The following is a 56,747-nucleotide window of genomic DNA, read 5'->3' on the forward strand; positions in this document are numbered from 1 at the left end:
GAGGCTCTCATGAGAGTGCCGGTCCGTCACATCGCCGGACACCTGCTGTGGTCGACACACGGCAGCGTGTGGGCCCTCTACCGGCTACAGCCCGGTCCGGACGCCACCGGACACAGCGAAGATACGGTCCACGGCACCTACGTGGCCCCCGCTGTCCGCGACGAACTCCTGGCGAAAACCACACAGCTGGTGCGGTCACTGACCGGGGCGCCCCGCCTGTTCGGACTGAGCGCACAGGTCGACCCGGGCGAAATCGCCTGGCGGATGATCGACGGCATCGACCCGGCCCACAGTGCCAGGGACGGCATGGAACATCCGTGGCTGGAGAACGTCGACGCGGCGCTCGTGCTCGAGGACCAGGAGATGCACCGCCGCACCCTGTGGCTCGCCGTCCCGCTGCGCACCGAGCAGAGAGGGCTGCAACTCACTGCCGCCACCGGCGCGCTGTGGGCAGAAGTGTCCCAGTCACTCGGACTGCGCCCGGCGCCCGTGACACGGCGCGAGGTGATCGCCTACCGGGAACAAGCCACCCGGATCGAGGCCGAGCTCGCCGGCGGGACCCCGTTCCGCCCCGCCCGGCCCGCGGAGATCGTATGGATGGTCCAGCACGCCCTGCACCGCGGCCTGCACGAACCACTGCTGAGCGACGCCGAGACCAGCGACGTGTACAGCAGCACACTCCACAACAATGTGCTCCGCTCCCCCAGCTACGCCGACCTCGGCCAGAACCGCCTCACCAAAGGCGGCACGGCTGTCGCAACATGGGACCCGCAGATGAGACTGCCGAACGACCCATACCAAGGCCCTGGGGAGTGATCCACAGGGCCCCTGGTTCTGTTGTGCACTCGGCAGGATTCGAACCTGCAACCTTCTGATCCGTAGGATCGGGCACCGCCTCGCCAGGGGCCCCGGAGGCCTCCTGCTCTGGTCGCTCAGGTTAGCGATCACGAGGGTCTGTGTGCAGCCGTTGCCGTCAGGACTGCCGTCAGTGTCCACAACGTTGCCTGGCCTTGGCCCCGCAGTCTCCGGCAGGTCTACAGCCGAAGCTCGGAGATCCTGCTGAGCATGAGGTTGGTCTGCTGTTCCATGAGGCCAGCGCGCTCGCGACTCAGCTCATCGACCGCGAAGCTGGGCGTCACCGTCTCGAGCGCACAGGTCCGCTCGAACGGCGCGCAGCTTGCCGAACTGAGGCGCCTGCTCGACGCGGGCACGGTCCGCGTCGCGATCGACAGCACGTTTGGGCTCGCGGATGCCCGAGCAGCGCACGGACGCGCCGCCCGAGGGCACATCCAGGGCAAGATCGTGCTCACGGTCGCTTAGGAACGAGCCGTTTCACCGGCGTCCGGCGCTCGTCCGCGGGGCACCGGCGGCCACGAGACGCTGACGCGGACTGGACGGTTTGAGCCTTGGTCAGATCAGAGACGACCCTCACTTACGAGTACCCGTGCTGGTCGGGAGACACATGCACCGAAGGCACCGCGTCGCGCCAGGTGTGCCCCGCGGCACGTCGGAAACCCCTTGTGTGCGCCCTGTCCTAGTTACGGGCGCCGGAACGGAACGGGTTTCGGTGAACTTGTTGAATCTTTTGCGGTGGGAATGACTAACACGCGCACTGTGCGTCGTTGGGTGGCCCAGCCCGTGCGCCGATCAGATCTCGCGCGACGTTTCCGTCGCCGGCGGACACCTTGGCGTCGATAGCCACCTGACTGCGTGCGCGGAGATCGCGCCGAACTGTCGCGGGTCGGCCACGGGGCTCGGGCACGGGGGCGGTTTCAACCGATCCGGTGAATTGTGGCGACACACCAGTAATGGTCACGCAGCGTGGCTACATAAGTACTATCCGAAATATCTTCACCTCATCTGACTGCATCGCGGCAGATCGGCATTACCCGGAGGCTGCAGTGGGAACGCTGAACAAGATCGAACAGCGCTTCGAGGCTTTGGTCAACGGCACCTTCGCCAAGGTCTTCAAATCCGCGGTGCAGCCCCTGGAGTTCATCGGCGCGCTCCGGCGCGAGTGCGACATCAACGCCAGGATCTGGAAACGGGACTGCACTATCACGTCCAACGGTTTCATCGTCGAGCTCAGCCCAGGCGATCACGAACTGCACAGCGCGTGTCTGGTCATGCTCGGCGAGGAACTGGTCCAGAAGCTGCGCGAATACGCTGATGAGCAGAGCTACTCGTTCGTCGGCCCGCTGAAAGTGCAGTTGCAGAGGGCAGAGAACCTGAAGGCTGGACAGTTCCGCGTGCGCAGCCGGCTCGAGGTCCCTCTCGAGGTCCAGCACGCCCTGCAAGCCGACCAGCGCTATCGCCTCACGTCTGCGGCACCGGTTGGGCTTCGCCATGGCGGTGGCCGTAACTGGCGGCCGCCCACGGATGTCTCACGCGGGGACAAGCAGGTCCTGACGGTGGACCAGTTCATATCCATCGGCCTGACGTTCGCCGAGGATGGCAGGCTGATCCGCGCGGACCAGCCGAGCCCTCTAATCGTGGCGCCTGCGCCGCTGCGACTCATCGAGCCGCCGGTGACGAATCGCACCGTCGCTGTCCTGCCTCGGTCCGATCACGACCTGCGTGCCCTCCCTGCCGGGCACGGCAGGCTTCCCGCGCTGCGCCCCGCCGGAGGACAGGCGCACCACCGGGGACGTGGTACCGGCCGCCAGCAAATCGCCGGCTCGCTCGAGCCGCAGAACAGGGGCCTGGCCGTGGCGCAGCCGCCGGTCACCCTCGCTCCGTTGGGCGGCTTGCGCCGCGCAGAAACCTCCAGTCATTGGTCCGGCAAGCAGGCTCAACCGCTCGCCGGGGAGTACCACCGTCGAGACCCCGCCGGCTCGGTGCCCGACGGCCCCCGCAACTCACCGAAAGGACAAATCGTGCCGAAAGATCGCGATATCGCCGTCGCCGCTCCCACACCCAACGAGGGCAGAGTGGACTCCGATGGGCCTGGCTTCGCGCCGCCCGACGGGTATGTCGCCAGCGAGCCCCAGGCCAACGAGGCCGTGCCGCCACATGTCACAGCGGAGCACAACAACCCGCTGCCTGCCATGAACGGCCTCGGCGCAGAGCCTCTGTCAGCTCCCTATATGAAGGGGGCGCAACTGTCGCGAGGTACCGGTGGAACTCCGACGCACTACGGTCCACCGGCACACCACACTCCGGCCCAATGGTCGACGCCGGACCGGAGCGGCCGTACCGGGGCACTGGGACACAGTGCTGCTGTCGAGCTCTCCGCCGACCGTCTGCTGCGCAGTGGGCCCAACAAGCGCCGTGGCCGCCGCTGGTTCCGCATCGGCGGCGGGGCCGGGGAACGGGAGCGCCAGCAGAAGTTGGCCATTCTCCGCACCCCGGTGACGCACTGCCATAAGATCGCTGTCATCAGCCTCAAGGGTGGAGTCGGCAAGACGACCACCACTACCGCCCTGGGCGCGACTCTCGCCACCGAGCGCCAGGACCGGGTCGTCGCGATCGACGCCAACCCGGACGCGGGGACCCTCAGCCGCCGAGTGCGTCGCGAGACCAGTGCGACCATCCGCGACCTGGTGGCCGAGATCCCGAACGTGAACAACTACATGGCCGTCCGGCGCTTTACCTCCCAGTCCCCGAGTGGCCTCGAGATCCTCGCCAATGAAGCGGATCCCGCTCTGTCTACGGCGTTCAACGATGAGGACTACCGACAGGTGGTCGGCTGCCTCGGTCAGCACTACCCGATCATTCTGACCGACTCGGGAACTGGCCTGCTGCACAGCGCGATGCAGAGCATCCTGGACTCCGCCGACCAACTGATCGTGGTCGCCACGCCCAGCGTGGACGGTGCTACCAGCGCCAGCACCACCCTCGACTGGCTCAACGCGCACCACTACGAGGACCTCGTCCAGCGGAGCATCACCGTGGTCTCCGAGGCACGCAAGAAGAGCAAGACGGTGAAGGTGAACGAAGTCGTGGACCACTTCCGCGCCCGCTGCAGGGGCGTTGTGGTGATTCCGTTCGACGAGCACCTTGCCGCAGGCTCCGAGGTCGACCTTGAGCTGATGAAGGCACGGACCCGCGAGGCCTACTTCAACCTGGCGACGCTGGTGGCCTCGGACTTCCCCCGCACCCAGCCGGAAGCCATGGGCTGGGCCTCCGCCTACCCGCACTCGGGATACAACGCGGCCAGCATGTTCGCCGCCCCCGCGTGGGGCTGATCAGTCACCAATACGGACTGCGGCACCGCCCCGGGACCCATTGCGGGTCCCGGGGCGGGTCCTGGCCGCATTTGTCCGTGTGCGCAGACTGACCGACCAGGAAGGGCAGCGGCTGCAGCAGATCGTTCGCCGTGGCAGCACGAGTTCGGTGCGCTACCGGCGCGCCGCTACGGGCGTAGTCCGGAGTCTGGAACAGGCCGGGGATCAAGTCAGCTGGGCGGCACGTCGGTTGTGAGCGCGTCGCGGGCGGCGGTGTGCGCTGCCTTGCGGTCGTGCGGGACCAGGCCGATGCGGGTGCGGCGGTCCAGGACGTCGGACTCGTCGAGGGCTCCCTCGTGGCGTACGGCCCACAGGAGTTCGGCTCCGGTGACGGGGTGGCCGGGGATGACGGGGCGGGCGAGTGAGGGGTGGGTGAGGCCGATGGCGTGGATCTGGGGGGCTTCGCTCCCGTAGCGGTGGACGAGGCGGCGGGGGGCGTCGAGGGTGGCGAGTGTGCCGGGGTGTGCGGCGCCGACGAGGGGGAGGGTGGCGGTACGGCTGGGGCCTGCGGTGAGGTTGCGTACGGTGACGGCGGCGTCGACGGCGTCCTGGGCCATGCGCCGGTAGGTGGTGAGCTTGCCGCCGACGACTGTGACGACACCGTCGGGTGAGGTCAGCACCGCGTGCTTGCGGGAGATGTCGGCGGTGCGTGCGGAGTCTGACGTGGTGTCGAGGAGGGGGCGCAGTCCTGCGAAGGCTCCGACGACGTCGTCCCGGGTCACCGTGATGTCGAGTGCTGAGCCGAGGACGTCGAGAAGGAAGCCGATGTCGGTCTCGGGTACTTCGGGTACGTCCGGGATGTCGCCGTCGACGGGTTCGTCGGTGAGCCCCACGTACACCCGGCCGTCGCCTTGCGGCAGGACGAGGACGAAGCGGTTTGTCTCGCCGGGGATCGGGATGTGCATGCCGGCGGTGAGGCTGCCGAGGTCCTCGGAGCGCAGGACGAGATGCGTACCGCGGGAGGGGCGCAGGCGGATGTCGTCGACGAGGCCGCCGGCCCAGACGCCTGTGGCGTTGATGACCGTACGTGCCCGGATCAGCAGTTCCTCGCCGGTGAGTTCGTCGCGTACGCGGGCGCCGGCGCCGCTGAGGTGGAGGGCGCGGGTGCGGGTGAGGATGCGGGCGCCGTGGGCGGCCGCGGTACGGGCGATCGCGGTGACCAGGCGAGCGTCGTCGGTGAGTTGGCCGTCCCAGGACAGTAGTGCGCCGCGCAGGCCGGCGGGCCGGAGCGCGGGGGCCATGTGACGGGTCTCGGCGACGGAGAGGGTACGCGGGGCGGGGAGGGTGGCACGTGCGGTGCGGGCTGAGGCGCGCAGCAGATCGCCGGCGCGGAAGCCGGCCCAGGCAAGTGCGGCCTGCCCACGGGAGACGAGCGGGGTGAGCGGCAGGACGAAGGGCTGGGCGCGGACGAGGTGGGGGGCGGTGCGTTCCATGAGGATGCCGCGTTCGACGGCGCTTTCGTGGGCGACGTCGAGCTGGCCGGTGGCGAGGTAGCGCAGTCCGCCGTGGATGAGTTTGGAGCTCCAGCGGGAGGTGCCGAAGGCGAGGTCGTGGGCGTCGATTGCGGCGACGGTCAGTCCGCGGGTGGCGGCATCGAGGGCGGCACCCGCGCCGGTCGCTCCGAGGCCGACGACGAGGACGTCGACCTGTGTGCCGTCGGAGAGTTCGGCGAGTTCGCGGCTGCGGCGTGCGGCGTTGAGTGACGACGCGCCGGGCGCGGGGGCGGTCGGGCTGCTCATGGTGTGAGGGTCCTCTCCACAATGGTCCGCAGTTCGCCGAGGAAGGCGGTCTCGGTGAGTTCGGGGTCGGCCTCGTCGGTCATCGTGCGCAGCGACAGCGTGAAGGCCTGCACAACCAGCAGCAGTGAGCGGGCCTGCAGGCCGGGGTGCATGGTGCGGACGGATCCGTCGGCGTGGCCCTCGGTCAGGGCGCCGGTGATGAGTCCGAGCAGGGCGTCCTGGCTGGCGCCGCGGCGGTCGAGCACGTAGGGCAGGAGCAGTTCGGGGTCCACGTCGAGGATCTTGTGGAAGAGCGGGTGGGCGCGGAAGGCGGTGACGCCGGCGACGAGTCCGTCGACGAGGCGGCTGCGGGTGGGGGTGGTGGGGTGGCTGTCGGGCATGGCGCCGACGGCGAGTGCGATCCATTCCCGGGTCATCAGGTCGCCGACCAGGGTTCGTACGTCGGGCCATCGGCGGTAGAGCGTCATGCGGGAGACGCCGGCGCGGCGGGCGACGTCGGTGAGGGTCGTGCGGCGCACGCCGACGGCGAGGACGCAGTCGCGTGCCGCGTCGAGGACGGCGTCTGCGTCCGAATGGTTGTGACGAATGGGCGTCATCTGTCACAGTGTAATGCCAGTGCAGGGTGCACGGCGCGGCGCCAGGCAAGACCGACGGTGAGGAACGACCCAAGTGACCCAGGTGGACATGTTGTGGAGCGGCTGGGGCGACCCGGACAAGGCGGCCCCGCTGCCCGACTCGGTGATCGGCCTGCTGCGCGATCTGCTCGGCGTCACACCGAGCGAGAGAGAACCGGCCCGGCTCGACGGCATCCCCGTCCCCCCGTCGCCGCTCGCCGACGACACGCTCCGAGCGCTCGCCGAGTGCCTGGGCGACGGCGCATACGTACGCACCGATGCCGAGAGCCGTATCCGGCACACCCGGGGCAAGTCCACCCCGGACCTGCTGCGCATCCGTGCCGGTGAGGTCGACGACATCCCGGCGGCGGTCCTGCTGCCGGGCAGCCATGACGAGGTGCTGGCCGTTCTGCGCGTCTGCGCCGAACACGGTGTGGCGGCCGTGCCGTTCGGCGGCGGGACCTCCGTCGTGGGCGGACTCGCACCACAGGTGAAGCTCTGCTTCGTCGCGCTGGACCTGCGCCGCCTCGACGGGCTGCTCGCGCTCGACGAGGTCTCGCGCACCGCGACGCTGCAGTCCGGACTGCGCGCGCCGCAGGCGGAAGCGCTGCTCAACGTGCACGGCTTCACGCTGGGCCACTTCCCGCAGTCGTACGAGTGGGCAACGATCGGCGGCTTCGCCGCGGCACGCTCCAGCGGTCAGGCCTCGGCCGGTTACGGCCGCTTCGACGAGATGGTGCTCGGCCTCACCGTCGCCACCCCCGAGGGCACCTGGGAGGCGGGGCGGGCGCCACGCTCGGCGGCCGGGCCGGATCTGCGTCAGCTGATCCTCGGCTCCGAGGGTGCGCTCGGCGTGATCACCTCGGTGACCGTACGGATCAGGCCGCTGCCCTCGACCCGGATCTACGAAGGCTGGCGTTTCGCCTCGTTCGAGGCGGGCGCGGCGGCGCTGCGCAGGCTCGCCCAGGACGGTCCGCGACCGACCGTGCTGCGACTGTCGGACGAGACAGAGACGTTCGTCGGCCTGGCCCAGCCGGACAAGATCGGGAACTCGGACGCACCCGCGGCCGGGTGCATGGCGATCGCCGGATTCGAGGGCACCGACGAGGACACCGCGGACAGCCGCGCGCGGGCCCGCGAGGTGCTCCTCGCATGCGGCGGCGAGTACGTGGGCGAGGAGCCTGGGGACCGCTGGGCGCACGGCCGTTACAACGCCCCCTACCTGCGCGACGCGCTGCTGGACGCGGGCGCGTTCGCCGAGACGCTGGAGACCGCGGGCTTCTGGTCCGCCCTTCCGGCGCTGTACGACGCCGTGCGCCAGGCACTCACCGCCACACTGGCCGAAGGAGGCACGCCGCCGCTGGTGATGTGCCACATCTCCCATGTGTACGAGAACGGCGCGTCGCTGTATTTCACGGTGGTCTCGGCGCAGGGCGACGATCCGGTCGCACACTGGGCTCCGGCCAAGCGGGCCGCGAACGACGCGATCCTTGCCTCCGGCGGCACCATCAGCCACCACCACGGTGTGGGCACTGACCACCGCGACTGGTACACCGAGGAGATCGGCCCGGTCGGCGTGCGCATCCTGCAAGCCGTCAAGGCCGAAATCGACCCTGCCCAGGTCCTCAACCCCGGCGTGCTCATCCCCCTCCGCTGACCCCTCCCTCAAGCCCCCGCCGTCCGAAAGGCGCATACATGCGACAGTTCACCGCGGTCGTCAACCCCGCCGCAGGGGGTTCCAGCGGTACGGCGGCCCTGCTTCCGCTGGCCCGCCTCCTGCGGGAGGCCGGGGCGCACCTCGACACCCAGTACAGCCGCAGCCTGGAACACGCCGCTCAGCTGGCACGGCAGGCCGGCGAGCAAGGCCACACCGTGCTCGCCGTCGGCGGCGACGGCATAGCCGGCTGTATCGGCGGGGCGCTCAGCGGCACGGACACCGTGTTCGGGCTCGTACCGGCCGGCCGCGGCAACGACTTCGCCCGGGCGCTCGGACTGCCCACCGACCCCTCGGCCCTCGCCGAGGTGCTGCTGCACGGCACACCGAAGCCGACCGACACCATCGAGGTCGAATCGGCCGTCCACGACAGGACATCCGTACTGGGCAGTGTGTACGCGGGCGTCGACGCGGTGGCCAACCGGCACGCCAACACCTCCCGGCTGCTGCGCGGTGCCGCCTCGTACTACGCGGGCGGACTGCGGGCCGTGGTGATGTGGCAGCCCGCCGCGTACCGCATCACGATCGACGGCGTGATGCACGAGCGCCACGGCTACACGGTCGTCGCCGCAAACTCCGGCTTCTACGGGTTCGGCCGCCACATCGCCCCGGACGCGCGGCTCGACGACGGACTGCTGGACGTCGTCGTGATCCAGCACGCACCCAAGCGGCTGTTCTTCACCATGATGAACGAACTCAAGACGGGCGCTCATCTGAAACGCCCGCAGGTAGAGGTACTGCGGGGCAAGGAGATCCGTATCGAGGCCGACCGGGACATCCCCTACGGCGCCGACGGCGAGGTCGAGGCAACACTTCCCGTCACGGTCAGGGTGCAGCCCGGGGCACTCAGCGTCCTGTCCTGACAGCAGGGACGCGGCTGGCCCCCGAGCCGGGGGCGCCCGCCCTCTCATCGATTCCGGTCGCGCCCGAGCCGATTGAAGGAGAATCTCGTCGAGCGGGTTTCCGAGCCACACCCGCCTCCAGGAACAGACCTGGACCAAGCGCGACCGCCTCACCACAAGAGATCAATTACCCCAGCAACGTTGAGAGACGAGCCACTAGCGCCTGGACGGCAGTGGATGGGCGTCGCGGGCGAGGTCGAGTGTCGTGCCAGCGCACCGTCCCTTGTACCAAGACAATATGCACAGTGGGCGCCGATGACCGTCTCTGTGGATGGTTGTCCCGGCGGTAGACCGGTGCAGCCAGGGCAATGAGGACAAGCGATGTCCGAACTCGGCGTCTCAGTGATCGACGCGCATGTTCATCATTTCGACCTGCAGAAGTTTCGCTATCCGTGGCTGGAAGATCCAGAATTCAGCCGGCTCAGATACGACTACGGTCCGGGTGAGTACGTAGCTGACACGACAGGTGTCCTAGTCGATTCCTGGGTCCACATCCAGGCGGAAGTGGACCACTCGACCGACCCGGTCGCCGAGACCGCATGGATCGACGCTCTGGCCGCCGGCGGTCCACATCGGGGCCCAGTGGCGTGCGTTGGCCATGCTGACCTGGCCGCCCCGGATATCGCCCACGTCCTGGAAAGGCACTGCGCCTACACCCGGTTCCGTGGCATCCGGCAGGAGGCATGGTTCGACCCGGCCTCCACTCGAGCGGACATCCCGCAGCGCAATCTGCTCGACAACGAGGCGTGGCGAGAGGGATTCCGGTCACTGGCACACTTCGGTCTCTCCTTCGACCTGCTCGTCTTGCCCACCCAACTGCGCGACGCTGCAAGGCTGGTCAGCTCAGCTCCCGAGGTGCCGGTACGGCCGGTGTGGTTCTACAGCCTGACCGACAGGTCATGGGCCGTGGTCATGTTCCGCGACCAGGAGCAGAACGCCACGGTGCACCAGGCGGGACCGCGCTCCTTGTGGAACGAGGTGGAGCCAGCCTGGCACTGGTGGGACTCCCATGGCCGGCCCGGCTTCGAACGGTTCGGGCTCACCGTGACAGCGGAAGCGCAAACCGCATGGCTTGATACGCCGGATCGTCCGGCTCCCGACGGAGACACTGGACGCGACAGCGAAGACGGACATCGCGGCCCGCATGAAGCAGGCGATCACCGTGTGCGAATGGGCAGAGCCGACGGACCGTCCGCTCAGCTTTCCGCGACACCGGTAGGTGGCGCTGGCGAAGCCGGTGGAGCGGCCGCGATTGCTGACTCAGCGCCGGCAACTGCTCCCCCGGGACACGGCCACCTGCGCCCCGCAACACCCAAGCCAGGTTACCGCCCTTGAGAACGACCCATATGTCCTGGCTGTCCCCCGCCCGGATAGCCCCGTGGTGATGCCCCAGTGGATCAGCCCTGGCAACACACACCCGAACGCCCACTACCGCGATCCAATCTGGCCCCTGGCGCCACTCATCGACAACCCCAGCACCGTCCTGTTCAAGATCCACTGGAAGCACCTCTGGGCTCCCCTGCTCGGCCAGGTGAAACAGGTGACCTGGGTGATGATCAACGGTCAGCTCCGGCCCACCTACCTCAAGGACCGAGGCGTCCGGTCCCGGAGCCGGACGTCCGCCCAAGATATGCAGGGCACTTGCAACGAGTGGGTCGGGCTGGATCTGCTCGACCGACTCGCCGTTCGCCCGGCGACGGAGCACGGTGTGCACCATGTCCTCGGTGATGACGGGCGGTCGACCGCCGTGCTTGGCCTTTGGAGGTGTTACGCCCGGGGGGCGTAACACCTCCAAAGGCCAGGGACTTGTTAGGCGCTCACGATGAGTGACAGGGGCTCCGAGACGATTTGCTTGCTGTCGCGTCGGTGGCTGGTCGGCGGTACTTCAGCCAGCGGTGTGGTGGGTCTCCTTCGCCGGGATGCAGGAAAGCGCGAGGGCGGCGGCCGTCAGGTAGGCGAGCGCGCCGACGGCCATGCTGGTGCGCAGCCCGGTGGTGAAATCGGTGGTGGCGGCGAGCAGTGAGCCGCCCAGCGCGACGCCTGCGGCGCTGCCGATCTGGCGGGTGGTGTTGAACAGGGCGGAGGCGGTGCCGGAGAAGCCCTCGGGTGCGGCTGTCATGACGGTGGTGGTCGAGCCGGTCAGGGCGAAGGACGTGCCGAATCCGGCTGCCATCATCGGTGCGACGAGCAGCGGGTAGCCGGGGTCTGTCCCGGCGGCTGCCCAGCCTGCCAGGCCCGTCGCTGCCAGCAGCATGCCGCAGACCACCAGCGGGCGGTGTCCGGTGCGTCGTGCCAGGCGCCCGGACAGGACGGAGGCGAACATCGTCATGGCTACCGCTGGGAAGAGGGCGAGCCCGGTGCGCAGGGCGCTCAGGCCGCGGTGCTGCTGGAAGTACAGGCTGGCGGTGAAGATCATGCCGTAGAAGGCGAAGTTGAACAGCAGGCCGATCACCGCCGAGCCGCTCAGCGCACGTGAGCGCAGAAGCCGCAGCGGCAGTACGGGGGTGCGGGCCAGGTGCTCGCGCAGGACGAATAGGGCGGCGGCCAGCACGCACAGGCCGGCCCCGGCGAGGATCAGCGGGTCCGCCCAGCCGCGTCGTCCGGCCTCGTTCAGGACGGCGGTCAGCAGAGCCACCGTGGCGAAGATCGCGCCTTGGGCCGGCCAGTCCAGGGAGCGGCCGGTGTGCCTGGGCGAGGGGGCCACGTGGCGCAGGGTCAGCAGCAGGCAGGCGCATCCGACGGGCAGGTTGATGAAGAACACCCAGCGCCAGCCCACGGTGGTGGCGAGGAGTCCACCAAAAAGGGGGCCGGCGGAGGCGGCGATGCCAGCCATCGAGCCCCAGAGCCCGAAGGCACGGGAGCGCTCGGCGGGCGAGGGGTATGCCTGCTGGAGGAGGGCGAGCGAGCCGGGCACGATCAGGGCCGCGCCGACTCCCTCCAGCAGTCGGGCGGCGATCAGGGTCCCGGTGTTCTGTGCCAGCCCGCAGCCCACCGAGGCCGCGGTGAACACCACGACCCCGGTGCAGAAGATCCGGCGGTTGCCCAGCCGGTCCCCGAGCGCGCCGCCGGTGAGCAGCAGGCCTGCTAAGGCCAGGGTGTAGCCGTCGGTGATCCACTGGATTGCGGTGAGCGAGGCCGACAGCTCCCGTCCCACGACGGGAACGGCGACGTTGATGATGGTCACGTCCAGGATGACCATGAAGTAGCCTGCGCAGACCGCGAGCAGCGGCACCATGGACCGGGTTCTCGCCACCACCGTCCCACCTTCGCAAGAGAGAGTCACGACACCCCGGTTCCGGGGAAGGCCACAACTTCCCGTGTCCTGCTTCGAAACCTATCCCATCTCATCTTGCGATATGAGCTTGCTTGTCTCATATAGGAAGACGCTTTCTACGCCAAGGCGGTCTGCAAGTGCGAGCCGCCCGCTGTCATCCGGGTCTCTCCGTAGACGCTGAGCCGCCGCAACATCATGTGCGCAGACTGCAAGGAGGTCTTCACCCGGGACGACTCTGCCTGATTGGTAAGTCTGGCCAGATAACCCGCGGGCCTCGGCGGTCCCCTCGCAGAGGGTGCCGGGCCCGCACCGTTCGCGGCCGCGCCATCGTGGTGCATCAGGTCCTCGGCACCTACGGCCATATCTGGATGTGGGGAGTCAGAAGGAGGGGACGGGCGGGGGTGGGATGGCTTCGAGGTTCCAGTTGACCCACCGGCCGTTCTCGACCGAGTCGACCATGACCATCGCGGGGCGCCTCGACTTTCTGGGCGGACGCCGGTGACGGCAGCCGGTCTGCACGGTTTACCGTACCGCGCAGTAACCGGGTACACGCACTCCAAGGGGCCACCATGCCGCAACTCGAAGTCGACGGCGCGTCGCTGACGTACGACGACGAGGGACCCCGCGACGGACAGGGGGTGCCCCTGGCGTTCGTCCACGGCTGGACGGCGAACCGGCACCGCTGGGACCACCAGGTCGCCCACTTCGCCGAGGCGCGGCGCGTCGTCCGGCTGGACCTGCGCGGGCACGGCGAGAGCAGCGGGGCCGGAGCGGGCTCGATCGACGCCTTGGCCAAGGACGTCCTCGCTCTCCTCGAGCATCTGGAGATCGAGCGGTTCGTGATCATCGGGCACTCCATGGGCGGCATGATCGCCCAGACCATCACGCTCGCCCACCCCGAGCGGGTCGAGCGCATGGTGCTGGTGAACTCCATAGGGAAGATGGCCTACAACCGCGGCCGTGTGTGGCTGATGGCCGCGTCGAGGCTTGTCCCCTTCAAGCTGTTCGTCGCCGCCAACACGCGGCGCGCCTTCGCCCCCGGCTACCCGCGCGACGAGGTCCGGGGGCACATCCGCGCCGCCGACACGCCCCGGGAAGTCGTCATGACCCTCTACGGCGCCATGCGCGCTTTCGACGTGCTCGACCGGGTCACCGAGATACGCACGCCCACCCTGATGGTGCACGGCTACCACGACATCCAGCTGCCCCTCGCCGAGATGCTGCGCATGGCCAAGGCCTACCCGGACGCGGTGATCCGCGTCCTGGACGCCGGCCATCAACTGCCAGTGGAGAAGCCGGCCGAACTGACCGGGGCACTCGCCCACTTCATCACCGGCCGTGGATAGGCGGACTGGCCCGCCGTCACCACCCGATGCGGATTCATCTGGTCCAACCAGTTGACCAGATGCTGGATGGGGTCTCACCATGTCCGCTATGAAGCAACCAAACATCCGTCGCGAGGCGGTTTCCGATCAGGTCTTCGTTGTCCTACGGGACCGGATCCTCGGTGGAGAGCTGCCGCCCGGTTCGGCGCTTACGGCCGAACGGGACCTGGCCGACGAGTTCGGTGTGAACCGGCACGCGATTCGGGAGGCCGTCAAGCGACTGCAGCAGGCACGGCTTGTCGATGTCAGTCACGGCGGTCGCACGCTCGTTCTGGACTGGCGGCAGACCGCAGGTCTGGATCTCGCCATGGGGATTGCCGAAGCCGACGGCGGGCCCTCGGTGGAGGACCTCATCCGGGACGCTCTGGAGATGAGGGCGTGCATCGGGGCGGACGCGGCCCGGTTGTGTGCGATCCGGTGCTCTGAGCGCATCGCCGCTGAGCTTGCCGAAGCCACCGGCCGGTACGCACGGAGTGGACCCGATCTGGCGGAGATGCGTGCGGCGCACTCCGCCTGGTGGCGGCTGATCGTGGAGGGCACCGGGAACCTGGCCTACCTGCTCGCCTTCAACAGCCTGGCCGGGCGCACCCTTCCGGTCGCCAATGTGCCCGACGATCTGCGGGCAGCCGAACTCCTCGACGTCGAGGCCCACGTCCGGCTCGCGGGACACATCATGGCGCGCGAGGCCGAGGCAGCGGAACAGTTGGCGCGGGAGCTGCTGTCTCGCAGCGTGCCCGCGACGCCCAGGAAGGTGGTGCCCTGACATGACGGAATTGCTCTACGCGATACCGGCGTTCGTACTCCTCGTCGTCGTCGAGGCTGTCTCGTACCGCTTTCACCCGGACGACGACGAGCAGGGCTACGAACTGCGCGACACCGTGACCAGCATGTCCATGGGCCTCGGCAGTGAGATCGTGGCGCTGCCATGGAAGGCCGTGACGGTCGTGGTGTACGCGGCCCTGTTTGCCGTTGCTCCTTGGCACCTGTCGGCATCCAACTGGTGGACCTGGGCACTGCTGGTCGTCGCCGACGACCTGGCGTTCTACGTGTACCACCGCGCTCATCACCGTGTGCGGATGCTGTGGGCGAGCCATGTGGTGCACCACTCCAGCGTCAGGTTCAACTTCTCCACCGCCCTGCGCCAGAGCTGGACGCCGATGACGCGTCTGCCGTTCTGGCTGCCGCTGGCGCTGCTCGGCATCCCGCCGTGGATGCTCCTGCTCCAACATGCCTTCAACAAGATCTACCAGTTTTTTCTGCACACCGAACGGGTGGACAAGCTGTGGCGTCCCGTGGAGTGGCTTTTCAACACCCCTTCCCACCATCGCGTCCACCACGGCTCCAACAGGGCATACCTGGACCGTAACTAACGGCGGCATCCTCATCGTCTGGGACCGGTTCTTCGGCACCTTCGAAGTCGAGGACGAGCGCGTGGTGTACGGCCTCACAAAGAACATCGATACCTACAACCCGCTGCGCGTCGCCTTCCACGAGTTCAGCGCGGTCTGGCACGACATCCGTGCGGCGCGGCTGGCGCCATCGCGCCGGCTACCTGTTCGGCCCGCCCGGATGGGTGCCCGAAGCAGACGGCTGACAGCATCGCCGGGTAAGCGCAGCAGCAAAGGGGGTCCGACAGCCCCCGCACGACTCCCCATCGGTACCTCGGAGCGCCTGCACTCCGCGAGGCGCCCCGACGTGCGGCCTCACGACCCTGACACCCTCACCCCGGCATGGGCCCCACGACTCCGCGTAGGCCCAACCATCCTCCAGCTGCACGGCTGTTGTGTGAGACGAACGCACCCACCGTCCCCATCTTGCCTGGATCCCAAGGATGCTTGATGAACGACTCAGCCCTGATCACCACCGGCCTGCCGATCGCCCTTGCGATCATCATGTTCGGTCTCGGGCTGTCCCTCACCACCGCCGACTTCAGAGGGGTAGCCCGGACACCGAAGGCGGTTGCCGTCGCGCTGGCCCTGCAGGTCGTGGTGCTCCCGCTCGTGGCATTCGGCCTGGTCAAGAGCTTTGACCTTGACCCGCTGCTCGCCGTCGGCGTGCTGCTCTTGGCCGCTTCTCCCGGCGGGACCACGGCCAACTTGCTGAGTCACCTCTTCCGCGGAGACGTGGCCCTCAACATCACGCTGACCGCGATCAACTCGGTGCTCGCCGCCATCACTATCCCGGTCATCACCAACCTCGCCATCGAACACTTCGACGCTCAAGGTGAGCTTGGCCTGCAGTTCGGCAAAGTGGTTCAGGTGATCGCCATCGTGCTCATCCCTGTCGGAATCGGCATGTCGATTCGCCGGCGCTCCGCTGACTTCGCTGCACGCGCTGACCGCCCGGTCCGGGTCTTCTCCCTCGCCGTGCTGGTCCTCGTGTCGGCCGGCGCACTGCTGGGTGAGCGGGAGAACCTGGCTGAATACGCACAGAAGGTCGGGGTGGTGACCGGCATTTTCTGCCTGGCGAGCCTCACGCTCGGCTACGGCGGTGCCCGGCTGCTGCGTCTTGACGAGCGCCAGGCTATAGCGAGCTCCATGGAGGTCGGAGTCCACAACACGACCGTGGCACTCACCATTGCGCTCAGCGTCATGGGCAGCACGGAGGCCGCGATCCCCAGCGCCGTCTACTCGGTCTTCATGTACGTTTTCGCGACCGCTTTCGGCTACGTGATCACCCGGCGCCATGCGCAGGCCAGGACGGGGCTGATTCGATGACGTTCTGCTGGAGCATCGCCGAGTGGGGAGGCCAGCCCGCACGGCATGCAGCATCTGCTGTCCCGGGCCGTCTGGGACGCCGACGCCGTCCGCGACGACGTGCGCGAATACGTCGTCGAACACCTCCAAGACGAAGCAGCAGTGCTGGTCGTCGACGAGACCGGCGACGTGCAGAAGGGCACCCGCACTGTCGCCGTCCAGCGCCAGTACACCGGCATCGCCGGCAGGATCGAGAACGCCCAGGTGCCGTCTACCTCGTCTACGCGGGCGAGCGGGGACACGCGGCGGTGGACCGGCACAGCGCAAGGCCCGCCGCGAATACGCGAACCGCGTCAACGCCCTCGATCAGTAGCCAAGATCATCCCGTGGCAGGTTCCTGGCGTATCTGGGTCATGCCCCTACCAGGCATTCATCGCCCTCCCCCTGGCGAAAACGCCAAACAAAGACTCTGCTGGTGGAATTGTCTCAGACTGTCCATCGGGTCGGCCCAAGTTACGAGAGGAATGCCAGGGCCGCATCAGGTCGTTGCGGGGCTACCGGACTCCTGGTCTGGCACCCTCAACTCCGGTTCCTCCTCCGGTTGGTTTGGGCGCTCCTGTCGGGGAAGTGGTAGTGGGAACCCTTGATCCTTAGACGTACCTCGCATGGTCACAACGCCCTGCATGTCAACGCTCGTCATGACAGCCCCGCGCAGATTGATCCCTCCGATCCGGGCGCCTCTCATGTTTGCGCTGACCAGAATGGCAGCCTCGAAGTTCGCGCCTCTCAGATCAGCCATCTGCAGATCAGCGCTCGTGAGATCCGCCCCGGCAAGATTTGCACCTCTAAGGTCTGCGAGTCGCAGATCGGCGCTATGCATGACTGCCCGCGTCAGATTTGCTCCTCGGAGGTCCGCTCGCCGAAAACTCGCACTGGTCAGATCCGCCTCTTCGAAGTTCGTCAGGCCGACCTCCGAGGTGCTCCATACGAACGCTCTGCGTTGCTCCGCCTCCATGCCCGGGTGCTGGAACGCAGGCGACTGCCTCGCCAGCGCCACATGGACCTGGCGAACAAGGGTGTTTCTCGTGACTGGCGCAGGACTGCGCACAGGCGCGGTGTCGGGACGCGCCAGTGCCAATCGCAGTTGGGCGAGGAAGGAGTCACTGCGCATTGGGACCCCCTTGCGCCGCGCTCGGCTCCGGTAGCAGGGGCGTCTGGGTCTGCTGCGCTGGCAGCTGAGCTGGGTTCGGGACGGGCTCCACCATGGAGTGGCCGAGCCCCCGTCGTGCCAACTGCTCGATGATCTTTGGTGCGGCGACCCCGGCCGCCATGCCACCGATTGGCCCGGCTATCTGCCCCGAGGATGCGAGCGCCACGGCCAGCCCGGCACCGACCCCCAGCCTGATGACGACCGACACCATGTACGGGCCGAAGGGCACCTCTCCCTCGAACTTCCAGGGGTATCCCTTGATACGGCGGATTGCGCCGTACAGGTCCAACCCCTCGATGAAGGCAGCGCCGGTCAACCCCCAGAGCAGCCCTTGCCACCACACCATGGCGTTCACCGCGCGCTAGCCGCAGCTCGTCGGGATGGTGCCGGGTGCGCGGGTGATGCTTGAGCCGTCACGCTCGATACCTTAGCGACGCACTTCCAGGTTGTGAGGGCTCTTTGGCAGGGTCCCGCAGTCCTCCAACCGACAACCTGCCTAGGAGGATTGTGATGCGGGACGAGGCGAGCTAGCCCCAGTAGTCCTCCAGCATTTCGCTCGGCCAGCTGGGTTCCCGTACCTCACCACGGGGGCCCATTTCCTTGAAGTACGGTGCCAGGTCGTAGATGGGTGTGCCGTCGATGGCGTCGAGGTCGGCGACGTGGAGGTCCAGGCCGTCGACCTTGAGCAGGCGGGGGAAGGACTCGGCGAGCTGGTTTGGCCGGCGGTGGTTGCGATGCACGAAGGTGCCCGTGGACGGCCACTTGGGGTTGTTGCGGGGGCTGCGCGCGTGCAGAGCGACGTCGTCGGAGGATGCCTTGTGGAAGTGCCAGACGACGAGAAGGTGGGAGAACTCCTCAAGGCCCTGGACCACCTCGACGGGGAAGTCGGGGTTCAGGCGGATAATCGCTGTCTCGCCCCAGTGGTCGTCGGTGGGGTCGACGCGACCTCCGACCACGATGCCGATCGGCTTGATCTCCAGCGACTGAGCCATGCGCTTCCCCTCGTCCCTCGGCGTGACGCGATTCAATCTACTTGCGTCAGGTAAGCGGCGGCCCGGGCGTCCAGTGCCGCAACGGCTGGGATGCCGCGTCGCCGGGGGACAGCAGGCGCCGCATGTCGACGACGGCTTGGCGCGCGCGGCCGGAGTAGATCCCGTCCTCCATGGCGTCGAGCACGCTCCCCCAGGTCGCGCATGCTTCTTCCACGCCTCCGCCGGCGATCTGCGTGGCTCCGAGGTACCCGAGCGTGACGGCGTGAGTGCGGCGGAACGCTGCTCCGCGGGTGCGGACGGAGTGGCGGAACTCGCGGATGGCGCGGGGTCGGTCGCCCAAGTCCCGCAAGGTGCAGGCGGTCTCGTGAGCGAGCGACGCTTCGCCGAAGAAGAACGTCCGGTTCGGCTCCTGCTGCCGGCGAGTTCGGCATCTGCACCCTCGGTGGTCTTCGCCATGCTGCGGGACCTTGCGGTCGACGAGAACTCCCGGGTGCTGGAGATCGGCACGGGGACTGGCTGGAACGCTGCGCTGCTCGCCTACAGCCTGGGCGTCGAGAAACGTGGTCACCGTCGAGGTGGATGCGGCGGTGGCCGGCGCGGCACGGGACGCTCTCGCCCGGTTCGGCCTGCCTCTTCATGTGGTCACGGGGGACGGAGTGTTGGGCTGCCTGGACCGGGCGCCGTACGACCGGATCAAGGCCACGTGCGGCATGCGCTCGGTCCCCTTCGCCTGGGTGGAGCAGACCCGACCGGGCGGGCTGATCCTGCTGCCGTGGGGTACCTCCTACAGCCACCTGGACGCCACCGTACGGCTGGCCGTCGCACAAGACGGGCAGAGCGCGTCCGGCCCCTTCTTGCATCCGGTCGAGTTCATGAAGCTCCGCGCACAACGCGTGGCCTGGCCCGAGCACACGCACTACGTCCCCGACGACAGGGTGGCCGACGCGGTCCGGTCGTCCACCTCGATGACGGAGGACGGGTTTGGCGTCGGGCAGTTCGAGGCGGCGGCTTTCGCGGTGGGCCTGCAAGTCCGAGGCTGCGTTCGGGCCGTGGCAGACAAGCGCGACGGGGCACGGCCGGTGTGGTTCTACAGCCTGACCGACAGGTCATGGGCCGTGGTCATGTTCCGCGACCAGTCGCAGAGCGCCACGGTGCACCAGGCGGGATCACGCTGCTTGTGGAACGAGGTGGAGGCGGCCTGGCGCTGGTGGGACTCCCATGGCAGGCCCGGCTTCGAGCGGTTCGGGCTCACCGTGACAGCGGAAGGGCAAACCGCGTGGCTTGATGCGCCGGTTCGTCCGGTGCCCATCGTCAGCTGAACAACTGAACGCCGGACCACCCCTCCGCCTGGACAACCAGGGGTGGTCCGGCAATAGAGCCCTGATCAGGACCCGCGCCGCCGTCCCTACGTTCGATTGACTGCAATCCGAGCTGTCCTTGGGAAAGCGCCGTGCTGCTCCGGCGCAGCCTGCGCGTGCACCGTGCGGAACCCGACTCCGTGCCCACGCATCAAGGCCCGCCACGTCACGGTGCAAGATCCCCTGTACAAAGCCATCGGGACGGCCCGGCGCTCAGCCGGCCAACTCGAACGCATCACGCGCGGCCAATATGCATGTCCGGGGTCCCACGGACCGCGTATGCAGGCAGACGGGCTTCCTGCAGATACGCCGGGGAGAGCGAAAGTCCGAATCGTCGCTCGACGACACCCAGAGTGCGCCGGTAGGTGTCCCTGAAGTTCTCCTCCTCGGAAGCGAGAAGCGTGACCCCGTCGGGATCCAGTACCTGCGCTGCAACGAGATCGGCAAGCAACAAATCAGGTTCCCGGCCCCAGCGCCACAGCTCCTCGCCAAGCCCGAATCCGCAGCGGGACACACCGTCCCGGGCGTAAAGGACGGTGGCTGGCGGGTGCTCCTGCATCGGCACGTAATGAACGGCCTCAACTCCGTTGCGGGAGATGTCGTCCAACCGGTCGCTGCCGGTCGAATCTCCGTACTCCAACGCGAAGGACCACCCTCCGCACTCGCCGACCCGCACGACACCGTCACCGTCCGCGCCCGGCCGGTACCCCTCGATCCCGAGATCCCACACTTCGGCGTCAGTGATCGGCTCAGTCGCCCCGTCCAGCACACCTCCCATGCGCAGCGCGAGCTCCTGCGCGGATATTCCGCGTGCGAACACCACGCTGGACATCCAGCCTTCGAGACCGACCAGCCATTGAATCCCGTCGCTCACGCGCCCGCCCCTCCCACACAGCCAATGACCCCGCCCGGCAGCACCCTAACGAGCACCACCGACAACCCGGCTCCCGCAACACGATCCGGCGTAGACCCGCGAGAGTTGAGGCCGGTCATCAGCACGTGCCGCACTCAACCAGCCAACTGTGGCGCTCAGTCACAGGAACACCCTGGCCAGTGAGCATTCGAACTGGCCACATGTGCGGCCGGGCCCACGGTCTCCGATGCGCCGACAAGCTCCGGCACACCCGGGCAGGCCCATTCCCCCTGCCCCAACGGTGTCGCGTGATGGCATGATCGCGGCATGACTGCAGTGCTGCCGCGGACGATCCGGGCCGTCGACACCAAGCAGCTCCTGCTGATGGAAGAGGAAGCGGCGCGTTTGGGCTTCAGCCAGCGGCTCCCGGCGGATTGGCTGCAGAAACACGCGGACGCGGAGTCGGTGCACTATCTGTTCCCTGCGATGGAGCATCGGCTCAGCCATCGACCAGAAGTGTCACCGCAGTGGCGGTGCGAGCTGTTGCTCACGGTCCGGACCGGAGAGGAGGTGTTGAGCCTCCTCGACGTCCTGCCTGCCACTTTCCAAGGGCTGCCGGAGACACTGGACGCGACAGCGAAGGCGGACATCGCGGCCCGCATGAAGCGGGCGATCACCGTGCGGGAATGGCCGCTCAGCTCTCCGCGACACCGGTAGTTGGCGCTGGCGAAGCCGGTGGACCGGCCCCCATTGCTGACCCGGCGCCGGAAGCTGGTCCCCCGGGACATGGCCACCTGCGCCCCGCAACACCCAAGCCAGGCCAACGAAGCAGCAGCCAGCACCGGCCGCATCACCCCACGGCCGCCGACTACACACCAACATGCCGCCAGAGGGCTCTCCGAAAGCGTCCAGTCGAACTTCGACGACGAGCCAGAAAACAAACCCCGGAACGCCGAACACCCGCCCACCACAAGGCAGTTAAAGACACAATCCACGCACGGCCCCGGACGTGTCACGAGGCGCGCGGCAGCGCGAGCCAGTCCTGCCAGGCAACGTCGCGGCCCAGACAACGGGGCTGCTGGAAAGGCCAGTCGGCGGCGATCCGCTGCGGCACCAGCGCGTCGAGCGCGCGCTCCACTGCTCCGCCGACGAGGTCGTCCCACCACCCGCCAGGAGACCTCTCCGTCGCAGCCGCCAGCTCGGGCGGGTCGATGTAGACGCAACCGAGGAGCAACGTCCAGCAGGCCAGGGCATCTTGCGACCGAGGCAGGCCGACGCGAGGATGCTGGCCATGCCTGCTGGGGAGGGAGACGGGGCGGTGATCCTTCCCGCGCCGCCGGACGACGGGCGATCCGCCGGGGAGGCGGTGCCTGCGACGCCGGCGGAGGGGGAAGAGAATTCTCTCGGCGGGGTGACGAACACCCTCTGGGGCTCGCTCATCGCGTTGGCAGGCCTACTCACCGCCCTTGGCATGAACAGCGACAGGCTGTTCTCGCGCTGAACAATCACACGGTGTGGACCCTGGCCGCGCCCGCGCTGGCCATCACCGCCATCGCCTTGAGTCTCTACGCGTACTTCACTCATCAAAGGCCGCTGCTGATTGTCGGAAGTGCGGCCTATGTTGCAGCTCTCGCCGCTTCGCTGATCGTCGCCACCCTCGCCGCCGCCGGGAACGGCAGGCCGACAGTGACGAGCGTGACCTGAGGGGTCAACTGCACCATGTCTCGCTGACGTTCACCGTCCACGCGGCCGGTGTCGATCGCAACGATCACGTCGCTGCGTGCGCGCGGTCACTGCACGCACGTGAGAGCGACTGGGCGGACACCGAACTCTATTCAGGATCGCTAAGGCCCGACGACATGGGCGAGGTAGACCAGAAAATCACCATTCCGCTCATGCTGCCGAAGAACGCCACGCATCTCACGATCAACGTGTCCAACAGCGGGGGCAAAGGCAAAAGTCATTGCACCACCCGTTCCCCGACTGCTCCTGCCTGCGTGACGGTGAAACTGCCCTAACCATCTCGACAGCCTCAGGACCCGATTCGCCTGGCCCCAGCGTCGGCTTGCTGACCAGGTGACGGCAGGTCATACGACCTGCCCATGCGTCGAGTCAGAGATGACCGAGCGCGGCCCCTGGCGGTCGGGGACCGTCTACTTCCATCTGCCGGAAGACGGATAATGGCTGATCCTGGCGCTCCAGATCACCAGTGCCGCGGCAGAGCCGGTGCCGAGGCAGACGTACGGCGATCGTCATATCGGGTGGGGACTGCCCGGTGCTGCTCGGCCGGTGAAGTTGGTGCTGCGGCAGCGGGAGTTGTTGCCCCGCGCCTCGGGCTGGGTCGCCGGGAGGCGCGGCCTGAGGGACACCATGCGCCCGTTCCGGATTTTCCGGCATACCCGCGTCACGAACGGACGGAGGACGGCAGGAGGTTGTTCTGGCAAATTGTTCTTCTCAAGGCTGGTGTTCTTATGTGGTGCGCATAGCCAGTCTTGGGTGTCCCAGCAGCGGATTTCCCGACCTTGGACCGCACTGAGTCGATCCGCGGCCGCAGGAGGAGGGATAAAGCCAGTGAGTATCTGCCCGCCCCGGTGGAGTTCCTTCCGCCCTGCCACCTATCCGTGAGCGCGGACGAGGAGCGTGCCGATGTGCCCGTCTCGGGCGCGTCGAGGACACGCGCTTCGACGTCGCGGAAGCCCTGCCGCTCGAGCATGCTGGTCCAGCGCTTGGGCGTGTAGCTGTAGCGGTAGGTGAACATCGCCTTTCCCGCGACCCCGCCTTTGTACATGCCCTGCGGGCCGTAGGCGCCGGGATGGCCGGTGGGTGAGAGAAGGCGACGAGTGCGGCGATGAGCGGCAGCAGCTTGGCCGGGTCGGTTGCCCAAGTCGGTGCGGGGCGGAAGCAGCTGACGCCGGCATCGCCACCCGCGACAAGTCCGCCGAGTCCTACCAAGCCGCCGCCCCCGGACCCACAAACCGCCTGACCGCCCCCGCACGACAGGTCGCCCGCACCACCCGCCGGTGAGCGCGGGCGACCTACTGTGTGAGGGGCACCGCCCTCCGACCGACCAGCAAGGAGCTTCAGGCCGTGAACGTCGAGATCCCCCCGCAGGTACGCGACACCGCCACCCAGCTCGGGGTCGGCGTCCCCTACGCCCTGAAGGTCCTGGCCGGCCAGCTGGCCGACGACCCGGACATGGGAGAACCCTCGGGTCTGCCCGGCATCCTCACCGTGACCGTCGACGGCGACCTGTTTGAGGACTGCCCCGACCTGTCCGTCGGCTACATCCGCGAGCCGGACCGGATCGAGATCCGGTTTCTGAGAGCGGCTCCCTCCACCGAGCCCTCCACGGACGCCCATGACCAGGAGCAGGCGCAGGGCCGAGACCAGGACCAGCCTGCCGACCCTGCTGCCACCGCAGTCACCGTACGGGAGGTCGCCGATGCCTGGCGGCGCATCACCGGCTGGCTCCAGCACAACGCCCCCGACTCCTACGCGGCGCTCCGCGCCGGCGCCAGCCCCGCCGACATCGCCGCCCTGGAAGACGACCTCGGCATCCGGATACCCGTCGAGCTGCACGTCCTGTGGCTGCTGACCTCGGGCGACGACGGGGGCCATGGCTGGGGATGCCTTCCGGGCAATAGGGCTCTGATGACCCTGGACGCTGTGGCCGCCGCCTACCGGCTGAAAATGGACGCCCAGGCCCACGAGGACACCCGCAACGCCCGCCGCCCCGAGGACGAGCGGATCACCGTGTGGAAGGCAACCCGGATTCCGGTTGTCGCTTTGAGCCCGGCTGACAGCACCTCGGGCCTGTACCTGGACGCCGAGAGTGGCTACTTGGGCCGCTGGTCCCGCTACAACGAAAGCCCCGGCGAAGAACTCGACACGCTGGTCACCTACCTGGAAGAGGCGGCCGACATGCTCGAAGCCCCGGCCCTGGCCACGCAGGACAAGCCCGGCCTGATCGGCGGGGCGCTGGTGTGGCTCAGCAGTATCGACCCGGCGCAGGAAGACCGGTGGCAGCCCTGGACCGGCTGACCACGTACGAGAAGGGGGCCAGCCCTGCGTGCCGGCCCCCTTCCTGCTTACCTGCCGGCGCTCGGGCTATGTCAGCCGATCTTGCGCCAGGTGCAGGTAGTTGCGGTCGACGTGCAGTGCTCGAACCCCGGAAGGGTCACGAAGAACCCGTCACCGTCCAGCATCCGCCATGTCGGGGCCGGGAACCCGCTGAACGCCTTCTGGTTCTGCACGCTCGGGATCGCCGCACGCCCGCACCGCTCCGTACCGCTCGGCCCGTTCGTCGCCGCGCGGGTGTCCGCGAGGATGCCGAAGTTCGCCGAGCCGTCGCCCATCTTGTCGGTGAACAACTGAGCGCACTTGGTGCCCGACGTCACCAGGTTCACGCTCTTCGGGTAGCCGCCGGACTCGTGGGTCGAGGCCATCGCGTACTCGTCACAGTCGACCGACCCCACCGACGCATCGGACGGGTGCACGCTCCAGGAGGAGTTGGTACCACACACGACGTTACGGCTGTTGTCCGAATTCCACGGATTGCCGGCGCTGTTCTTCACAGGGGTGTCCGGGCCCAGGTAGTGCATCAGCGAGTCCCACCGCTTCGAGCCGGCGTGATCGGGCATCACCTGCTGCATGTACCAGTAGTACGCCCCGGCCGCCGGGTACAGGTTGGTGTCCAGCGTCCAGGTCGGCTTGAAGAACGGCAGCACACAGCCCGGCGCCGAGGGCTTGAGGTAGTCGTCGCAGCGTGGCGCGAGTTCCCGTACCTCTTTGATCCCGGAGGTTCCGAAGTCCGCCGTCGCGCTCGCGGTGTTGCTGGCGTCCACGGTCGCGGTCACCGACCAGCCCAGGTCGATGGTCTCCTTGCCCGTACCGTTCCACTGCGTCGTTACCCGGCCCCACCGGTCACCGTACGGCGGAGTGGTGCCGTCCACGTCCCAGTACGCGGTCGGCCCGGCGTTGTTGGCCTGCCCGTCCGTCCACTTCACGTTCGACGTCACACACGAGCCGCACGTGGACCCGACGTTCCACTTCATCGTGACGCCTTTGAGCGCCTGGTCGATCGAGACCGGCACGATGGCGATCGCCTGATCGAACTCCGCGAAGTTCGACCCGGACGCGCCCTTGTTCGGGTACGCCTTGATCCGCTGCTCGAAGTCGAACTCGGCGAAACCGATCTGCGCATCATCCGCGTCGAAGAACGCCAGCGTCCCGGACCCGATGTTCTTCAGGCACGCTTCGGTACGGTTGATGTAGTCCTTGCCGACCGGCTTGTCCCAGCACCAGTCGACCAGCTCCACAGCAGGCGCGACAGCGGCAGCCGCAGCCGCCGCGGCAGGAGACTTACCCGCCTTGCGGGCCTTGGCGGCCTCCGCCTTGTGCTGCGCCTCAGCCCGCGCCTTCGCCCGCTTCTCGGACTCCGCCGTGGGAGGGGACAGCTCGATGCACAGCCTGCGCCCCTTCGCGTCTTCCCTACCGCAGGTAAGCGGCTTGGCCGCCTGCCGCTTCACCGCACCCGACGCGGCGAACGTTGGCAGCGCCGGCCCCGGATCGGTCCGGTTCAGCTCAATGATCTCCTGAGCGTCGGAGTCGATCGTCGACGACGTCTGCGCCGCGGGGAACTTCACGTACGGCTCGATACGGAAGTCCGCCCACGGCGACCAGGTCGTCTCGTACAGGCTGCCGTCGAAGGCGGAGGTGCGGAACTTGTACAGCACGCCGGGCTTCAGCTTGCCGTACGGCACCGGCACCTTCGCCAGGCCGCCCGAGGCCACATAGGGCGACACCAGCACCCCGTGCTGACCCGGCCCGTCGAGGTCGACCTGCGCCTTCGGGGTACCGTCCGCGTTCGTCGTGTACACCTGGAACGTCAGGTTCGCGGTGTCACCGTCCGCGTCTGTCACGGTGTTCCGCAGCACCACTTGCGGAGTGATGACCCGCCAGACGGTGCCCACCTTGGAGAACTTGGGGCCGGCCGACGGGGTCTTACCCGACACCGGCCGCTCGCCCCCAGCAGCGATGGCCGCCAGATCCTGCGGCCCGGCCGCTGCCACCGCCGCCGGGGAAGCCCCCAGGCCGGGCGCAGGCGGCGTGGGGGCCGCTGCTGCGGTGCCCACCCCCGCCAGAAGTGCCAGCGCGGCACCAGCGGCAACATGCCGCCACGCCAACGTACGTAAGAGTCTCACTTCTTCAATCCCCCCTGGAATTTTGTGAGTTGTACACGCCAAGCACAACCCCACCACGCCCACACTCAAAGCAACATGGCCAAGATCACGGTTTGCTGGGCGGGAACTCCTTCAGGCCAGAGGTCATGCCAGCGCCGGAAACACACGGCGGGCCATCTCCGGCACGGCGCGCAGCGCTTTTTTCGCCCGACGGCGGCCGTCACACCGCGGACGTAGTAGCGCCACCCCGCGCCCCGGGGCGACCTTCGCGATACTCAACATCCGCCCACCGGACACGGCTTTGAGCGGCAAAGGGACGGCGGTGGCGCCTCCCGCTGGGCGGGAACCCTGGAGCTGATGTCGCGGCCGCGTACGTGGGCGCCGCATTCGCCTGCCGACATTCCGCCCCACCTGCTGCTGGAAACGCATGTCGCCCACTGCAGCAGCAGACCCGTGCAACTGAGCGGCTCGCCGCGGCCGTGCACAGCGCAGAGACCAAGGTGGAGAAATTGCGTGCCTCCTGAACCACCCCGCGGCCCTGGTACAGAGCTTCTGCACCAGGGCCGCGGTCGCAACAATCACCGCATGGACCAGCGGTCCAGCCGCCGAAGAACTCCACTGGACCCTCAACGCGAAAGGGATATAACACCCCCACCCTCATGCAAAGAATCTGCTCGCTACGCTCGCCCCCCGCCATGGCGTCCGCGGCCACTGTGTCTCGCGCTCTCGACGCGTACGTCCACGAGGGCGACGTTCGCGACGTGCGCAGTCCGCAGGCGCGAGAACTTCAAGAAGCCGAGCGCGGGGACGTCCCCGGCGAGATGGTGCCTGCCAGGTGATCCAACTCCACGCTTGCGTATGGCAGTCAAAGGGAATAACCCTTGCTTCTCAAGCAGAAACTTGGGGGCATGCGCATGACTGCGGGGGATCCACAAAGCCGTATTCCGGCTTATCCGGGCGTCGAGCTCTTCATCGACGCGTTCGACAAACTCGTGGTACAGCCGCGGCGCAGCCGCAGCAGAGTGCCGGTCGTCCTGCTCAGTGAGCCGGGCGGCGGCAATGCGGGACGCCGGATCGTCACGGGGCTCCGCTCGCGGATGCGCGGCCGCAGCGAAGTCCTCGCCCCGCACGCGTACATCCAGCAGATCCCGGACGGGACGGACCCGCCGCCGCTCGAACTCTTCGAGCATCTGACCCTTCAGCTCGCCGAGACGATGCCACCGGGCACCGGTGAACTGCGGCTGCACGGCTACCGGTTGCTGCGCTCCGTCGTCACCGCGCCCGCCATCGAAGGGCTCATGGAGCGCCGTCACGCCGAGCTGCGCAACCACTGTTACGCGGAGCACCGCAACTGGTCGCGCACCGCCCAGACGCTGTGGTGGCTCGGCGGGCGCGACCAGGCGAACGGCGGCACCCTCCTCGAGCTGCTGTGGAACTTCATCGCAGGCCCCCTCTTCCAGCGGCTGCCGCGGGCCCTCTACAGCTGGCGGGCCAACCGCCGCATGCTCGGGCGAGCCCGCAGCCGCAGCTGGTACGCGGAGTGGGTGCAGCGCCAGCACGGCAGCCCGCCCACCGACTTCTTCCGCTCCGCGCTCGACCTCGTGCACGGCGAGCAGGGCAATGAGCCGGAGCGCATGGACCGCGTGCTCATGCACGCCCTGCTCGCCGACCTCGACCAGGCGTGCCGGGCCCGTCTCTTCCATCCCTGGCGCCGTCGGCGCACCTCCCGCTTCGTGCTCCTCTTCGACGAGGCGGGACCCGCCGATTCACGCGTACAGCGCTTCTTGCGCGAACTCCGCTCCGCCATGGAGGACTTGCGCTGCACCTCGGTCGTCGCAGTCGCGGGCGGCGTGCGGTCGCTGGCCGCGCGCATCCCCGACATCGACGCGTCAGGCCTCGCCCACGCCGGCGCCGAGCTGCTCAACATCGAACGGCGCGGCATGGCGCCGGGACAGCCGACCGGCATCGTGGTGCCGGTGGCCGAAGGGCCCGAGGACGACCAGGCGGCGGTGTACTGGCTCGGACGGTGGCCGACGCTGGTGACCCCATCGCCGCGCTGGGGTCCTGGCACGGAGGTGGCCGGAGTGCTCGGCATGGGGACGCTCGCGCTCGCGGTGGCCGCCGGCCTCCTCCTCGTACCGGACTTCGGCGGCCGTGAGAAGGACGACCCCTGCCAGGGCTCCACCTTCCTCGGCGCCGACGGGCAGTGTGTCGGGGTCGCAGAAGGCGCGGCGGGCTTCGGCGACGAGTCCAGCGAGCAGGCCGTCACAGCCGTACTCCAGCAGATCGAACGCCAGAACGAGACGGTCGACAAGGAGCTCGCCGGCCGGCCCGACGACGATCCGCGCCCCGGCCGCCGCACCATCGTCTACTTCGGCCCGCTCACCGGCGGCAAGGACGCCGAAGACCCGGTGCGCGGCGGCACACTCGCGGAGCTGCGCGGCATCGCACTGGCACAGCAGCACATCAACGCCCAGGCGCTGCGCTCCGGCGAGCGCGTCCCGCTGAGGGTCCTCGCCGCCAACGCGGGCGACCGCTTCAAGGACGCACCCGCCGTCGCCGAAAGGATCGCCGAGCTCGCCGCGAGCGACCCGTCCATCGCGGGCGTCGTCGGTCTCGGGCAGAGCCGCCGCAAGACGTACGAGGCGATACGCACCCTCGACCAGGCCGGCATCCCCATGGTCGGCACCTCGGGCACCGCCGATGAACTCCTCCGCCAGGGCGAGCACTACTACCAGATGGCCCCCACCGACACGCGGGCCGCCGAGCTGATGGCCGCGTTCGCTGCGAACGCGGCGATGACCCCGGGCGGGCAGAAGGCGCTCAGGGTGAGTCTTGTCGCCGACGCCACCGACACCTACAGCAACAGCCTTGCCGCGTCCTTCCGTGCCTCGTACGGGCCACAGCGCACCGACGTCCTCCTCTACACCCCCACCGACGCACCGGAACCAGGACCCGTGCCCGGAGCGCTCGCCGGCCGGCCCGCACCGACCGTGGAAGACCTGGCCCGCGAAGTCTGCCGAGCCGTGAATGAGGAGCCACGCACGGCAGTGGTGTGGTCCGCGCGAGCCAGCCAGTTCCAGCTGTTCCTCGCCGAGATCGCCCGCATCTCCCGCGACTGCCCAAAAATCAGCGTGCTCGCCGGCGACGACGTCACCAACACACTGACGGAAGAGCAGCGCCCCTGGGACGACTTCAAAGGCCTCACCCTCTTCTACGTCTCCCACGGCTACGCCCCCACACTCGCAGCACGCAGCCCCGAGGCCGCGGCCTTCCTCACCGCATACGACCGTACCTACAGCGCCGACCGCCACGCCGCGACGAAAGCCATGCGCGAAGACGGCCACGTCGCCCTCGCCTGGGACGCCTTGCGCTACCTAGCCGAAGGCATCGACCAATCCTGGCGCACCACCGGCGGACACGACGACCGCCTCAACCGCGGACTCCTGCAAGGCGTCCTCTACCAAGGCCTCGGCGGCGGCGGCTTCGACGGCGCCACCGGCCGCATCGACGCACACGGCGCAGCAGGCGGAGGACGCCTCACCGAAGACAAGCTCCTTGCGGTGCTGCGAGGCAGCGGTGACGAGCCGACGACCGAGCTGCTGTGCGGCACCGTGACACGCGACGACCAACACACCACCTGGGGACCCAACAGCAACAAACACCCATGCCCATAACCACGGCAAGCGGATCGAAGACCGTGCCGGCGAAGCCCTCGAGCGCCATCACGGCGTACGCGTGTCCTCCAGGCTCTCCGCGCCCACGTAGTTGCCCAGGCCGAAGAAGTACGACGTGATCGGCTCACACAGCCGCATGCCGGCCCCCGACGAAGAACAGCGTCCCCTCCGGCAGCGCTCCCGGCCCCGTTGCCGGCCGCGTCACCAGGGCTACAGCATCCAGAACAGTTCGGGTTCGGTGACGATGCCGCGCACCACCAGGCATTTCAGCTTCGCGCGGGTCTCCTCGGCGTGCTGCGGCTGGTGCCGAGAAGGACAGCCGAAGCGTCAGTCAGAACACAGGTCAGGGACACGAGCGCTGGCACCTGCATCCTCACCGTCAGGACTCGACCCGGGTGATGACGATCTCCCGTTTGAGGATCTTGCCGGTCGGCCCCTTGGGGAGTGCCTCGGTGATCGTGACGACCCGCGGGTACTTGTAGGCGGCCACCTGTGCCTTCACGTGGTCGCGGATCTCCTCGGCGGTGGCGTGCGCTTCGGGCTTGAGGACCACCACCGCTGCGACCTCCTCTCCCAGCAGCGGGTCCGGCACACCGACAACGGCGGCCTCGGCGACCGCCGGATGCTGGTACAGGACCTCCTCGACCTCGCGAGGGTAGACGTTGTAGCCGCCACGGATGATCATGTCCTTCTTGCGGTCGACGATGGAGTAGTAGCCGTCCTCGTCCACCCGGGCGAGGTCGCCGGTGTGGAACCAGCCGTCGCGGATCGCATCCGCCGTGGCGCGCGCCCGGTTGTGGTAGCCGGCCATCACGTTCTCGCCGCGGATCGCGATCTCGCCGACCTCGCCGGTGCCGGCCGTCGTCCCGTCCTCTTTGACCAGCCGCAGTTCGACGCCGCGGACGGGCAAGCCGATGGAGCCGGGCTTGCGTGGGCGGTCCGGCGGGTTGAAGGCGGCCACCGGAGACGTCTCGGACAGGCCGTAGCCCTCGAGCACGTCGACGCCGAAACGCTTCTCGAAGCCGTGCAGCACCTCGACCGGAAGCGACGCGCCGCCACAGACGGCCAGGCGCAGGCGGGAGGCGTCGAAGCCGACGGGAAGCTCGGCATGCAGAAGTGCCGCGTACATCGTCGGGACGCCGAGGATGACGGTCACAGCGTCCCTGCGGATGGTCTCCAGCGCGGCCGCCGGATCGAACCGGGTATGGAGAGTCAGCGTGGCCCCCGCGGCCACAGCCGTGTTGAGGGCGCAGGTCTGGCCGAAGGCGTGGAACAAGGGCAGGCCGCCGAAGAGCACATCGCCGGGACCGACGTGGAACAGGGTCTGCACGGCAGTGGTCGTGTTGCTGAGGACGTTGCGGTGCGTCAGTTCGGCGCCCTTCGGCGTGCCGGTGGTGCCTGAGGTGTAGAGGATGACTGCGAGGTCGGTGTCCGCGGTGTCGACGACGGCGGGCAGCGGTTCGGTGCAGTCGAGCAGTGCGTCGAAGCCGGCCGGTTCGACGACCAGGCAGTCGGTTTCGGTGGCGGCGGCCGCCTCCGCCGCCTCGGCCGCCGACATCGGCGAGGTCAGCACCGTCCGGGCACCGGAGTCGCGCAGGGTGAACGCGATCTCGCGGGCCTTGAGCAGCGGGTTCATCGGCACGACGACGGCGCCCGCGCGGAGGATGCCGTAGTAGGCGACGGGGAAGTGCAGCACGTTGGGCATGATCACGGCCACCCGGTCACCCGGGCGGACGCCACCGGCCTGCAGCAGCGCGGCGGTCCGTGCGCTCAGGTCGTCCAGTTGGGCGTAGGTCAGCGCCGTGGTCTCGTGCCGTACTGCGATCCGGTCACCGTGGGCCGACGCGGAGCCCGTCAGCAGGGTGGCGAGATTGGTCATGGCGGTTCCCTCGGATTCGGGTTGGACGGTGGTCGGTTCAGCGGGCGGCCGACGTGGTTCGGGCGTGCTCCTGCGGCGCCGCGATCACCTCCCTCGGGACGACACCGCCGCAGCCCGCCCCCGGCGGGTCCGGGTGCCGCTGGCCGCGGCGTGTGCGGGGAATTGCGCGCTCCTGCTGCATCACGGGACGGCACGTACAGCGCAGCGCTCGACGCAGTGTTGAGGTCGAGGAACTGGACATGGCGCAGGAAGGCACCACGAACTCGCCGGGCCTGAGCCGGGCTTGAGGATCTGCGCAGTGACGTGATCACGAATGCGGGGATGGCCACGCCGAGCGGAGCGGCTGGCCGCCCCGCGGTAGATGCGGAACGGCGGGTGGGGGCGGATGGTCAGCGAGGTGGTCCGATGATGCGGGTGCCGCGCAGGGCGGCCGCTTCGGCGAGCTTGTCTTTGGTGATCTCGAACCCGTCAAGGCGGGGGGCGGTGACGTCGCGTCCGGCGTGCCGGAACATTTCCTCTATGCCCGCCGGGGTGGCGATGAGGAGGAGGTCTGCGCGGTCGGACGTGATGCGGTAGCCATGGGGGATGTTGCGGGGCAGGTAGACGACGCCGCCCTCGGACAGTTCGTGGCGTTCGTCTCCGACCCACACGAGTGCCTCGCCCTTGAGGAGGAGGAACACCTCGTCCTCGCGGGTGTGGAGGTGGAAGGGCGGGGCCTCGCCCTTGTGGATGTCGAACCGTCCGACAGTGAGCTGTCCTTCGGTGGCCCGGCTGTCGAGCAGGATCGTGAACAGCCCGCCGTCGAGCCATTCAAGGGTCTGCTGCTGGCCGGGCTGGGCGAGGTAGGCCATGGTCATGGCGGTCTCCGGGGTGGGTGTGGTGGCCCGCGTGAGGCGAGTCAGGCGGCGAGGAGGCCGACGCCGGCTGCGGCAACAACCTGGACGCGGGGCCCTGTTGAAGGGCGGTGAGCATGGGGTAGAGGGTGCAGACGCCGTCGCTCACGCCGGTGAGGGCACCACGAGCTGCTCGGACAGCCTGAGCTCGGCGTCAGGATCGGCGCAGTGACGTGATCACGAATGCGGGGATCACCGCCGCGCCGACGATCAGGTGCATCAGGGCCAGCAGGAGCTGGTCGGACTTTGTGACGCCGGCCCCGTTGTAGGGAAGACCGCCGACGAGCACCAAAACCGTGAGCGCAAGCCAGATGACGGTGGCCCGCCGTGGGACGAATCGTTCCAGCAGCTCCAGGAGGCCCCAGCCGAGCAGCGCCGGGACCACGGAGGCGGCGATCACCACGCTGATCGGGATGGACTGGGCCGGACTGCCGAACACAGCGGGAGTCCTGAGGTCGTACCCGGCGACGTCGGTGAGGACGAGCACGTACGCGAGGTTCGCGAGGAGAGCGATGCCGATAGCGGCCGGTCGCAGTATCCGGGCGGAGGTTTCGGTGAGGCGGCGGGCGGATGGTCTGGGTGCAGACGGTGTGGTGGCCACGAGGGTTGCTCCGTTCGAAGAGGTGGGGTCAGCCGATGACGGGCAGGACGAGGTGGGAGGGGTGGTCGGCGTCGTGGTGGATGAGGTCGCGGCCCACCTGGTGGCCGTAGTAGTGGTGGAACAGGCCGTCAGCGACCGGGGAGTCACCGTTGGCGATCTCCAGACGGATGCGGCTGCCCTTGGGGAAGAGGTAGGAGGTCGGCCAGACCTCGATCTCGTAGCGGACGACGCTCCCCGGCTCGACCGGCTGGGGCGGATGGGAGCGGTGGGAGGCCTTCAGCCAGCCGCGGGTGACCATCGCGGAGGGCGGCGGTACGTTCTTGGCGACCTTGCGCATGAGGGCCGCCTTGAGCTTCGGAACGGCCTTCTGCTCGGAGACCTTGACGTGGAAGTCGGTGTCGGTCTGGTCGGACTCGGCGTACAGCACGAGGCTGATCTTCCCGGTGACCTCGGTGTCGTGTTCCAGCGGCGGGGTGGTGAAGGTGAGGATTCCGCGGGTGGGCTGCGGGATGCCGTCGGTGATGACGGTGGTGCCCACCGTCCACTCGGGGTTGGGGTAGTCGTAGACGGTCGGCTCGCCGGCCGGCCGGGTGGGCGGGGTGGTGGTGAGGCTGCCGTCGTTGAGTGAGCGGACGGCGTGTGCGGGTCCGGGGTGCAGGTAGAACGTGGTCGGCACGGCGCGCTGGGGCGGCCATTCGGATTCCGCTCGCGGCCGGCTCTTGGTGTTGCCGACCTGGATACGGACCGGCGGGCCGTCCATGACACCGTTGTTGATGCCCTTGAGCCAGTGGTCGTACCAGGGGCGGATGTAGGTGTCGAGGAACTCGGTTTGGTAGTAGCGCTCGTGGCTGTCGATGCCGGCGAGCACGACGAGGCGCTTGTCGGTGCCCTTGAGCCGTTCATAGCCGTCGAGCTGACCGCGCAGGTGCAGGCCGACGCCGTACCACCAGGCGATGTTGAGCACCGGGACGTCGATGTCCTCCACCTTCACCGCTCGCTGGTCCCACCAGTCGTCGACGACGGGCCGGTCCAGGGTCATGCCGATGATGTCGGCGGTGATGCCGCCGGGCCGGGGCGGGGTGCCGCCGCCGATGGTGGCGCTGGCGCGGAGGTGATCGGTCGACCAGAAGTTGATGAACCCCATGGAGTAGACCCCGCCGTGGTAGACCGCGTCGTGGTAGAGGTTCGTGAACCCGCTGTAGACCAGCGCGCAAGTCAGGTGCGGCGGGCGCTGCGCGGCGGCCAGCCACTGGTTCACGCTGTAGGCGCTCTCCCCGATCATCGACACCTTCCCCGTCGACCACGACCGGGAGGCGATCCACTCGATGGTGTCGTAGAAATCGCGCTGCTCGGCGGGCCCGAACAGCTCGAACTCCCCCTCGGACCTACCAGTGCCACGCTGATCACCAACCACGACCGCGTAGCCGTGGCTGGTCCAGTAGTCGATCGGGCCGGTCTCGATGTACCGGAACGTCGACACCGCAGGCAGGTACAGCAGGTCCTTCTGGTAGGGCGCTACCGCGTACAACGCCGGAAACGGGCCGTCCCCGTCGGGCAGGTACACATCGACGCAGATCCGCACGCCGTCGGACGCCGTGATCCACTCATCCTTGAACGCGTACATGATCAACTCCTAATTTCCTCATACGTGGAAACTAATTTCACCGTATGCTGAAACTGTCGCGGACGGAAGTCCCTTCTCCGACCTGTTACGGATTACGGAAGGTGATGCGGTGTGACTGGGCGAGGTCCCCGGGGAGAGCGCGGAGAGCAGGCGGACAAGATCATCGCCGCCGCCCGCAGAGCCTTCGCCACCCGTGGCTACGCCGCGACCTCACTGCGGTCGGTCGCCCAGGACGCCGGCGTCGACCCCGGCCTGGTGAACTACTACTTCCGCACCAAGACCGGACTGCTGGAAGCGGTCATGCAACCCCCCGAGGCGTTCGGCGCGGCCGTGGCCGCCGCCGCGGAGCAGCCCATACACCAGCGCGGACGCGCATTCGTGCAGGCCGGCCTACGCCTGTGGGAAGACCCCGCCTCCGCCGAGATCCTGCGCTGCATCATCCTCACCGCCGCCCAGGAACCCGCCGCCATGCACCGCCTGCGCCAGTTGTTCTCCGAACTCGTCCTGACCGTCGTCTCCCACAGCCTGCCTGACACCGAACGCACCCTGCGCGCCAGCCTCATCGCCACCCAGATCGTCGGCATGGTCATGAACCGCTACATCTGGCAGGTCGGCGACATCGCCACCCTCCCCGCCGACACCGTCACCGACCTCCTTGCCCCCACCATCCAGCACTACCTCGCCGACCCCCTCCCACAAAGCTCGGCGACAGCTGGAAGCTGAGCTGACCGGGCCCCGTCCGGTCGAGTCCGACGTCTCCACACCCGGCCAGCCCCACATGAAGCGCGCGGCGCTGCACAGGCAGCCGCTCGCCCCCGCACCGCCCCCGCACCGCCCCACACCGCCCCTCACCGCCAGGAGCAGCCTCTGCTCACCCCACCGGCGACCCGTCGGCGCACATCGCGTGACACCCCGGCACCGCCCCAGGCCTCGCGGCCAGCTCACCGGGTTCCCCAGTCGATCACCGAGTGAACGAACGTCGAACTCGTCGCGAGGGACATGCGCCTGAATCGTGCTCAGAACCTTCTCGTCAGGACCGATCCATGCGTAGTCCTCACCAACGGGGCTGACCTGAATGGGCGTTAAGCTCGATTTTCCTCGGTTGGTGATCGCTCGATCGTGGTATTGGTCGCCATGCGGGCCATCCTTTGGGCATGTCCATGTTGAGATGCGGGGCATGGAGAGGGAGAGCCGTACCTCAGCGACTTATCCGATGCCCAGTGGGCGTTGATCGAGCCGATGATCACTGCCTGGAAGCAGGGCCGGGTGGCGCGGTCAGCGACCGGGGACCCTGAAGCGTGTGACCTGCGGGAGGTCGTAAACGCGACTATCAGAACCGGACGGGCTGTCAGTGGCACTATCTTCCCCATGACTTCCCGGCCTGGTCGGCGGTGTTCTACTACTTCGGCCTGTGGCGCGAGGACGGGCTTGACCAGCGGATCCAAGAACTCCTGCGCTGCCAGGTGCGGGAGAGAGCCCGGCGATTAGAGGACCCGTCCCCCGTGGTCATCGACACCCAGTCGGTCCGCGCGGCAGCCGGTGTCCCGAAGACCACGACGGGACTGGACGCCAACAAGAAGGTGTCGGGCCGCAAGCGGGAGCTGGCCGTGGATGTGATGGGGCTGACTATCGGCGTCGTCGTGCTGGCCGCGTCCGCCCACGACAACGCCGCCGGCACCGCTCTGCTCGACCAGGCCGCCGAACGATGCGGACACCGCCTGGAGAAGGCCCTGGTGGACCAGGGCTTCAAGGACGAAGTCGTCATCCACGGCGCGATGCTCGACATCACCGTCGACGTCGTCCGCCGCAACCCCGCCGACCAGGGCAAAGGCTTCGTCCCGCAGCCGAAGCGGTGGGTGGTGGAGCAGACGAACGGCACCCTGCTCCTGCACCGGCGCCTCGCCCGTGAGTACGACCACCGACCAGACACCTCCGCCTCGCACGTCTACTGGGCCTCCACCGCGAACATGACCCGCCGCCTCACCACCCCGAGTCCGACCTGGCGCGACACCCTCGGACTGGCCGCATGAACGTCAATGAACTCCTGGCAGACCTCCACGCCCAGCACGACGAGACCACCGCCCGGGCCGGTGAACTACACGACCAGATAGAGCACTTGACCTCCGCCCCGGCCAAAACCGAAGGACGGCTTGCCGATCTGGCCACTGCCCGAAAGGTCATCGCAGAAGTCGCACTGGCAGGAACCGAATCCGAACCGCCTGAGTTGACCACCGCCTACCAGGTCATCGTGAACGCCTTCAACACCCACCCCGACCAGGCGTTCCGGGTCCGTGAGCTGCACGAACTCCTCGGCATGCCCACCGACGACCCCGCCATGAACGTCACCCGCAGCCGCCTCGGACGCCTCACCCGTCAAGGCTTCCTCACTCAACCCGGACGCGGTCTCTACCAGAAACGGGCTTAGCGCCGCTTTGCGTGGGCTGGAATCGGCACGGCCGACGGCCGCCACTCTCGCCTGATCAATCCGAACACCCACGAGTCGGACACTTCGCCGTTCACGACGCAGTCTTCCCGCAACGTCCCTTCACGCATGAAACCGATCTTCTCCAGGACCCGGGCAGATGCCACGTTGCGCGTGTCGGTCTCGGCCTGGATTCGATTCAGGTCCAGTGTGTCGAATGCCCACTGCAGCAGGGCGTGTGCCGCCTCCGTCGCGTAGCCGTGGCCCCACATCGCCTCGGCGAGGCAGTAGCCCAACGACGCGCTGCGGTAGTCCGGGTTCCATTCGGCCAGAACGCACCAGCCGACGAAGGCCCCGTCAGAAGCACGGTCGATGGCCACCCGCGCCCCGGTGCCTTCGTCCGCCATCGTCCGGCACGTCGCGATGAAACGCTCGGCGCGGGCCCGGTCGGTCCACGGCGGGGAGTCCCAGTAGCGCATCACGTAAGTGCTGCTGTGCAGCGCGAACAGGCGGTCCGCGTCGGCGTCGGTGAAGGGTCGCAGTCGCAGGCGAGCGGTGTGCAGTATGGGGGTGGCCAAAGTCATGCGCACCATCCTGCGTCCTCAGGGGGCGGGCAGAACACCGAATATCCGATCACGGTCCGGCCTCACGACCAAGGCACCGCCTACCAGCAGATCGTGCATGCCTTCAACCAGCATCCCCGACCGGACATTCCGGGTCTGCGAACGGCACGACTACTCGTTCGGTGAAGTCAAACTACGGACCACCCCAAACCTCGCCCCCGAACTGCTCGCCAGCCTCCAGGAGCACGGGGCCGACGCCAGCTACGGCGCCGAGTTCGGCATCGACCCGGGGCACCTGCTCATCGTCGCCCTGATGGTCCCTGACAGCGGAGCCTGGATGACCCTACGGACTGCCATCGACGCCATCGCTGGTCGACATCAGGGCACCCGCATCCGCATCGAACTCGGCGACCGGGCCGTGGAGATTGAAGGCAAGAGCACGGCGGACATGGAGTTCCTCCTCACCCAGGCCCGCGAGATATTCGAGTCAGACGCGCAGGAGTGGCGGCGGATCAACGGCGGAGGCGGAGACGGTACGGCAGAGTAACCGCCGGCCTTCGCCGCGACGGGGAACACGTCGGCTCACGAACTGTGCTAACGGTCGCGGTGGTCTTCTCCGCCGTTGAAGGAAGGGTGCATCAGACGATGTGCAGCTTCTCCGGCGTACCGTCGAGCCCTCGCAGCAGCAGATCTGCACCGTCTCGTGTCTGGGCGTCGAGATAGGCGTAGATCTGCACTGCGCGATTGATGACGTCTGCTTTCGACAGTCCGGTGCTCTCGGTCAACTCTGCAATGGCGGGGACGGTCGCGGTCGCCACTGGCGTTGTGGGGTCGGTTGTCGGCCCGTACCTGATGGCGCGCGCCTTGCATCTGGTCGCTTCGGACATGCCATGGCAGCTACAGGCCAGCTTGATCATCGTGGCCGCTCTGCTGCCGCTGGCGTACTTCGTTATCGGCCGCCGCGGTTGAGCTGCGCCGTTGCCGCAAGCCAGCGTAACGGTGCCATCTGCACCCCCGACCATCGGCCGGGGGTGCATTGCCTCAGCGGGCTCGTCAGCTGTCAATGCGACAGGAGCGCCAGCGCCGCCCGCTCCGGCTGATCACTCCGGCTTCTTGCATCCGTACGCCACCGATGACGAGCAGTCCTAACGTGGCGCTCGCCCCGCACTGTCACCGCCAGCCCTATCGTCACCACATGACGTGGCTCCCCGTTTTCGCAACTGTTGTCGGTGCAGTCATTGCCCTCAGCTCCGCCCTCCTCGTCGAGCGCCTGCGAGAGCATAGGGAGGACCGCGTCGAGCGCCGCAGGACGAAGCAGGATCTGTATGCCCGCTTCCTCGCCGCCCACGCTCACACCCGGGCGCAGCTGCGCATCCTTGCTGGTACCTCAGGCGTGTCGGATGAAGAACGTGCGAACCGGGCCCGCACGGCGTACGCCGGCTGCTATGCCCCGCGCTACGAGCTCGAGGTGATGGCCCCTCAGTCGGTCCTGGACCCGGCGCTGGAGTTCGACCAGCATGCGAAGGCGTTGCGAAACCTCGTCATCGAGGGCACAAACATTCAAGCCCAAGGCGCGGACCACATGCGCGAGTACATCGACTCTCTGAGGATTGTACGTACGGCGATGCGGGCCGACCTGGGCACGAGCGAGAACACCTGACGGCTGCTGAGCGCCGCGTGACTGGACAGCCCGGACAGCTGCATTCCGCAAGGACACCGTGCTCATCGTGGATGGCACCCTGGTGCCCACCCGCGACCACACGGTTGCCGAGCAGTCGAAGAACTACCGGTATTCCACCGCTCATCAGGTGGTCATCGACGCCGATACCCGCCACGTCGTCGTGGTTGGCCGACCGCTGCCGGCAACCGGCACGACTCCCGAGGGTGGGAGGAGTCCGGCGCCAAAGCCGCCGTCGGCAACACGATGACGATTCCCGGCATCGAGCCCGGCGGCCCACTGGGGTTACGCCCCGGATGTTGGCGGTGCCGCTGTTCCCCGAATCCAGCAGCAGTCGCTCACGGTGGGCGTTTTCCGGACGTCGGCCATGGCAACGATGCGCCCGGGCAGCCTCCAGTGGGCGTGAATGCGTCACTGGTCACCGTCCTGGTCGTCGCGGGGCCGGCGCCGGGACCGGTAGGTGAGGACGGTGGACAGGAGAGTCATCGCCGCGCCGAGGAACTGCGCCGCGTGGACGGCGATTTCGAGGTATGCCGAGGTCGTCATGCGAGGAGACTGATCGCCGCAGCGGCCGCGCATCGATCCCGCCGGACACATCCGGACGCGGCCGGACACCAGTAGGGTGCGGGCGTGGGTGAGAGTCGGCGGGGACACCAGGACCAGCAGTACGACCTGCGGCGGCTGTTCGCGCTCCGGCTGCGGGCTCTGATGCGGGCATCCGAGGTGACCGTGCGCGCTCTGCTGCGCGGCAGTGAGGCCCTGGTGCCACGCCCGGGCAGGTCGGCACCTCTCAGCAATGGGACGGTCTCAGGCTGGATCAGGACGGAGGGGACTCCTTCCGTGCCGGAGGACTGGGCCGCGGTCGAACTGTTCGTGGACACCTGCGTTGCCCACGCCGCCGCCCACGGGAAGCGACTTCCCGAGGAGTTGACCGACAAGCAGGTCTGGCGGGCGGTTCACGGCCTGCTGGAGGAGGCGAGGGACTGGCGCGGCGGGGAACGCACCGCGGCGGAGCACCCTGCGACAGACCATGCGGTGCAAGTGGGTCCCGGTCGGGGCAGTGGGCTCGTACCGAAGCCGATCGCCGAGTGGAATCCACACGAGCTGGGTGTGCACCCGGCTGTCAGCACGGATGCGCTCCCTTCGTACGTGCTCCGCGAGCATGACGCCGCCCTGCGTGAACTGCTGAGCAGCCAGGCGGCCGGCAACAGACTGATCGTGCTCAAGGGAGGATCTTCCACCGGGAAAACCCGATCGCTCTACGAGGCGGTCGCGGGCCTGTTGCCCGGCTGGGCCCTCATCCACCCGCCCGGGGTGGACACGCTGCACGAGGTGCTCGTCCAAGGGATGCGCCCGCGCACCGTGCTCTGGCTCGACGAGTTACGCAACTACGTCGAGGCCGACCCCCAGCAGCGGGTGCTCGAGCGGCTGTGCCTGCTGCGGCAGCAGCGCGGCCAGGTGGTGGTCGTCACGACGCTCTGGCCGGACTATTGGGCGCAGCTCATGGCAGGGCCCGAGCCCGGCCGGCCCGACAAGTACCGGCAGGCCCGGTTGCTGCTGCGGCCCGGTGGGTGCGAACTCATCGAGGTGCCCCGGGAGTTCAACCCGGACGAGCGCGGCCGCGCCGCACTCCTCGCAAAGGGCGATACGGCGCTCGCCGCCGCGGTCAGGTCGGCAGAGACGGCCGGAACTCCCGGCCATATCGCACAGATTCTGGCCGGAGCCCCCGACGTGCTGCACCACTACGAGAACGAGGGCGGTGACCCCTACGGCCGGGTCCTCATCAGCGCGACCATGGACGCGGGCCTCCTCGGGCGGCCCGGCCCCTGTCCGCGCGCGCTCCTGAAGGAGGCGGCCCCGGGCTACTTGTCGCAGGAGCAGCGCGCAGAGGCCGCCGACGACTGGTTCGAGGACGCCCTCGCCTACGCAACGAGGAAGCTCAAAGGCGCAGTACGGGCGCTGACTCCGGTCCCTCCCGAGGACGGCATGGGAGTGGCGGGCTACCGGCTCGCCGACTACCTGGAACAGCACGCTCGTGAGCATCGTCGGCGCGCGGCGCCTCCAGCCTCGCTGTGGAAGGCACTGTCCGCGCACACACCCGACCCCGACCAGCGGAGCCGACTGGGGCACCGGGCCTACCTGTTGGGCTTCTACCAGTACGCAGCGGCGTTCTACCGGCCCGCGGCCGAAGCCGAGGACCCACACGCCATGCGCTGGATGGCCGAGTGCCTGAAGAAGGGCGGCTACGCCGACGAAGCAGAGCAATGGCTGACCAGGGCTGCCGGCGATGGTGATGTCGAGTGCATGTCGCAGCTGGTCTATGGGCTGGTGGAACTCGGCCGAAACGAGGAGGCCGAGGTGTGGCTGGAGCGCATCAAAGGTCACGACGAGGCTCTGGCGCTCGAAGAAGGCGAAGGTGCCGGGGAGTTCGACTCCTTCGGGGACGACGAGGGTGGGGGCAACTACACGGTCACCATGATTTCGGTCGCCGAGCAGCTCGCCGAATGGGGCCGAGAGGACGAGGCAAACCAGTGGTGGGACCGGGCCGCTGCCGCCGGCGACTTCTATGCCCTCACTGGGACGACCAACGACCTGTGCGACGAGGGCCGTGCGGACGAGGCCGTCGCGCTGTGGCGCCCGCACGCGGAGGCGGGCGCTCCGAGGGCGATGTTCCAACTGGCCATCTGCCTGTGGAAGTCGGGAGACGAGGACGAGTCCGTAGCCTGGTTCAAACACGCCGAGGAAGAGGGCCAGAGCCACGCCCGCGCGTGGCTGGCCCGGTTTCTGCACGACGCGGGGCGATCCGCGGAGGCCGCCGCGCTGTTTCGAGCCGACGCCGAGGCAGGCAACATATTCAGCATGTCGGATTTCGCCAAGTATCTGGAGGCTGCCGGATCCACGGATGAGGCCGAGCACTGGTGCGGAGAGCTCATCGGATCCGGCCACTTCTACGCAGTGAGTGTGCTGGCCCGGGTGATCGCGACCGGACACGACGGGAAAGGCCAGCTGGCCAGTGAATGGTCGCGGCGACTCTCCGACTCGGGCGACTTCCACAGCATGCGGGAACTGGCAGGAGAATTGGACCGGCGAGAATCCCCGGACCTGTCGTGGGAATGGTGGCTGCGGGCCGCCGAGGGGGGAGATCTCCCGGCCATGCGCGAAGTCGCCCGCCGGTCGTGGGACGACGGACGCCACACAGAGGCCGCGACCTGGTACCGGAAGCTCGCCGCCGACAACGACTGGCGCACGCTTCGCGAGTTCCCTGCGGTACTGGAGGAAGCCGGCAAGGGCGATCAGGTCGTGGCATGGCTGCGAACCGCCGCCGAAGAGGGCGCCACGTTCGCCATGACGGAACTCGCCGAGCTCCTCTGGCACGCTGGGGACGTCACCGGAAGCGAGATCTGGTTCCGGAAGGCTGCAGGCCACGGAATGTCCTTCGCCGCCGATCAGCTGGCGCAGCTGCTCAACGCGAACGGCCGGGACCAGGAAGCAGAGCAGCTGCGGCGCTTCGGCGTGGACCCCAGCGGCCGCACGGCCGCCGCCTGGTCGTAAACCGAGCCCAGGATCCTCGACCACCTCGTGCCCGCAGCATCCGTGGAGCGGAACCACACGCGCGCGGGGCTCGTTCTCGTCGTCGCCGGGTGCCAGTCACGAGCCGTGCTCGAGGTTCCTCCAACTGAGCGCCGGTCGGCGCGTACTGCCGCCCGGGTGGATTCGGTGCCGTCCGGCCCGGCCATCGTCGGCGGCCCACCGGACCCCAGCCAGACAGGCATTGATCCTGTGACCGCAGGTCACAGGCTGGGTAACCGCAAGGGGCCCGGGAAGCACGCCTCCACCAGCAGGCCGTGAACCGCCCGCCGGACAGGCCGCCACCGTCGATCCCGGCCGGGAGAGCATCTCGTTCACCGGCGGAGTTGAGTATGGTCTGCCGGGCGCGGGACCCGACGGTTTGCCGCGCCGGATCGTTGGCTAGGGTGGCAAGTAGAGACTGATTCCACTGCCCTTGACCAGCGTGATGGACAAGCTGGCGAGTTCGGGGCTGCACAGGCTGACAGTTCCCGCGCGGGCCACGTCAGACACGACGGGGGCTCATTGGTGGGGAGTTTGGGGAGTTGGCGCCGGCAGAGCCGAAGGCCACGTCGACCAGCGTCCAGTGGTGTTGGATCGCTTGGCCGGAGCAGACCTGGCAGTCGGCCCAGCCCAGTTCGCGCTTGACGTGTCTGCAATCTTGCTCGGTCCAGCCGCGCAGCCCGCGCATCTGACGATCCCGGCCATGTCGGCGGGCGGCAGCGAGCAGTTCTCGGGGGCGCGGCATCGCGGCAGCGGCGGGTGACATGGCGTCATTGGCCCCGACGGGAGGGGAAGGTGCATCACATCTGCCGGGTGGTCTGCGACGGTGTGCGGGCTTTCCCCCGTCTCGGTCATGAGCGGAGTGTTCGACTCGACCGCCACCACGTAGGGGGTCGCGGCGCGGGCCCTGGCCGCCAGGTGGGCGGTCAGTTGGCCCCGGGAGCCGAGGTACTGACGGGACACATAGGCCGTGGCATGCCCGGACCTACGGTCACCGGAGTCGTCCGGAAACAACGCCCCGCCGTCGTGGGGCACGGTCGCCGGCGCGGGCATCAGCAGGTCGATCCGCCCGTCGCTGACCGGCTCGTGGTCCCACGGGGACTGGAACACACACCACTGCTGCCAGCTACCGCAGGTCGACCCGACGCGGTGGGCGTGTGACCAGTCGGCCGGCGCCCGCGGTGCTGCCCCCATCGCTGCGCGCGCGGCTCGTGCTGATCGCGGCCCTCGCCACGCTGGTGGTCGTCGTGCTCGGGGTCCTGTACGCCGGTCACAGTGAGCCCGGCACGGTGGACAGGTGGATCATCCGGCCGACGGCGGACAGTGTGCGGCCGCCGTGGCGGAACGTCGCTCTGGCCACGGACTTCTGGGGGGAACCCGCCGGAGCGGCGATGTTGGTCGTGGCCGCCGTGACGGGCTGCCTGCTGCTTCGGCGACCTCGCGCGGCGGTGCTCATCGTTGCCGGCACCGGCCTGACCGTGGGAACGACGACGCTGCTCAAGTCGCTCGTGGGACGCACCATCCACGGCGCCGACAACCTGTCCTACCCGAGCGGGCACACCGCCTTCGCCACCGCGCTCGCCCTCGTGGTGGCGCTGCTCGCGACCGGCCGGCTCGGCCTCGGCAGGACAGCCGGCACGTCAATTGTGCTCGCTGCGGCGCTGGTTGCCGGCGCCGCCATGGGCTGGGCGCAGGTCGCCCTGGGCGCGCACTATCCGACCGACGTCCTCGGCGGCTGGTGCACCGCGCTGGCGGTGACACCTGCGACCTCGTGGCTCGTCGACCAGGCGGCTGACCGGATGGCCGACGCCGGCCGGCGCGAGCGTCGCTGACGTCACGTCACTCACGCCAGGCGGCGGAATACGGGCTTCACCGGCCGCCCTGCCAGCCAAGGGGTGGGGTCAGCGCCGTCCAGAGCCTTCCGGTACACCGCACATGCCTGGGCCACCACGTCGACGGTGCGGTCGATGTCGGCGTCGTCGAGCGCGCTGCTCACCACGAACGACGGGGCCAGCACCCCGCCCGCGAGGAGCCGGCGCAGGAACAGAGTGCGGTACTGCTGCGACGGCTGCCCGTTCTCGTCGAGTGTGGCGAAGACCAAGTTGCTGGCCCGGCCCCGGACGACGACGTGATCGCCGACGCCCATACCGGCCGCAGCCTCGCGGACACCGGCGGCCAACCGCTCGCCGAGCGCGTGCAGCCGCGCGGTGATGCCCTCCTCGACGTAGGTGGCCTGCACGGCCATCGCGGCTGCCAGCGAGTGCGTTTCCGCACCGTGCGTCGTGGACAGCAGGAACACCCGCTCGCCGGAGTGACGCAGCCCGCCCCGCTCCATCAGCGCGCGGCGCCCGGCCAGCGCGGAGACGGCGAACCCGTTGCCCAGCGCCTTGCCGAACGTGGAGAGGTCGGGGACGACGCCGTACAGGCCCTGGGCACCCGCCTCGGACCAGCGCAGGCCGGTGATCATCTCATCGAAGATCAGTACGCAGCCGTGCCGGTCGGCCAGCTCGCGCAGGCCCTCGAGGTAACCGGGCGGCGGCTCGGTGTGGCCGGCAGGTTCGAGGATCAGGCAGGCGACCTCGTCCTGGTACCGGGTGAGCAGCTCCTCCGTGGCGGCCAGGTCCCCGTAAGGGAACGCCACGGTGAGCTCGGTGGTCGCCGCCGGAATACCGGCGGACATCGGCGTGGTGCCGATGAACCAGTCGTCGACGGAGAAGAACGGATGGTCACCGCAGATCGCCACCCGCGGGCGCCCGGTGACGGCGCGGGCGAGGCGCACCGCGGCGGTGGTGACGTCGGAGCCGTTCTTGGCGAACTTCACCATCTCCGCGGTCGGCACCGTGGCCAGGAAGCGTTCCGCGGCCTCGACCTCCACGATGGACGGCCGCACGAAGTTGCCGCCGCGGTCGAGTTCCCGCCGCACCGCCTCAAGCACGCGCGGGTGCGCGTGACCGAGGCTGACCGACCGCAGGCCGGAGCCGTACTCGATGTAGCGGTTGCCGTCGATGTCCCACACGTGGGCGCCGCTGCCGTGGCTGATGACCGGGGCCAGGTTCTCGGGCCACTGATCGTCGCCCTTGGCATAGGTGTGCGCGCCCCCGGGGATCATGGCGTGCAGCCGCTCGTTCGCCATCCGCGACCGGGTCAGGAGGAACTCTTCGGTGTCCACGCCGGCTTCAGCTCTCTTTCTGCTTCAGGACCTCGGCGAGGCTCGGTGCCTCCCGGTCCCGCTGGGACATCGATGTGACCGGCAGCGGCCAGTCAATGGCGAGCTCCGGGTCGTCGAAGGCGATCGTCACGTCCTCGGCCGGATCGTGCGGCCGGTCGATCCGGTACGAGGTGTCGGCGATCTCGGTCAGCGCCTGGAAGCCGTGCGCGCACCCCGCCGGGATGTACAAGGTCACCTGCGTATCGCCGGACAGCTCGAAGAAGGCCACGTTGCGGTAGGTCGGCGAGTCCGTCCGCAGGTCCACAACGACGTCGAAGATCCTCCCGTACGAGCAGCGCACCAGCTTGGCCTCGCCCGCGCCGGAGCGCAGGTGCAGGCCGCGCAGCACACCCTGGACCGAGCGGGACACGCTGTCCTGGACGAAGATGCTCGGGTCGAGGCCCACCGAGCGGACCACGTCGGCGTCGAAGGTGCGGCAGAAGAAGCCGCGTTCGTCGGCGTACGGCGTCGGCTCGAAAAGGTACGCGCCGACGATCGCCGGGACTTCGATCGCCTTCATTGGGTCTCCTGCCGGGTGCGGGCGTTCGCGTGGTCGGTTGCAGGGAACAGGGCGGCGGTCAACGTGGTGAACTGGTCCTTGAGTTGGCGGGCGGCGACCAGGTTCCGCTCGGCGAGAGTTCGCCGCAGCTGGGCCGATTGCTTCTCCAACGCCCGGAACTGCTCCAGCAGCCGGTCGGCGTCCACCTCGCGAGCCGGGTGGCAGTACGCGTCCAACCCCATCCGATCCATGAGCGCGTCGCTCTTCGCCGCATAGCTGAGTGCGAGCGTCGGCGTACCGACCTTCAGCGCGCAGATCAGGTTGTGGTACCGGGTCGCCACCACCGTCTCGGCAGCCGCCATCTCCTTCATCAGGTCGGCCAGCGAGGCCGCCTCGGCAGCGGTGACCAGCGGTGAGTCCACCGCGTCGAGGATCGCGGCGACCACCGGCGCGTCGCACTCGTCGCCGGTGACCAGCCGGACCGGCCTTCCGTCCTCAACCAGCGTGCGGACGAAGCGAGTTGTGCCGTCGAGGTAGCGTCGGTGGATCTCCTCGGCCCGCTCCCGGTCGTCGTTGCCGCCGTGGAAGTCCATGACGCCGACGCACACCGGGCCCGCCGGACCCGAGGGCGCGCTCGCCGGCAGCGTCGGCAAAGCGAATGCGAGGTCCGGGTAGACCTCGTCCCGCGCGGTGTCCACGCCCATCTCCCGTATCGCGTCGCGGGATTGGGCATCCCGGTAGGACCGGTACGCGGCCAGCCGCGCCGACCAGCGCACCAGGGCCCGGGTCGGCCGGTTGCCGATCGGGGCGGCGCCGACGCCGACCAGCGCGACCCGGGTGCGGAACAGCCGGCCGGATGCACAGAGCAGGAACAGCGAGTACGGGAAGCCCCACGGCCGCAGCGGCAGCGTGGCCTCCAGGACGCCCATGCCCGGCACGATCACCACGTCGTGCCGGCGCACCCAGGCAGCGGTGCGGACGGCGTCGACGAGTTTGCCCAGACCCTTCCCCGCGATCGCGCCCGCACGTGACGCGGTCCGGTACTCCCCGCGGTACCAGTGCAGCCGCGTCGCGGGGATCCCGTACCGGTTCACGACGACCTCCGGCCCGCCGCACAGCGCATCCACAACGGCCTCCGGGTGCTCGGCGCGGAGGTACCCGAGCACGGCCTCGAGCGACCCGTCGTTGCCGAGGTTGCCGGAGCCGAGCAGGCCGAACACCCCGACGCGCACCGGAGTTTCGTCTCCGGACGTCATGCCCGCCTCCCCTCACGGCCGGCGACGAGCGCGTCGACGGAGACAGTGAGCAGAGCCGGGTCGACCGGGGCGCGGTCCTCGACCCGCTCGCCGGCACCCGGCCGGCCCCGGCTCGCCATCCATGCGAACAGGTGGCGGTAGCACGCGCGCCGGTCCGCGAGGGACAACGGCGCCCGCCGGATCGCCGAGACGAAGCCCCAGACGTACTCGGCGAGCAGCCGCGGCGTCGGGTGCAGCAGGCCTGCCCGGCGCGGGTCCAGGTTGACGCACCGGGAGCGCTTGGAAGGGTTCGCCCGTTCGGCGCGGGTGGGGTGGTCGCGGCGGAAGTACAGCAGCTCCGGCACCTGGTGGAAGGGCCCGTGCAGGGTGATCTCGGCGACGAACGTGCGGTCCGCGTGGTGGTAGCTGTCGTGCGGCTTCACGCGGCGCAGCACGTCGGCCCGCATCACCCCGTAGAAGTCGTCGCCACCGGGCTCGAAGAGCAGACTGCGGAAGCGCTCGGGCGGGTGCGGTGAGTCGGTGGCGAGCCCGTACTCGTACGGGACCTTCACCTGGCCGTCGCCGTCGATGACCGCCTGGCCGCTGTGCGCGAGGATCACGTCCGGCCGTTCGTCCAGCGCCGTTACGCAGCGCCGCAGCAGGTCCCGGGCGTAAAGATCGTCGTGCGAGGCCCACTTGAACAGCTCGCCGCGGCACTCGGTGAACACGTAGTTGTGGTTCGGCGCGGCGCCGATGTTCCGGGGCAGCCGGATGTACCGGATGCGCGAGTCCTTTTCGGCGTACCGGCGGCAGATGTCCTGGGTCCCGTCGGTCGAGGCGTTGTCGGAGATGACCAGCTCGAAGTCCTCGTAGGTCTGGCCGAGCAGGGCGTCGAGCGCCTCGGCGAGATACTCCTCGCCGTTGTACACGGGCAGGCCGATGCTCAGCCTGGGTTGCGCGGTCATGAGGTCCTCACTTCGGGAATGGGGTTCTGGTGGCGCTCGCGCAGGGCGGACCGCAGCTGCAGCCACCACACGGCCGAGCTGCAGACGGTGGCGGCGGCGACGCCCCAGGCCGAGCCGACCGTGCCGGCCACGGCCGCCCCGCCCAGCCCGCCGATGACGTAGCAGGCGGAGGCGAACAGCTGGCTGCGCAGGCTGCGCCGGGCCGCGGCGAGGGCGCGCAGTCCGGCCGCCGCGCCGGTGCCGAGGCCGGCGCCCGCGACGCCGAGCGTGGCCGGCACGATGAGCTGCGAGGCGGAGCTCCAGACGTCGCCGAGCACGAGCTCGCCGAGCCGGTCCGGCATCAGCAGGAGCGCCGTGCCCCAGAGCAGCGCGGCGACGGCCTGCCCGGCGCCGAGCAGGAGGCAGAACTTGGCCAGTCGGTGCGGGGCTCGCCGCAGCACCCGTGCCGCCTCCGCGACGGTGACCAGAGACAGCCCCATCAGCACGGCGAGGAACGGGCCGAGCAGCAGCTCGGCGCCCCGGACCGCACCCACCGCGCCGACCCCGACGATCGCGCCGAGCCCGTACGCCCGCAGCTGGGACGCGCCGCTGACGCCGACGTTCTCGACCAGGTACCGGGAGCCGAGGTCGCGCTGCTCTCGAAGCCACTCGCGCGCTTCGGCCATCCGGGGCCGGATGCCGGACTGGAAACAGCCGTACACCGCGGCCACCGCGGCGGACGCGCCCCAGGCGAGCACGAATGCGGCCACGCTGCCCACTTGGGCCGCCACCACCATGGCCGGGACGAGCGCGACGCCCCACACGAGGTCGTTGACGAACGCCTTCCGCCCGGCGCCGGCGGCGAAGAACGAGTACCGCCAGACGTCCTGCAGGAGCAGCCCCGGCAGCATGACGCCGAGGCAGGCGAACGCGGGCCCCACGCTGCCGCCGAGAGCAAGGCCGGCGACCAGACACGCCGCGCCGATGGCTGCACCGACGCCGAGCGCGGTACCCGACGACCGGGCCACGGCCCGGCGCCAGGACGCCTCCGGCACGCCGCTGAAGCGCACCACGAGCGGGTCGGTGGCAAGCCCGCGGGAGACGCTGAGCACCACGCCGTAGGTCACCCAGGCCAGGCTGAACACGCCGAACGCGGTCACGCCCAGCGAGCGGGCCACGTAGATCCCCACCGCGAAGTTGGTCATGCTGGAGGCCGCCTGGTCGGCAAGCCCCCAGGACAGCCGGCCGGCCATGGCCCGCTTGGCGGTCACCGCCGTCGGCCTCGTCTTCTCCCCCTCGGTGGTCATCGGCGTCACGCCTTGATCAGCTCGGCGGCGCCCAGGGCGTCGGCCGCGACGGCGACCGTGTCGAACGGCAGCCCTGACCGGTCGGCGACGTCCAGCAGACTGTGCTCGCCGTCGGAGAGGCTGAGCACCCAGAGCATGGCCATCTGGGCCTGCTTCGCGTCGCTGCGGCCGCCGAGCGAGTCGTACAACCCCCGTCGGCCCAGCTGTGGTTCGCCGTAGGGGCTGAGGTTGAGGTAGCGCCGGTTTTGGTCAAGGACGGCGAATGCCTCGCGGCAGACGGTGAGCGTGTCCGTCATCGCCTCCGGGGAGACGAAGTCCGGGTTGTCCGCCGAGGTGTGGTACTCGGGGTATCCGGCGTACGGGGTGCGGCTGAGCGAGCCCACGCCGAGATCGAACCCGGGCGAGCAGAACTGCCGCTCGTCGTAGCCGTACGGAGTGAACTCGGCGATGCGGTGCGGACGTTGGGAGGCGGTCAGCACGTGCCGCATCACCCGGTCGATCTCCGCGTCGCCGCGCCTGCTCTGCTTGTACGTCAGTTGGCCCGAGTCGCCGGCGCAGGCCAGCACGAGGCCGTGCTTGACCCGCTCGATCCGCTCCGCGTTGCGGGCCAGCCAGGTGATCGCCCCGATGGTCCCGGGGGCGTACAGGAACCGGTAGGTGTAGTACGGCGTTTGCTGTGCCAGCGCCCGGGCCAGGAACGTCGCCACCGCGATGCCGGCCAGGTTGTCGTTGGCCAGCGACGGGTGGCAGACGTGGCAGGAGACGATCACCTCGTCGGGGACCTGACCGGGGACCACGTGCTCGGCGTAGGTGAGGTGGCCATCGTCAAGTGTGGAGTCGATGCGCACCTCGTAGTCGCCGTCCGGCAGCGCGTCCAAGGTCTCCTGGGCCAGGCAGAACCCCCATTCCGGCTGGTAGTAGCTGGTGCGGTACGGCACCCAGGCCGGGTGGTCCGGCAGGGTGTGCAGGTGTCCACGCAGCTCGGCCAGCGGCATGGTCGCCGACACCGGCACGCTGTAGCCGAGCACGTGCAGGCTGGACGCGGCGAAGTCGACGACCCGGTTGCCGGCGGTGTCGGCGATGTACGCGTCCCGGATGTTCCACTCCTGCGGCACTGTCCAGTCGAGTACTTGCGTCCCGGTCGGCACTTCGTGCACCTGCAGCGGAACGTATTCGCCGACGATGTCCAGGGTGGCGCGCACACCGTCGCCGGTGATGCTCCGGCACAGCGGGTACAGCCGCTCCACCAGCGCGTGCATCTGTTCGCCGGACGAGGTCATCGGCGCCACCGCAGGGTGTCGTCGACGGCGCCGGCGTCGGACGCCGCGCGCAGCACGGCCAGCCTGGTGAAGCGTTGCTCGAAGTTCTCCCGGGTCAGCCCGTATTCCCGGTAGGCGTCGGCGAGTTCGAGCGCGCCCTGCTTCACCGTCCACTCGCAGTCGAAGCCGGGGATCGCGGCGCGGAACCGGGAGAAGTCCACTCGGTACGACCGCGGATCGGCTCCGGTCTCCCCGGTGATCACTACCTTCGATCCGGATACCGCCTCGGCGACCTGCTCGGCGATCTCGGCGACCGTGACGTTGTTGATCTCGCTGCCGATGTTGAACGCCCGGTCGTGCACCGCGTCGCGCGGCGCGGTCAGCGCGGCCGTGAAGGCCCGTGCGATGTCGGCGGCGTGCACCAGCGGGCGCCAGGGGGTGCCGTCGGAGAGCACCAGCACCTCGCCGGACAGGAGTGCGTGGCCCACCAGGTTGTTGAGCACGATGTCGGCGCGCAGCCGGGGTGAGTAGCCGAAGGCGGTGGCGTTGCGCATGAACACCGGGCTGAAGTCGCCGTCGGACAGGGCGTGCAGGTCGTCCTCCACCCGCACCTTGGACTCCGCGTACGGCGTCACCGGGCGCAGCGGGGCGTCCTCGGTCACCAGGTCGCTGCCGCCTGAGGCGCCGTAGACCGAGCAGGTGGACGCGTACAGGAAGCGCCGCACTCCGGCGTCGCGGGCCAGCCGGGCCAGCCGTACGGACGCGTGGTGGTTGATGTCGTAGGTGAGTTCCGGCGCCAGAGATCCCAGCGGGTCGTTGGAGAGCGCGGCCAGGTGGATCACGGCGTCCACCCCTGCCACGTGTTCGGCCGTGACGTCGCGCAGGTCCACCCGATGCCCGGCCGGGTCCGCGGGTGGCGGGCCGAGGACGCAGTCGGCGAACAGGCCGGCGTCAAGACCGACGACCTCGTGCCCGGCGGCCGCGAGGACCGGGGCCATCACGGTGCCCAGGTAGCCCTGGTGTCCGGTCAGCAATACGCGCAAGGTTCATTCCCCCAGGTTGAGAGTGAGTTTGGTGACGGCGAACGCCTCGGCGTAGCGCGCATGGCATTCGATGCCGCGGATCCGTGCAAGACCGAGGAAGGCCTCCCGGTCGTACCAGGGCCGGTGCCGCTGCGAGGGGTAGTGCTCCTGCAGCAGCCGCACCTTCTGTTCGGCGATCTGAGGCGACAGCGGCTGGTACGCCGTCGGACGGCCGAGATCGCCGTCCCACTTGACGATCTCGTAGCCGAGCACCAGGTGGTCGCGGAACGCGGTGGGCAGCAACTGCGCCAGGCCGCGGTGGTCCTGGTGCGCGTCATCGGTACGCGGAGCCAGGACCAGATCCGGCTCGGTCTGCGCGCGCAGCTCCTCGACTGCGGCCTTGGCCTCCTCCCAGTGCGCGGGCAGCCGGCCGTCGGGCAACTTGTGCACGGTCAGCCGCAGATCGGCGCCCGGGCAGAAGGCGGCGAGTGCGGCCCGCTCCTCCTCCTCCCGCTCGCTGCCGCCGCCGGAGAGCACCAACGCGTCAATGCGGATACCCGGTCGCGCGAGGCACAGCGTCAGCAGCGTGCCGCCGGCGCCGATGGCGATGTCGTCGCAGTGCGCGCCCACCGCGACGATCCGGTCCAGGCGCCCGGACCCGAGCCGGATCACGCGGTCCTCATCCCGGCCTTCGCCCCTGCGCCGTCCCTTTCCCACACGACCCACGGGCGATCACCCCGGGCGTACGCGTCGTCGAGTGCGGCCCGCTCCTTCACGGTGTCGGTCGGCTTCCAGAAGCCACGGTGCTGATGCGCCACCAGCCGTCCGCGCTTGGCCAGTTGGGCACATCCGTCGGCGACCAGGTCCCCGTTCTCCGGTATGTGGTCGAAGACCTCCTGGCGGAGCACGAAGTAGCCGCCGTTCTCCCACAGCGGCAGTTCGCTCACCGCGGTGATGCCCCCCACCAGGCCGTCCTCGCCCAGGTCCACGCAGTGGAACGAGGACTGCGGCGGCACCACCATCATCGACGCACCGGCGTCGCGCCGGGCGAACCGGTCGATCATCTCCGGCAGCGGGGCGTCGGTGAGCACGTCGGCGTAGTTGGCGAGGAACATCTCGTCGCCGTCCAGGTGGTGCCGCACCCGGCGCAGCCGCTCCCCGATCGGTGACTCGATGCCGGTCTGCGCGAACGTGATCGTCCAGTCGGCGATGTCGGTGGACAGCAGCTCGGTCCGCCCGCCCCGCAGCACGAAGTCGTTGGACGTCGTCTCCTCGTAGTTGAGGAAGAAGTCCTTGATGTGGTGCGCCCCGTAGCCGAGGCACAGGATGAACTCCGTGTGCCCGTAGTACGCGTAGTAGCGCATGACGTGCCAGATCAGCGGCCGCGGGCCGACCATCGCCATCGGCTTGGGCATGTCGTCGGAGGTTCCGCTGCGCATACGCAGCCCGTAACCGCCGCAGAACAGGACGACCTTCATGCTGCGACCTCTTTCACGATGTGACCTCGACAATGCTCAGTTCCGGGATCGGGAAGACCAGCCGGCCGCCCCAGTCGTGCACGAAGGACAGTTGCTCGACCAGTTCGTCCCGCAGGTTCCACGGGAGGACGAGCACGTAGTCCGGTCGGTCGGCGGCTATCTGCTCGGGCGGCAGGATCGGGATGCGGGTGCCCGGGGTGAACCTGCCGTGTTTGTAGGGGTTGCGGTCGACCGTGTACGGGAGCAGGTCGGGCCGGATGCCGCAGTGGTTGAGCAGAGTGTTGCCCTTGCCCGGGGCGCCGTAGCCGACGACCGTCTCGCCGCGCTCGGCCGCCTCGATGAGGAACCGCAGGAGGTCCCGGCGCACCTTGGCCACCCGAGCGGAGAAGTCGGTGTACCCGGACAGCTCCTGCAGCTCGGCGGCCTTCTCCCGGGCGAGCACGTCGGCCACCCGCTGGGACGGCTCGCCGGCCACGTCGGCCGGCCGGGCCCACAGCCGGATGGAGCCGCCGTGCGTGGGCAGCAACTCGACGTCCACGAGCGCGAGTCCGCCGCTCGCCAGCGCCCGGGTCGCGGACGCGACCGTGTAGTACTGGAAGTGCTCGTGGTAGATCGTGTCGTACTGGTTCTCCTCGATCAGGGTCAGCAGGTGCTGCACCTCGATGGAGACCCAGCCGTCGTCGGCGACCAAAGCGCGCAGCCCCTGCGTGAACCCGACCACGTCGGGGATGTGCGCGTACACGTTGTTGGCCACGACCAGGTCCGCCGGGCCGTGCTCCTTGCGGACGGACGAGCCGGTGACCGGGTCCAGGAACTCCGTGAGCGTGGGCACACCCGCATCCCGCGCCGAGGCGCCGACGTTCACCGAAGGCTCAATGCCGAGGCAGCGGATCCCCCGGTCCACCACATGCCTCAGCAAGTACCCGTCGTTGCTCGCGACCTCGACCACGAAGGCGTCGGTGCCCAGACCCAGCCGCTGCACGGCGCCGGCGACGAACGTGCGCGCGTGCTCCACCCAGGAGGTCGAGAAGGAGGAGAAGTACGCGTACTCGCTGAACGTCTCCTCCGGCGTGATCGACGGCGGGATCTGCGCGAGCCAGCAGTCGGTGCAGACCCGCAGGTGCAGCGGGTACGCCGGCTCCGGTTGGTCCAGTTGGTCCGCGGCGAGAAAGCTCTCACATGGTGGCGTCGCCCCAAGGTCGACGACGCTCGCCATCGCTTCCGAGCCGCAGAGTCGGCATCGTGTCATCTACTCCCCATCCCCCCTGCTCGCGCGGACGTCCCCGCCGCGAGCCAGTGCTGACCGTCCCGCGATCGCGGTGCGGTACTCCTCCAGCAGGCGCTCCAGGCCGACGGCCGGGCTGAACCCCTGCTCGTATCGGCGCCGGGCCGCCTGGCCCATCTCCCGGTTGCGGGCCGTCTCGGCCGTGATCCGGCGTATGCAGGACGCGAGCGAGGCCACCTCGCCCGGCCGGTGCAGCAGCCCGGTCACGCCGTTCTCGACGAGTTCGACGAAGGCGCCGTGACCGGCGGCGACGGTCGGGACCCCCGCCGCCATCGCCTCGACGACCACGAGACCGAACGCCTCGAGCCACGTCGAGGGAGCCACCACCGCGACCGACCGCGCGATGGCCTGCCGGCACTCCGTCGTGTCGTACAGGCCGACGTACCGCACGTCGTCCCGGCCCGCCGCCCAGGCGGTCACCTCTCGCTCCAGCGGCCCCGCGCCGGCGACCACGAGCG

At 68.9% G+C, this 56,747-nt stretch carries 49 protein-coding genes and 6 pseudogenes (1 of these 55 running past the window's edge); 27 read left to right on the forward strand and 28 right to left on the reverse strand.

What is annotated here, in order from left to right; genetic code table 11:
• From ACH4YL_RS26930 to ACH4YL_RS26940, 3 genes and pseudogenes are all read left to right on the forward strand, one after another.
• Positions 1–816 (forward strand): annotated as a pseudogene (locus ACH4YL_RS26930) (ATP/GTP-binding protein); the annotation flags it as partial.
• Positions 817–954: 138 nt separating this feature from the next.
• A complete protein-coding gene (locus ACH4YL_RS26935; protein WP_398510230.1) occupies positions 955–1,320 on the forward strand; it encodes a zinc-binding dehydrogenase in 366 nt (121 codons plus the stop codon).
• Between the two features lie 581 nt (positions 1,321–1,901).
• Positions 1,902–4,187 (forward strand): FhaA domain-containing protein, encoded by a 2,286-nt coding sequence (locus ACH4YL_RS26940; RefSeq protein WP_398510021.1) that lies wholly within the window; start codon positions 1,902–1,904, stop codon positions 4,185–4,187.
• 209 nt (positions 4,188–4,396) lie between these two features.
• On the opposite strand, the gene ACH4YL_RS26945 is transcribed toward ACH4YL_RS26940, so the two are convergent.
• The gene (locus tag ACH4YL_RS26945) at positions 4,397–5,965 is read right to left on the reverse strand and encodes a glycerol-3-phosphate dehydrogenase/oxidase (RefSeq protein ID WP_398510022.1); all 1,569 of its coding nucleotides are present in this window, start codon (positions 5,963–5,965) and stop codon (positions 4,397–4,399) included.
• Positions 5,962–6,561 (reverse strand): TetR/AcrR family transcriptional regulator, encoded by a 600-nt coding sequence (locus tag ACH4YL_RS26950; protein WP_398510023.1) that lies wholly within the window; start codon positions 6,559–6,561, stop codon positions 5,962–5,964. The genes ACH4YL_RS26945 and ACH4YL_RS26950 overlap by 4 nt, the downstream gene beginning before the upstream one ends.
• Positions 6,562–6,643: 82 nt before the next feature.
• Here ACH4YL_RS26950 and ACH4YL_RS26955 point away from each other — a divergent pair, with 82 nt between their 5' ends.
• The 4 genes from ACH4YL_RS26955 to ACH4YL_RS26970 all read left to right on the forward strand — a co-directional run bounded on the left by ACH4YL_RS26955 (position 6,644) and on the right by ACH4YL_RS26970 (position 10,981).
• A complete protein-coding gene (locus ACH4YL_RS26955; RefSeq protein WP_398510231.1) occupies positions 6,644–8,236 on the forward strand; it encodes an FAD-binding oxidoreductase in 1,593 nt (530 codons plus the stop codon).
• A 38-nt stretch (positions 8,237–8,274) separates the two neighbouring features.
• Positions 8,275–9,156, forward strand: coding sequence for a YegS/Rv2252/BmrU family lipid kinase (locus tag ACH4YL_RS26960; protein ID WP_398510024.1), 882 nt, complete (start codon positions 8,275–8,277; stop codon positions 9,154–9,156).
• A gap of 360 nt (positions 9,157–9,516) precedes the next feature.
• Positions 9,517–10,530, forward strand: coding sequence for an amidohydrolase family protein (locus tag ACH4YL_RS26965; RefSeq protein ID WP_398510025.1), 1,014 nt, complete (start codon positions 9,517–9,519; stop codon positions 10,528–10,530).
• Positions 10,531–10,579: 49 nt separating this feature from the next.
• Positions 10,580–10,981, forward strand: a complete 402-nt coding sequence (locus ACH4YL_RS26970) for a hypothetical protein (RefSeq protein ID WP_398510026.1) — start codon at positions 10,580–10,582, stop codon at positions 10,979–10,981.
• Positions 10,982–11,080: 99 nt separating this feature from the next.
• On the opposite strand, the gene ACH4YL_RS26975 is transcribed toward ACH4YL_RS26970, so the two are convergent.
• Positions 11,081–12,448: an MFS transporter gene (locus ACH4YL_RS26975; RefSeq protein WP_398510027.1), complete on the reverse strand. Its 1,368-nt coding sequence runs from the start codon at positions 12,446–12,448 to the stop codon at positions 11,081–11,083.
• Between the two features lie 590 nt (positions 12,449–13,038).
• Between ACH4YL_RS26975 and ACH4YL_RS26980 the strand changes: the two genes are divergently transcribed.
• The 5 genes and pseudogenes from ACH4YL_RS26980 to ACH4YL_RS27000 all read left to right on the forward strand — a co-directional run.
• Positions 13,039–13,815, forward strand: a complete 777-nt coding sequence (locus ACH4YL_RS26980) for an alpha/beta fold hydrolase (RefSeq protein ID WP_398510028.1) — start codon at positions 13,039–13,041, stop codon at positions 13,813–13,815.
• An 88-nt stretch (positions 13,816–13,903) separates the two neighbouring features.
• Positions 13,904–14,617 (forward strand): FadR/GntR family transcriptional regulator, encoded by a 714-nt coding sequence (locus ACH4YL_RS26985; RefSeq protein WP_398510029.1) that lies wholly within the window; start codon positions 13,904–13,906, stop codon positions 14,615–14,617.
• Between the two features lies 1 nt (position 14,618).
• Positions 14,619–15,224, forward strand: coding sequence for a sterol desaturase family protein (locus ACH4YL_RS26990; RefSeq protein WP_398510030.1), 606 nt, complete (start codon positions 14,619–14,621; stop codon positions 15,222–15,224).
• Between the two features lie 468 nt (positions 15,225–15,692).
• The gene (locus tag ACH4YL_RS26995; RefSeq protein WP_398510031.1) at positions 15,693–16,571 is read left to right on the forward strand and encodes a bile acid:sodium symporter family protein; all 879 of its coding nucleotides are present in this window, start codon (positions 15,693–15,695) and stop codon (positions 16,569–16,571) included.
• 12 nt (positions 16,572–16,583) lie between these two features.
• Positions 16,584–16,867 (forward strand): annotated as a pseudogene (locus tag ACH4YL_RS27000) (transposase); the annotation flags it as partial.
• A gap of 221 nt (positions 16,868–17,088) precedes the next feature.
• Here the strand turns inward: ACH4YL_RS27000 and ACH4YL_RS27005 are convergent.
• The 4 genes from ACH4YL_RS27005 to ACH4YL_RS27020 all read right to left on the reverse strand — a co-directional run bounded on the left by ACH4YL_RS27005 (position 17,089) and on the right by ACH4YL_RS27020 (position 19,092).
• Positions 17,089–17,721 (reverse strand): pentapeptide repeat-containing protein, encoded by a 633-nt coding sequence (locus ACH4YL_RS27005; RefSeq protein WP_398510032.1) that lies wholly within the window; start codon positions 17,719–17,721, stop codon positions 17,089–17,091.
• Positions 17,711–18,115: a hypothetical protein gene (locus ACH4YL_RS27010; protein ID WP_398510033.1), complete on the reverse strand. Its 405-nt coding sequence runs from the start codon at positions 18,113–18,115 to the stop codon at positions 17,711–17,713. The genes ACH4YL_RS27005 and ACH4YL_RS27010 overlap by 11 nt, the downstream gene beginning before the upstream one ends.
• A gap of 172 nt (positions 18,116–18,287) precedes the next feature.
• Positions 18,288–18,752, reverse strand: coding sequence for an SAM-dependent methyltransferase (locus ACH4YL_RS27015; RefSeq protein ID WP_398510034.1), 465 nt, complete (start codon positions 18,750–18,752; stop codon positions 18,288–18,290).
• 46 nt (positions 18,753–18,798) lie between these two features.
• Entirely contained in the window at positions 18,799–19,092 is a 294-nt protein-coding gene (locus ACH4YL_RS27020) for a hypothetical protein (protein WP_398510035.1), read from the reverse strand.
• A gap of 220 nt (positions 19,093–19,312) precedes the next feature.
• Between ACH4YL_RS27020 and ACH4YL_RS27025 the strand changes: the two genes are divergently transcribed.
• On the forward strand, positions 19,313–20,071 hold the full coding sequence (locus ACH4YL_RS27025; protein WP_398510036.1) for a protein-L-isoaspartate(D-aspartate) O-methyltransferase: 759 nt from the start codon (positions 19,313–19,315) through the stop codon (positions 20,069–20,071).
• A gap of 274 nt (positions 20,072–20,345) precedes the next feature.
• On the opposite strand, the gene ACH4YL_RS27030 is transcribed toward ACH4YL_RS27025, so the two are convergent.
• The gene (locus ACH4YL_RS27030; protein WP_398510037.1) at positions 20,346–20,984 is read right to left on the reverse strand and encodes a DUF6461 domain-containing protein; all 639 of its coding nucleotides are present in this window, start codon (positions 20,982–20,984) and stop codon (positions 20,346–20,348) included.
• Between the two features lie 306 nt (positions 20,985–21,290).
• On the opposite strand from ACH4YL_RS27030, the gene ACH4YL_RS27035 reads away from it, so the two are divergent.
• The gene (locus tag ACH4YL_RS27035) at positions 21,291–21,680 is read left to right on the forward strand and encodes a hypothetical protein (RefSeq protein ID WP_398510038.1); all 390 of its coding nucleotides are present in this window, start codon (positions 21,291–21,293) and stop codon (positions 21,678–21,680) included.
• A 295-nt stretch (positions 21,681–21,975) separates the two neighbouring features.
• On the opposite strand, the pseudogene ACH4YL_RS27040 reads toward ACH4YL_RS27035, so the two are convergent.
• Positions 21,976–22,200, reverse strand: a pseudogene (locus ACH4YL_RS27040) (N-acetyltransferase); the annotation flags it as partial.
• Between the two features lie 81 nt (positions 22,201–22,281).
• On the opposite strand from ACH4YL_RS27040, the gene ACH4YL_RS27045 reads away from it, so the two are divergent.
• Complete coding sequence (locus tag ACH4YL_RS27045; protein WP_398510039.1) at positions 22,282–22,464, forward strand: hypothetical protein; 183 nt, start codon at positions 22,282–22,284, stop codon at positions 22,462–22,464.
• A gap of 11 nt (positions 22,465–22,475) precedes the next feature.
• Positions 22,476–22,667, forward strand: coding sequence for a hypothetical protein (locus ACH4YL_RS27050; RefSeq protein WP_398510040.1), 192 nt, complete (start codon positions 22,476–22,478; stop codon positions 22,665–22,667).
• Between the two features lie 911 nt (positions 22,668–23,578).
• Here ACH4YL_RS27050 and ACH4YL_RS27055 read toward each other — a convergent pair.
• Positions 23,579–23,882, reverse strand: a pseudogene (locus tag ACH4YL_RS27055) (SAM-dependent methyltransferase); the annotation flags it as partial.
• Between the two features lie 168 nt (positions 23,883–24,050).
• Here ACH4YL_RS27055 and ACH4YL_RS27060 point away from each other — a divergent pair.
• Entirely contained in the window at positions 24,051–25,004 is a 954-nt protein-coding gene (locus ACH4YL_RS27060; RefSeq protein WP_398510041.1) for a hypothetical protein, read from the forward strand.
• A gap of 71 nt (positions 25,005–25,075) precedes the next feature.
• Here the strand turns inward: ACH4YL_RS27060 and ACH4YL_RS27065 are convergent, their stop codons facing one another.
• The gene (locus tag ACH4YL_RS27065) at positions 25,076–26,977 is read right to left on the reverse strand and encodes a hypothetical protein (RefSeq protein ID WP_398510042.1); all 1,902 of its coding nucleotides are present in this window, start codon (positions 26,975–26,977) and stop codon (positions 25,076–25,078) included.
• A 1,076-nt stretch (positions 26,978–28,053) separates the two neighbouring features.
• On the opposite strand from ACH4YL_RS27065, the gene ACH4YL_RS27070 reads away from it, so the two are divergent.
• Positions 28,054–30,822, forward strand: coding sequence for an ABC transporter substrate-binding protein (locus tag ACH4YL_RS27070; protein WP_398510043.1), 2,769 nt, complete (start codon positions 28,054–28,056; stop codon positions 30,820–30,822).
• Between the two features lie 379 nt (positions 30,823–31,201).
• Here ACH4YL_RS27070 and ACH4YL_RS27075 read toward each other — a convergent pair whose 3' ends face one another.
• The 4 genes from ACH4YL_RS27075 to ACH4YL_RS27090 all read right to left on the reverse strand — a co-directional run bounded on the left by ACH4YL_RS27075 (position 31,202) and on the right by ACH4YL_RS27090 (position 35,819).
• Entirely contained in the window at positions 31,202–32,701 is a 1,500-nt protein-coding gene (locus ACH4YL_RS27075; protein ID WP_398510044.1) for a long-chain fatty acid--CoA ligase, read from the reverse strand.
• 389 nt (positions 32,702–33,090) lie between these two features.
• Complete coding sequence (locus ACH4YL_RS27080; RefSeq protein WP_398510045.1) at positions 33,091–33,558, reverse strand: cupin domain-containing protein; 468 nt, start codon at positions 33,556–33,558, stop codon at positions 33,091–33,093.
• Between the two features lie 190 nt (positions 33,559–33,748).
• On the reverse strand, positions 33,749–34,195 hold the full coding sequence (locus ACH4YL_RS27085) for a DUF6069 family protein (protein ID WP_398510046.1): 447 nt from the start codon (positions 34,193–34,195) through the stop codon (positions 33,749–33,751).
• A 28-nt stretch (positions 34,196–34,223) separates the two neighbouring features.
• On the reverse strand, positions 34,224–35,819 hold the full coding sequence (locus tag ACH4YL_RS27090; RefSeq protein ID WP_398510047.1) for a CocE/NonD family hydrolase: 1,596 nt from the start codon (positions 35,817–35,819) through the stop codon (positions 34,224–34,226).
• 111 nt (positions 35,820–35,930) lie between these two features.
• Here ACH4YL_RS27090 and ACH4YL_RS27095 point away from each other — a divergent pair, with 111 nt between their 5' ends.
• From ACH4YL_RS27095 to ACH4YL_RS27105, 3 genes and pseudogenes are all read left to right on the forward strand, one after another.
• Positions 35,931–36,542: a TetR family transcriptional regulator gene (locus ACH4YL_RS27095; RefSeq protein WP_398510048.1), complete on the forward strand. Its 612-nt coding sequence runs from the start codon at positions 35,931–35,933 to the stop codon at positions 36,540–36,542.
• A 516-nt stretch (positions 36,543–37,058) separates the two neighbouring features.
• Positions 37,059–37,849 (forward strand): annotated as a pseudogene (locus ACH4YL_RS27100) (IS5 family transposase).
• Positions 37,846–38,244: a hypothetical protein gene (locus ACH4YL_RS27105; RefSeq protein WP_398510049.1), complete on the forward strand. Its 399-nt coding sequence runs from the start codon at positions 37,846–37,848 to the stop codon at positions 38,242–38,244. The pseudogene ACH4YL_RS27100 and the gene ACH4YL_RS27105 overlap by 4 nt, the downstream one beginning before the upstream one ends.
• Here the strand turns inward: ACH4YL_RS27105 and ACH4YL_RS27110 are convergent.
• A complete protein-coding gene (locus ACH4YL_RS27110) occupies positions 38,241–38,825 on the reverse strand; it encodes a GNAT family N-acetyltransferase (protein ID WP_398510050.1) in 585 nt (194 codons plus the stop codon). The genes ACH4YL_RS27105 and ACH4YL_RS27110 overlap by 4 nt on opposite strands.
• Before the next feature lie 97 nt (positions 38,826–38,922).
• Here ACH4YL_RS27110 and ACH4YL_RS27115 point away from each other — a divergent pair, with 97 nt between their 5' ends.
• From ACH4YL_RS27115 to ACH4YL_RS27130, 4 genes and pseudogenes are all read left to right on the forward strand, one after another.
• Positions 38,923–39,351, forward strand: coding sequence for a hypothetical protein (locus tag ACH4YL_RS27115; RefSeq protein WP_398510051.1), 429 nt, complete (start codon positions 38,923–38,925; stop codon positions 39,349–39,351).
• A 200-nt stretch (positions 39,352–39,551) separates the two neighbouring features.
• Positions 39,552–39,773, forward strand: a complete 222-nt coding sequence (locus tag ACH4YL_RS27120; RefSeq protein ID WP_398510052.1) for a hypothetical protein — start codon at positions 39,552–39,554, stop codon at positions 39,771–39,773.
• A 226-nt stretch (positions 39,774–39,999) separates the two neighbouring features.
• The gene (locus ACH4YL_RS27125) at positions 40,000–40,464 is read left to right on the forward strand and encodes a hypothetical protein (protein WP_398510053.1); all 465 of its coding nucleotides are present in this window, start codon (positions 40,000–40,002) and stop codon (positions 40,462–40,464) included.
• Positions 40,465–40,507: 43 nt separating this feature from the next.
• A pseudogene (locus tag ACH4YL_RS27130) lies at positions 40,508–40,737 on the forward strand (transposase); the annotation flags it as partial.
• 156 nt (positions 40,738–40,893) lie between these two features.
• Here ACH4YL_RS27130 and ACH4YL_RS27135 read toward each other — a convergent pair.
• The gene (locus tag ACH4YL_RS27135; RefSeq protein ID WP_398510054.1) at positions 40,894–41,028 is read right to left on the reverse strand and encodes a hypothetical protein; all 135 of its coding nucleotides are present in this window, start codon (positions 41,026–41,028) and stop codon (positions 40,894–40,896) included.
• 84 nt (positions 41,029–41,112) lie between these two features.
• On the opposite strand from ACH4YL_RS27135, the gene ACH4YL_RS27140 reads away from it, so the two are divergent.
• The gene (locus ACH4YL_RS27140; RefSeq protein ID WP_398510055.1) at positions 41,113–44,034 is read left to right on the forward strand and encodes a hypothetical protein; all 2,922 of its coding nucleotides are present in this window, start codon (positions 41,113–41,115) and stop codon (positions 44,032–44,034) included.
• Positions 44,035–45,209: 1,175 nt separating this feature from the next.
• Positions 45,210–45,884, forward strand: a complete 675-nt coding sequence (locus ACH4YL_RS27145; protein WP_398510056.1) for a phosphatase PAP2 family protein — start codon at positions 45,210–45,212, stop codon at positions 45,882–45,884.
• 11 nt (positions 45,885–45,895) lie between these two features.
• Here the strand turns inward: ACH4YL_RS27145 and ACH4YL_RS27150 are convergent, their stop codons facing one another.
• The 11 genes in view from ACH4YL_RS27150 to ACH4YL_RS27200 are tightly spaced (at most 13 nt apart) and all read right to left on the reverse strand, a layout consistent with a single transcriptional unit that may run on beyond the window.
• The gene (locus ACH4YL_RS27150; RefSeq protein WP_398510057.1) at positions 45,896–47,221 is read right to left on the reverse strand and encodes a glutamate-1-semialdehyde 2,1-aminomutase; all 1,326 of its coding nucleotides are present in this window, start codon (positions 47,219–47,221) and stop codon (positions 45,896–45,898) included.
• A 7-nt stretch (positions 47,222–47,228) separates the two neighbouring features.
• Positions 47,229–47,780: a dTDP-4-dehydrorhamnose 3,5-epimerase gene (rfbC, locus tag ACH4YL_RS27155; protein WP_398510058.1), complete on the reverse strand. Its 552-nt coding sequence runs from the start codon at positions 47,778–47,780 to the stop codon at positions 47,229–47,231.
• Entirely contained in the window at positions 47,777–49,015 is a 1,239-nt protein-coding gene (locus ACH4YL_RS27160; protein ID WP_398510059.1) for a polysaccharide pyruvyl transferase family protein, read from the reverse strand. The genes rfbC and ACH4YL_RS27160 overlap by 4 nt, the downstream gene beginning before the upstream one ends.
• Positions 49,012–49,959 (reverse strand): glycosyltransferase family 2 protein, encoded by a 948-nt coding sequence (locus tag ACH4YL_RS27165; protein ID WP_398510060.1) that lies wholly within the window; start codon positions 49,957–49,959, stop codon positions 49,012–49,014. The genes ACH4YL_RS27160 and ACH4YL_RS27165 overlap by 4 nt, the downstream gene beginning before the upstream one ends.
• A complete protein-coding gene (locus ACH4YL_RS27170; protein WP_398510061.1) occupies positions 49,956–51,245 on the reverse strand; it encodes a hypothetical protein in 1,290 nt (429 codons plus the stop codon). The genes ACH4YL_RS27165 and ACH4YL_RS27170 overlap by 4 nt, the downstream gene beginning before the upstream one ends.
• 5 nt (positions 51,246–51,250) lie before the next feature.
• Complete coding sequence (locus ACH4YL_RS27175) at positions 51,251–52,525, reverse strand: DUF4910 domain-containing protein (RefSeq protein ID WP_398510062.1); 1,275 nt, start codon at positions 52,523–52,525, stop codon at positions 51,251–51,253.
• Positions 52,522–53,547: an NAD-dependent epimerase/dehydratase family protein gene (locus ACH4YL_RS27180; RefSeq protein ID WP_398510063.1), complete on the reverse strand. Its 1,026-nt coding sequence runs from the start codon at positions 53,545–53,547 to the stop codon at positions 52,522–52,524. The genes ACH4YL_RS27175 and ACH4YL_RS27180 overlap by 4 nt, the downstream gene beginning before the upstream one ends.
• Positions 53,548–53,550: 3 nt before the next feature.
• Entirely contained in the window at positions 53,551–54,198 is a 648-nt protein-coding gene (locus ACH4YL_RS27185; protein ID WP_398510064.1) for a PIG-L deacetylase family protein, read from the reverse strand.
• Positions 54,195–55,004 (reverse strand): glucose-1-phosphate cytidylyltransferase, encoded by an 810-nt coding sequence (locus ACH4YL_RS27190; protein ID WP_398510065.1) that lies wholly within the window; start codon positions 55,002–55,004, stop codon positions 54,195–54,197. The genes ACH4YL_RS27185 and ACH4YL_RS27190 overlap by 4 nt, the downstream gene beginning before the upstream one ends.
• A 13-nt stretch (positions 55,005–55,017) precedes the next feature.
• Positions 55,018–56,253 (reverse strand): class I SAM-dependent methyltransferase, encoded by a 1,236-nt coding sequence (locus ACH4YL_RS27195; RefSeq protein ID WP_398510066.1) that lies wholly within the window; start codon positions 56,251–56,253, stop codon positions 55,018–55,020.
• Positions 56,254–56,747: the 3' end of a glycosyltransferase family 4 protein gene (locus tag ACH4YL_RS27200; protein ID WP_398510067.1), read on the reverse strand. It continues 742 nt past the right edge of the window; the window shows 494 of its 1,236 coding nt (coding positions 743–1,236); its start codon lies beyond the right edge, outside the window; the stop codon is at positions 56,254–56,256.

This window comes from Streptomyces sp. NPDC020681 (genome assembly GCF_044334895.1).
Taxonomy (GTDB): Bacteria; Actinomycetota; Actinomycetes; order Streptomycetales; family Streptomycetaceae; genus Streptomyces.

What these genes read in the sequence shown, in the direction of transcription:
- ACH4YL_RS26990 (WP_398510030.1), top strand. Translation starts at nt 14,619, where the DNA reads ATGACGGAATTGCTCTACGCGATACCGGCGTTCGTACTCCTCGTCGTC.
- ACH4YL_RS27110 (WP_398510050.1), bottom strand. Translation starts at nt 38,825, where the DNA reads ATGACTTTGGCCACCCCCATACTGCACACCGCTCGCCTGCGACTGCGA.
- ACH4YL_RS27170 (WP_398510061.1), bottom strand. Translation starts at nt 51,245, where the DNA reads ATGACCACCGAGGGGGAGAAGACGAGGCCGACGGCGGTGACCGCCAAG.
- ACH4YL_RS27115 (WP_398510051.1), top strand. Translation starts at nt 38,923, where the DNA reads ATGCCTTCAACCAGCATCCCCGACCGGACATTCCGGGTCTGCGAACGG.
- ACH4YL_RS26945 (WP_398510022.1), bottom strand. Translation starts at nt 5,965, where the DNA reads ATGAGCAGCCCGACCGCCCCCGCGCCCGGCGCGTCGTCACTCAACGCC.
- ACH4YL_RS26985 (WP_398510029.1), top strand. Translation starts at nt 13,904, where the DNA reads ATGAAGCAACCAAACATCCGTCGCGAGGCGGTTTCCGATCAGGTCTTC.
- rfbC (WP_398510058.1), bottom strand. Translation starts at nt 47,780, where the DNA reads ATGAAGGCGATCGAAGTCCCGGCGATCGTCGGCGCGTACCTTTTCGAG.
- ACH4YL_RS27190 (WP_398510065.1), bottom strand. Translation starts at nt 55,004, where the DNA reads ATGAAGGTCGTCCTGTTCTGCGGCGGTTACGGGCTGCGTATGCGCAGC.
- ACH4YL_RS27195 (WP_398510066.1), bottom strand. Translation starts at nt 56,253, where the DNA reads ATGACACGATGCCGACTCTGCGGCTCGGAAGCGATGGCGAGCGTCGTC.
- ACH4YL_RS27135 (WP_398510054.1), bottom strand. Translation starts at nt 41,028, where the DNA reads ATGACGACCTCGGCATACCTCGAAATCGCCGTCCACGCGGCGCAGTTC.
- ACH4YL_RS27015 (WP_398510034.1), bottom strand. Translation starts at nt 18,752, where the DNA reads ATGGCTCAGTCGCTGGAGATCAAGCCGATCGGCATCGTGGTCGGAGGT.
- ACH4YL_RS27090 (WP_398510047.1), bottom strand. Translation starts at nt 35,819, where the DNA reads ATGTACGCGTTCAAGGATGAGTGGATCACGGCGTCCGACGGCGTGCGG.
- ACH4YL_RS27005 (WP_398510032.1), bottom strand. Translation starts at nt 17,721, where the DNA reads ATGCGCAGTGACTCCTTCCTCGCCCAACTGCGATTGGCACTGGCGCGT.
- ACH4YL_RS27125 (WP_398510053.1), top strand. Translation starts at nt 40,000, where the DNA reads ATGACGTGGCTCCCCGTTTTCGCAACTGTTGTCGGTGCAGTCATTGCC.
- ACH4YL_RS26995 (WP_398510031.1), top strand. Translation starts at nt 15,693, where the DNA reads ATGAACGACTCAGCCCTGATCACCACCGGCCTGCCGATCGCCCTTGCG.
- ACH4YL_RS27105 (WP_398510049.1), top strand. Translation starts at nt 37,846, where the DNA reads ATGAACGTCAATGAACTCCTGGCAGACCTCCACGCCCAGCACGACGAG.
- ACH4YL_RS26960 (WP_398510024.1), top strand. Translation starts at nt 8,275, where the DNA reads ATGCGACAGTTCACCGCGGTCGTCAACCCCGCCGCAGGGGGTTCCAGC.
- ACH4YL_RS26980 (WP_398510028.1), top strand. Translation starts at nt 13,039, where the DNA reads ATGCCGCAACTCGAAGTCGACGGCGCGTCGCTGACGTACGACGACGAG.
- ACH4YL_RS26965 (WP_398510025.1), top strand. Translation starts at nt 9,517, where the DNA reads ATGTCCGAACTCGGCGTCTCAGTGATCGACGCGCATGTTCATCATTTC.
- ACH4YL_RS27035 (WP_398510038.1), top strand. Translation starts at nt 21,291, where the DNA reads ATGACTGCAGTGCTGCCGCGGACGATCCGGGCCGTCGACACCAAGCAG.
- ACH4YL_RS27160 (WP_398510059.1), bottom strand. Translation starts at nt 49,015, where the DNA reads ATGACGTCCGGAGACGAAACTCCGGTGCGCGTCGGGGTGTTCGGCCTG.
- ACH4YL_RS27075 (WP_398510044.1), bottom strand. Translation starts at nt 32,701, where the DNA reads ATGACCAATCTCGCCACCCTGCTGACGGGCTCCGCGTCGGCCCACGGT.
- ACH4YL_RS26970 (WP_398510026.1), top strand. Translation starts at nt 10,580, where the DNA reads ATGCCCCAGTGGATCAGCCCTGGCAACACACACCCGAACGCCCACTAC.
- ACH4YL_RS27175 (WP_398510062.1), bottom strand. Translation starts at nt 52,525, where the DNA reads ATGACCTCGTCCGGCGAACAGATGCACGCGCTGGTGGAGCGGCTGTAC.
- ACH4YL_RS27070 (WP_398510043.1), top strand. Translation starts at nt 28,054, where the DNA reads ATGCGCATGACTGCGGGGGATCCACAAAGCCGTATTCCGGCTTATCCG.
- ACH4YL_RS26950 (WP_398510023.1), bottom strand. Translation starts at nt 6,561, where the DNA reads ATGACGCCCATTCGTCACAACCATTCGGACGCAGACGCCGTCCTCGAC.
- ACH4YL_RS27165 (WP_398510060.1), bottom strand. Translation starts at nt 49,959, where the DNA reads ATGACCGCGCAACCCAGGCTGAGCATCGGCCTGCCCGTGTACAACGGC.
- ACH4YL_RS27120 (WP_398510052.1), top strand. Translation starts at nt 39,552, where the DNA reads ATGACGTCTGCTTTCGACAGTCCGGTGCTCTCGGTCAACTCTGCAATG.
- ACH4YL_RS27080 (WP_398510045.1), bottom strand. Translation starts at nt 33,558, where the DNA reads ATGACCATGGCCTACCTCGCCCAGCCCGGCCAGCAGCAGACCCTTGAA.